This is a genomic window from Bacteroides sp. D22 (assembly GCF_000163675.1).
Taxonomy (GTDB): Bacteria; Bacteroidota; Bacteroidia; order Bacteroidales; family Bacteroidaceae; genus Bacteroides; species Bacteroides xylanisolvens.
In genome coordinates this window covers 234,864-292,534 of record NZ_GG774798.1, presented here as the reverse complement: position 1 = coordinate 292,534, position 57,671 = coordinate 234,864, and the positions used below count along the sequence as shown (strand labels likewise).

Annotated in this window: 44 protein-coding genes, 1 tRNA gene and 3 pseudogenes (1 of these 48 only partly in view); 29 read left to right on the top strand and 19 right to left on the bottom strand. The window is 41.7% G+C overall.

Going from position 1 to position 57,671, the window contains the following annotated elements; translation table 11 throughout:
* Positions 1 to 169: 169 nt before the first annotated feature.
* The 8 genes from HMPREF0106_RS19140 to HMPREF0106_RS19175 form a co-directional block, all read right to left on the bottom strand.
* Positions 170 to 1,636, bottom strand: a complete 1,467-nt coding sequence (locus tag HMPREF0106_RS19140) for a DUF4972 domain-containing protein (protein ID WP_008024233.1) — start codon at positions 1,634 to 1,636, stop codon at positions 170 to 172.
* 22 nt (positions 1,637 to 1,658) lie between these two features.
* Entirely contained in the window at positions 1,659 to 2,801 is a 1,143-nt protein-coding gene (locus tag HMPREF0106_RS19145) for a DUF4972 domain-containing protein (protein WP_008642816.1), read from the bottom strand.
* 25 nt (positions 2,802 to 2,826) lie between these two features.
* A complete protein-coding gene (locus HMPREF0106_RS19150; RefSeq protein WP_009039171.1) occupies positions 2,827 to 4,146 on the bottom strand; it encodes a glycoside hydrolase family 76 protein in 1,320 nt (439 codons plus the stop codon).
* A 23-nt stretch (positions 4,147 to 4,169) separates the two neighbouring features.
* The gene (locus HMPREF0106_RS19155) at positions 4,170 to 6,089 is read right to left on the bottom strand and encodes a RagB/SusD family nutrient uptake outer membrane protein (protein WP_009039170.1); all 1,920 of its coding nucleotides are present in this window, start codon (positions 6,087 to 6,089) and stop codon (positions 4,170 to 4,172) included.
* A gap of 11 nt (positions 6,090 to 6,100) precedes the next feature.
* A complete protein-coding gene (locus tag HMPREF0106_RS19160) occupies positions 6,101 to 9,532 on the bottom strand; it encodes a TonB-dependent receptor (RefSeq protein ID WP_008642811.1) in 3,432 nt (1,143 codons plus the stop codon).
* Between the two features lie 158 nt (positions 9,533 to 9,690).
* Complete coding sequence (locus HMPREF0106_RS19165; protein ID WP_008642810.1) at positions 9,691 to 10,893, bottom strand: FecR family protein; 1,203 nt, start codon at positions 10,891 to 10,893, stop codon at positions 9,691 to 9,693.
* A gap of 113 nt (positions 10,894 to 11,006) precedes the next feature.
* Complete coding sequence (locus HMPREF0106_RS19170) at positions 11,007 to 11,579, bottom strand: RNA polymerase sigma factor (protein WP_008642808.1); 573 nt, start codon at positions 11,577 to 11,579, stop codon at positions 11,007 to 11,009.
* 105 nt (positions 11,580 to 11,684) lie between these two features.
* Positions 11,685 to 12,674, bottom strand: coding sequence for a glycoside hydrolase family 43 protein (locus HMPREF0106_RS19175; RefSeq protein WP_009039167.1), 990 nt, complete (start codon positions 12,672 to 12,674; stop codon positions 11,685 to 11,687).
* A gap of 413 nt (positions 12,675 to 13,087) precedes the next feature.
* Between HMPREF0106_RS19175 and HMPREF0106_RS19180 the strand changes: the two genes are divergently transcribed.
* A complete protein-coding gene (locus HMPREF0106_RS19180) occupies positions 13,088 to 14,902 on the top strand; it encodes a glycoside hydrolase family 2 protein (RefSeq protein WP_008642803.1) in 1,815 nt (604 codons plus the stop codon).
* Between the two features lie 101 nt (positions 14,903 to 15,003).
* Here the strand turns inward: HMPREF0106_RS19180 and HMPREF0106_RS28205 are convergent.
* Positions 15,004 to 15,171 (bottom strand): annotated as a pseudogene (locus HMPREF0106_RS28205) (arylsulfatase); the annotation flags it as partial.
* 270 nt (positions 15,172 to 15,441) lie between these two features.
* On the opposite strand from HMPREF0106_RS28205, the gene HMPREF0106_RS19185 reads away from it, so the two are divergent.
* A complete protein-coding gene (locus tag HMPREF0106_RS19185) occupies positions 15,442 to 18,003 on the top strand; it encodes a hypothetical protein (protein WP_008642801.1) in 2,562 nt (853 codons plus the stop codon).
* A gap of 124 nt (positions 18,004 to 18,127) precedes the next feature.
* On the opposite strand, the pseudogene HMPREF0106_RS19190 reads toward HMPREF0106_RS19185, so the two are convergent.
* The 5 genes and pseudogenes from HMPREF0106_RS19190 to dut all read right to left on the bottom strand — a co-directional run.
* Positions 18,128 to 18,363 (bottom strand): annotated as a pseudogene (locus tag HMPREF0106_RS19190) (two-component regulator propeller domain-containing protein); the annotation flags it as partial.
* A 20-nt stretch (positions 18,364 to 18,383) separates the two neighbouring features.
* Positions 18,384 to 19,685: a murein hydrolase activator EnvC family protein gene (locus HMPREF0106_RS19195; protein WP_009039165.1), complete on the bottom strand. Its 1,302-nt coding sequence runs from the start codon at positions 19,683 to 19,685 to the stop codon at positions 18,384 to 18,386.
* Entirely contained in the window at positions 19,682 to 20,260 is a 579-nt protein-coding gene (locus HMPREF0106_RS19200; protein WP_008024136.1) for a DUF4292 domain-containing protein, read from the bottom strand. Before HMPREF0106_RS19200 ends, HMPREF0106_RS19195 begins: the two co-directional genes overlap by 4 nt.
* Positions 20,257 to 22,029, bottom strand: coding sequence for a tetratricopeptide repeat protein (locus HMPREF0106_RS19205; protein ID WP_009039164.1), 1,773 nt, complete (start codon positions 22,027 to 22,029; stop codon positions 20,257 to 20,259). The genes HMPREF0106_RS19200 and HMPREF0106_RS19205 overlap by 4 nt, the downstream gene beginning before the upstream one ends.
* Before the next feature lie 24 nt (positions 22,030 to 22,053).
* Positions 22,054 to 22,485 (bottom strand): dUTP diphosphatase, encoded by a 432-nt coding sequence (gene dut, locus HMPREF0106_RS19210; RefSeq protein WP_004309527.1) that lies wholly within the window; start codon positions 22,483 to 22,485, stop codon positions 22,054 to 22,056.
* 124 nt (positions 22,486 to 22,609) lie between these two features.
* Between dut and HMPREF0106_RS19215 the strand changes: the two genes are divergently transcribed.
* Complete coding sequence (locus tag HMPREF0106_RS19215) at positions 22,610 to 23,956, top strand: deoxyguanosinetriphosphate triphosphohydrolase (protein ID WP_008642786.1); 1,347 nt, start codon at positions 22,610 to 22,612, stop codon at positions 23,954 to 23,956.
* On the opposite strand, the gene HMPREF0106_RS19220 is transcribed toward HMPREF0106_RS19215, so the two are convergent.
* Together HMPREF0106_RS19220 and HMPREF0106_RS19225 are read right to left on the bottom strand one after the other, a co-directional pair.
* A complete protein-coding gene (locus HMPREF0106_RS19220) occupies positions 23,928 to 24,944 on the bottom strand; it encodes a GNAT family N-acetyltransferase (RefSeq protein WP_004315373.1) in 1,017 nt (338 codons plus the stop codon). The genes HMPREF0106_RS19215 and HMPREF0106_RS19220 overlap by 29 nt on opposite strands.
* 26 nt (positions 24,945 to 24,970) lie before the next feature.
* Positions 24,971 to 25,789 (bottom strand): 1-acyl-sn-glycerol-3-phosphate acyltransferase, encoded by an 819-nt coding sequence (locus tag HMPREF0106_RS19225; RefSeq protein WP_008642784.1) that lies wholly within the window; start codon positions 25,787 to 25,789, stop codon positions 24,971 to 24,973.
* A 258-nt stretch (positions 25,790 to 26,047) separates the two neighbouring features.
* Here HMPREF0106_RS19225 and HMPREF0106_RS19230 point away from each other — a divergent pair, with 258 nt between their 5' ends.
* From HMPREF0106_RS19230 to HMPREF0106_RS19340, 23 genes and pseudogenes are all read left to right on the top strand, one after another.
* Positions 26,048 to 26,551, top strand: a complete 504-nt coding sequence (locus HMPREF0106_RS19230; protein WP_004315377.1) for an RNA polymerase sigma factor — start codon at positions 26,048 to 26,050, stop codon at positions 26,549 to 26,551.
* A gap of 462 nt (positions 26,552 to 27,013) precedes the next feature.
* Positions 27,014 to 27,484, top strand: a complete 471-nt coding sequence (mraZ, locus tag HMPREF0106_RS19235; RefSeq protein ID WP_004315379.1) for a division/cell wall cluster transcriptional repressor MraZ — start codon at positions 27,014 to 27,016, stop codon at positions 27,482 to 27,484.
* Entirely contained in the window at positions 27,471 to 28,385 is a 915-nt protein-coding gene (gene rsmH, locus HMPREF0106_RS19240) for a 16S rRNA (cytosine(1402)-N(4))-methyltransferase RsmH (protein WP_009039163.1), read from the top strand. Before mraZ ends, rsmH begins: the two co-directional genes overlap by 14 nt.
* Before the next feature lie 6 nt (positions 28,386 to 28,391).
* The gene (locus HMPREF0106_RS19245; RefSeq protein ID WP_009039162.1) at positions 28,392 to 28,748 is read left to right on the top strand and encodes an FtsL-like putative cell division protein; all 357 of its coding nucleotides are present in this window, start codon (positions 28,392 to 28,394) and stop codon (positions 28,746 to 28,748) included.
* Between the two features lie 72 nt (positions 28,749 to 28,820).
* Positions 28,821 to 30,947: a penicillin-binding protein gene (locus HMPREF0106_RS19250; protein ID WP_032851055.1), complete on the top strand. Its 2,127-nt coding sequence runs from the start codon at positions 28,821 to 28,823 to the stop codon at positions 30,945 to 30,947.
* A 29-nt stretch (positions 30,948 to 30,976) separates the two neighbouring features.
* Positions 30,977 to 32,425 carry a UDP-N-acetylmuramoyl-L-alanyl-D-glutamate--2,6-diaminopimelate ligase gene (locus HMPREF0106_RS19255; RefSeq protein WP_009039160.1) on the top strand — a complete coding sequence of 483 codons (1,449 nt, stop codon included), beginning with the start codon at positions 30,977 to 30,979 and terminating at the stop codon, positions 32,423 to 32,425.
* Between the two features lie 89 nt (positions 32,426 to 32,514).
* On the top strand, positions 32,515 to 33,783 hold the full coding sequence (locus HMPREF0106_RS19260; RefSeq protein WP_004315389.1) for a phospho-N-acetylmuramoyl-pentapeptide-transferase: 1,269 nt from the start codon (positions 32,515 to 32,517) through the stop codon (positions 33,781 to 33,783).
* A gap of 186 nt (positions 33,784 to 33,969) precedes the next feature.
* Positions 33,970 to 35,304, top strand: coding sequence for a UDP-N-acetylmuramoyl-L-alanine--D-glutamate ligase (murD, locus tag HMPREF0106_RS19265; protein WP_004298208.1), 1,335 nt, complete (start codon positions 33,970 to 33,972; stop codon positions 35,302 to 35,304).
* A 32-nt stretch (positions 35,305 to 35,336) separates the two neighbouring features.
* The gene (locus HMPREF0106_RS19270) at positions 35,337 to 36,659 is read left to right on the top strand and encodes an FtsW/RodA/SpoVE family cell cycle protein (protein ID WP_008024120.1); all 1,323 of its coding nucleotides are present in this window, start codon (positions 35,337 to 35,339) and stop codon (positions 36,657 to 36,659) included.
* A 60-nt stretch (positions 36,660 to 36,719) separates the two neighbouring features.
* On the top strand, positions 36,720 to 37,838 hold the full coding sequence (murG, locus tag HMPREF0106_RS19275; RefSeq protein ID WP_009039159.1) for an undecaprenyldiphospho-muramoylpentapeptide beta-N-acetylglucosaminyltransferase: 1,119 nt from the start codon (positions 36,720 to 36,722) through the stop codon (positions 37,836 to 37,838).
* A gap of 113 nt (positions 37,839 to 37,951) precedes the next feature.
* Positions 37,952 to 39,352, top strand: coding sequence for a UDP-N-acetylmuramate--L-alanine ligase (murC, locus tag HMPREF0106_RS19280; protein WP_009039158.1), 1,401 nt, complete (start codon positions 37,952 to 37,954; stop codon positions 39,350 to 39,352).
* A gap of 75 nt (positions 39,353 to 39,427) precedes the next feature.
* Complete coding sequence (locus HMPREF0106_RS19285; RefSeq protein WP_008024115.1) at positions 39,428 to 40,165, top strand: cell division protein FtsQ/DivIB; 738 nt, start codon at positions 39,428 to 39,430, stop codon at positions 40,163 to 40,165.
* A gap of 99 nt (positions 40,166 to 40,264) precedes the next feature.
* On the top strand, positions 40,265 to 41,722 hold the full coding sequence (gene ftsA, locus HMPREF0106_RS19290; RefSeq protein WP_004315397.1) for a cell division protein FtsA: 1,458 nt from the start codon (positions 40,265 to 40,267) through the stop codon (positions 41,720 to 41,722).
* Positions 41,723 to 41,854: 132 nt separating this feature from the next.
* Positions 41,855 to 43,165: a cell division protein FtsZ gene (ftsZ, locus tag HMPREF0106_RS19295; RefSeq protein WP_004309506.1), complete on the top strand. Its 1,311-nt coding sequence runs from the start codon at positions 41,855 to 41,857 to the stop codon at positions 43,163 to 43,165.
* 86 nt (positions 43,166 to 43,251) lie between these two features.
* Positions 43,252 to 43,701, top strand: coding sequence for a GatB/YqeY domain-containing protein (locus HMPREF0106_RS19300; RefSeq protein WP_004309505.1), 450 nt, complete (start codon positions 43,252 to 43,254; stop codon positions 43,699 to 43,701).
* A gap of 754 nt (positions 43,702 to 44,455) precedes the next feature.
* Positions 44,456 to 46,142 (top strand): annotated as a pseudogene (locus tag HMPREF0106_RS19305) (tetratricopeptide repeat protein).
* Positions 46,143 to 46,301: 159 nt separating this feature from the next.
* The gene (locus tag HMPREF0106_RS19310) at positions 46,302 to 46,670 is read left to right on the top strand and encodes a DUF3244 domain-containing protein (RefSeq protein ID WP_004309503.1); all 369 of its coding nucleotides are present in this window, start codon (positions 46,302 to 46,304) and stop codon (positions 46,668 to 46,670) included.
* Positions 46,671 to 46,725: 55 nt separating this feature from the next.
* Entirely contained in the window at positions 46,726 to 48,066 is a 1,341-nt protein-coding gene (locus tag HMPREF0106_RS19315; protein ID WP_004309501.1) for a hypothetical protein, read from the top strand.
* 6 nt (positions 48,067 to 48,072) lie between these two features.
* Complete coding sequence (locus tag HMPREF0106_RS19320; protein ID WP_009039157.1) at positions 48,073 to 49,722, top strand: MAC/perforin domain-containing protein; 1,650 nt, start codon at positions 48,073 to 48,075, stop codon at positions 49,720 to 49,722.
* A gap of 94 nt (positions 49,723 to 49,816) precedes the next feature.
* Positions 49,817 to 50,926 (top strand): hypothetical protein, encoded by a 1,110-nt coding sequence (locus HMPREF0106_RS19325; RefSeq protein ID WP_004309496.1) that lies wholly within the window; start codon positions 49,817 to 49,819, stop codon positions 50,924 to 50,926.
* Between the two features lie 54 nt (positions 50,927 to 50,980).
* Entirely contained in the window at positions 50,981 to 51,568 is a 588-nt protein-coding gene (locus tag HMPREF0106_RS19330) for a hypothetical protein (RefSeq protein WP_008642761.1), read from the top strand.
* A gap of 27 nt (positions 51,569 to 51,595) precedes the next feature.
* Positions 51,596 to 52,321, top strand: coding sequence for a DUF5036 family protein (locus HMPREF0106_RS19335; RefSeq protein ID WP_008642760.1), 726 nt, complete (start codon positions 51,596 to 51,598; stop codon positions 52,319 to 52,321).
* 80 nt (positions 52,322 to 52,401) lie between these two features.
* The gene (locus HMPREF0106_RS19340) at positions 52,402 to 53,151 is read left to right on the top strand and encodes a hypothetical protein (protein WP_004309490.1); all 750 of its coding nucleotides are present in this window, start codon (positions 52,402 to 52,404) and stop codon (positions 53,149 to 53,151) included.
* 44 nt (positions 53,152 to 53,195) lie between these two features.
* On the opposite strand, the gene HMPREF0106_RS19345 is transcribed toward HMPREF0106_RS19340, so the two are convergent.
* From HMPREF0106_RS19345 to recO, 3 genes are all read right to left on the bottom strand, one after another.
* The gene (locus HMPREF0106_RS19345; protein WP_008642757.1) at positions 53,196 to 54,422 is read right to left on the bottom strand and encodes an acyloxyacyl hydrolase; all 1,227 of its coding nucleotides are present in this window, start codon (positions 54,420 to 54,422) and stop codon (positions 53,196 to 53,198) included.
* Between the two features lie 22 nt (positions 54,423 to 54,444).
* A complete protein-coding gene (locus tag HMPREF0106_RS19350) occupies positions 54,445 to 55,392 on the bottom strand; it encodes a hypothetical protein (RefSeq protein WP_008642755.1) in 948 nt (315 codons plus the stop codon).
* A gap of 94 nt (positions 55,393 to 55,486) precedes the next feature.
* The gene (recO, locus tag HMPREF0106_RS19355; RefSeq protein ID WP_004309477.1) at positions 55,487 to 56,215 is read right to left on the bottom strand and encodes a DNA repair protein RecO; all 729 of its coding nucleotides are present in this window, start codon (positions 56,213 to 56,215) and stop codon (positions 55,487 to 55,489) included.
* A gap of 520 nt (positions 56,216 to 56,735) precedes the next feature.
* On the opposite strand from recO, the gene HMPREF0106_RS19360 reads away from it, so the two are divergent.
* The 3 genes from HMPREF0106_RS19360 to gyrB all read left to right on the top strand — a co-directional run.
* Positions 56,736 to 56,807, top strand: a tRNA-Glu gene (locus tag HMPREF0106_RS19360).
* Positions 56,808 to 56,849: 42 nt separating this feature from the next.
* Positions 56,850 to 57,104 (top strand): 30S ribosomal protein S20, encoded by a 255-nt coding sequence (gene rpsT / locus HMPREF0106_RS19365; protein WP_004309474.1) that lies wholly within the window; start codon positions 56,850 to 56,852, stop codon positions 57,102 to 57,104.
* Between the two features lie 198 nt (positions 57,105 to 57,302).
* Positions 57,303 to 57,671, top strand: the 5' end (the start) of a protein-coding gene (gyrB, locus tag HMPREF0106_RS19370; protein ID WP_004315406.1) for a DNA topoisomerase (ATP-hydrolyzing) subunit B. It continues 1,590 nt past the right edge of the window; 369 of the gene's 1,959 nt are visible here — the first part of the coding sequence; it begins with the start codon at positions 57,303 to 57,305; its stop codon lies off the right edge, out of view.

The following is a 57,671-nucleotide window of genomic DNA, read 5'->3' as shown; positions in this document are numbered from 1 at the left end:
CGATAATATTTATTCAATAAAGAACAAATACAGACCAAAACACTTTTCTACAATAAAAATAAAGGATTAATAAAGGGTTATTGGAGAATAATTTCCCCTTACTCTGTCCTTATGACAGAGATAAGGGGAATATTTAATCTACCTATTGAAAACTCATCCCGGTAAACAATTATTTGTTATCTGTAATGTCTGTGGATTCAATCCATTGCCAGTTATCACCAACTAATGTTGCTGTATGACCTTTCAAACCTGTAATTGTTCTGGTAGCACTTTGAGTAGGCTGATCACCTTTCACTTCAAAATCCCAGGCTTCTACCAAATTCGGATTATCGGCACTTACACCTTCTTCATTCCCCATATAAGAAGCATATACCTGATTTTCTGTCCGGTTTGTTTTCCAGATACGTATCTTCTTTATGTAACCGGAGAACCATTCGTTACGGTTTCCATTATTGTCCATCATACAGAATCCGGTCATTTTAATCTGATTGGCTATGGATTGTTTATTGATATACGTTCTCCAGGACTCACCCACACGAATGACTTCACCTTGTCTCGTACCATCAATCATGGAATAGCACTTCACATCTGTCGGAGTATCAAATCCCGGCAATCCCTTATCCCTGAAGAGGAATGCATAATGCGTCCAACGATCTTTGGTCCAGTTGTCCGACTTTTTCCATCCCGGTTCCCATTCTTGTGGATTTGTGTGATTATTATCTTGCCAGTGAGCAACCATTGTTCTCAACAATCCCTTTGTACGATCCTGGGCACGCCATCCGCTCCAATGAGGATCGTTTGTCATGGTAGAAAGGAAAGTACAGTTGTCTTCTCCCTGCTTATTGCAATATTCTTTAATATTCACCCAAAGTTCAATCGTAAATGCCTGATTGTCATCCTCTCCAAACTTCACATAATCCTCGCTATAACCAAAGTCTATATAAGAACCGGCATTTCCGTCTACAAACAGATTCCAGGTAATCTGACTGTTATCCGGCCATGCAGAATCTTCGACTTCTTCTACTTTCTTATCGGCAGCAGCAATAGCCTCATCATAAATCTCCTGCGTCATATCTGTGATGGAACCGGATTTGATTCTTTCAGCCAGACTTTCCAAGTCTTTAGCTGCACTCTCCAAAACCGACTTATTTTCTACCGGATATTGTCCCTGATGATTTCCCCACTTCGTTTCATCATTAACGATTGCAAGTATTTCATCCGCCTTAGCCAGTAAATTATTGATATATTGCTGTGCTTCCGGAGACAGATTATAATATTTTGAATTTTTAAACTCGTCAATCGCTTGATTTACCTTTGCTACAGCAGCTTCCAAAGTTGTTTCATCCAGTTCTTCGCCAGCTTCTACCCGTGTTATCAGTGCATCCAACTCGGTAATAGCAGCATTTAATATATCCTTTCCGGTTTCAGGATATGTTCCGGGAGCAGTTCCGTAGGTTGAATTTTTCAATAAATAGTTCAATGACGTACGACTTTCCCGTAAGATACTTAATTGTGTATCTGTTATATACTCGTCTTCAATATCGTCACAAGCGGTAAATATCCCTGCCAGACTAGAAATCAGGAGGAAAGAGAGGAGCATTGCTCCCTCTCTCCATTTATTAGTTAAACATTTCATGTTTTTCATCGTTTTTACATTATTATTCAACAATACGTTGCCACTCGTAAGTACCGATAATCTTAGCAGTATGACGGCCTGTCAGGTCTATTACTTCATTACCCGAACCGGAAGGTTTGGTCATGAAATCCCATGCTGCCGCCAAGTCTGCTTCTTTACCCGTCACTTCAGCCGTTCCATTATAAGAATTCTGAACATATTCGTTATCCTTTGCGCTTTTCCAGATACGGATTTTCTTCATATAACCGGCAAAGCCTTCTTCAAACAGATTATCACTGGTACGCATATAACGTCCGAAAGCGGTCATCGGTGCATTATAGTTGGCATAGTTGCTCGAATTATAGAACCTGTTACCCACGCTTCCCTCGGTTGTTTTCACTTCTCCGTTCACATACAATTTCGCACGAAGCTCCGGACTGCCCGGCAAGCCTTTATCACTGTACACAAACAAGAAATGTTGCCATTCTCCATCTTCCGGTGCCTTTAGTGACGGTTCACAGATATTTCCTCCTGTTTCGCCCCAAGTTGCACGATAAATACCACCGTCTGCATTACGCCAATACATCATCCAGCCATTACGCCATCCGTCACCGCCCATATAAGTTGACAGGAACACATTCTGGTCTTTTCCACCACCTTTGGTTACTTTCACCCAAAACTCAACAGTAAAGGCTTGATTTCCTTCGGTTCCGAAATTGACATATTCTTCGCTACGTCCGAAATCGATATAAGAACCACCATCACCACGTCCGTCCACAAACAGTTCAGCCGGTGTTGTTTCAGCGTCTTCTGTACGGATCGTACTCTTGAACTGTTCTATAGACGCCTTGGCTTCTGCCACATAGCGTTGTTTCTCACTTTCCGACGGAGAGGGTTGCTGATATTTGATTAAAAGTACCGCACGATTGGCATCATCTATCGCATCTGTCAGAATTGCCCGGCTTTCGGTGGGGTACTGTCCTTTCTTATCTCCGTAGTCTGAATTTTGCTGCAAATCGGTCATTTCAGCAATCAATGCATCCAGTTGGTCGATATAGGTATCTTCTATTTCAGGAGCCGCAGTATACTCGTCATGCGTTTCTTCAGAACAAGCCGCCAATTGAAGTGTCAGTACCATGCATAACACATAATACCACATTTTCCAATTTGAATATTTCGTATTCATTATTCTTCTTTTTTATGGGTTACAATTATTTATCTGCCGGAAACAACAACATCAATGCCGGTATTCCGGATGCACTATAGCTGTCAATAGTAGCGCCTTCTATCTGTGCCTTATGATATTCGCCACCACACAAATTACGTGTCCGGTCGCGATTAGCCCAGCCGTAATTAATGTTACGTTTCAAGAACGGTACGTACTGGGTCTGGCCACCATTCACCAGCATGGCCATGTATTCCGCAAAGATAGCGGTATAAATACCCTGTTCCACGCCACTCTCGAACGGCAGTAAATCGTACGTTTCGGACATGGTATTCATTGTATAGTCAGCTCCTAAAATTGCATTGTCCAAATATGTTTTCTCACCGGTAGCTTTATAAAGCAATAACGAAGCTCCGATAAAAGTGGCCTGATTGTATACATGGTCCGACCATGCCGGATTGCCTTCACCATGCTTGCTGTCGGCAACCTCTCCGGTATTGCTGTCTACCAGATTCTTCACAGCCCATTCATAGATTTCTTTTCCTTTTGCCAGATAAGCTTCCTTCGTTTCATAATGCGGACGGGTAAAATCACCGTACTTATTACTCCAGCTTTCCGGATTCGGATCAGCCACACGATCGGTAGGAACGTTATTGTAAAGGGTCAATGCAGCTACCACAGTCGGGAAATTAATACAAGCCATCTTACCATCACCGGCAGCATTTTCATTCGGATTGCCGATAGGCTGCCATTGCCAGAACATACCTCCACCCAAATTCTTTTCAGGATCTGCATAAGAACCCGTATCACCTACGCGGGGAGAACCGTACCATACACGTGCAAAACTTGCTTCTGCCAAACTGCGATACTCTTCCACTTTAAATAATTCGTAAGCACGTGCCAAAGTAATGGTCCACCACTGTATATCATCATAGATAAACCAGCCGGTATTCTCATTATTATCGTCGAAATCAAAGTTTACATAATGTGCTTTATTTCCGGCAAACAAATCATCACACAACTGCTTGTATTTGTTTTCTCTTTCTGTATCTCCTTCCGCTTTTGCACGTTTATATGCGTTCATGGCCATATCCCAATAGATCGGCTGGCACCAGATCGCAGCAGCTCCGTTATTACGGTCGGTAGCAGCAGTATAAGCGGTACTTGTTTTATAAATGTTCTTATCGGGATCCAGCAAGTTATCATTAAATGCTTCATAGGCAGTCCAGGTATCCGCATTGGTATACTCCGGTACAATCTCGTAATCCGGGGTATATGGCTTTGCCTGTTTATCCTCATTGCAAGAGGACATACAAAGGACACCGGACATGAGACAAACTGCAGAGAAAATATATTGTTTCATCATAATTTCTATTTTATAATCAGTATTTAGAATCCTGTATTCTGAACCAAGTTTTTATCAATATCAATTTCGCCCTGTGGTATAGGGAAGAAGTACTGACGGTCAAAAATACGCTTCACAATCTCCGTACGTTTGAAGAATTCATTTCCGTCATAATTGACATTCATACCGTGAATTGCTTTGTTGAAATACTCATTTACCAATCCCCAGCGACGTACATCAAAATAACGGCAGTTTTCGAAACTCAACTCAATGCGTTTCTCCTTACGAATCAGCTCCATGACTTCTTCCGTTGTAGTCGGTTTAGGCAGATTGACTGTTTCACCGTATCCCGGAATACCCGCACGCTTACGGATCATGTTCATATATGTCCAGATGTCTTCATGAGTCGGGCTGACATGTGCAAGCGCTTCGATATAGTCAAAATAAATATTAGTCAGACGCAAGAGCACACAAACCAAGTTCTGGTTACGATCGCCGGAATCCATTCCTTTACGCACCAAATAGCCTGTACTTGTATAGTCATTGCTACCTTGTTCTTTACCACAACTTCCGCTATAAGTGAAATCTACTATATAATCGCCTTCTGTTCCATCAAACCATTTTGAATTACTAAAGGTAATGTCTACATAAAAACGAGGTTCACGATTAACATACATCATTCTGGTTCCTGTCGGTGCATATAAGGTACCGTCTGTTCCTTTGTATTCTGTTGTAGAAACTCCCTCTTCTACATAATCGGATTTTTCGTTGATAATCGGAGTGACTCCGTCAGCACTATAACCGGAAATAGGAGATTCTCCGTTTGACATGAAATAGGCATCTACCATTTCTTGGGTTGCTCCCAACAAGCTACCACCTCTATAGTTGGTCGTATTACCGGATCTATTCGGCATACGGTCGTACTGCATGGTTCCGGCAGCATTATCCAAACGATAGAAAATCATTTCTTTATTGTTACCCATTTCAGAAAACAGGGTTCTTACTGCACGGCGATAAGATTCTGTCGGGCTGAAGCCTTCCAAGTCCGGACCGGAAACAGAAACACCGTCCTTATTGGTATACATCAAATGATAACGACTTCCGTAATTAGAGAAGAAAGTGTTACATTCATTAATCACTTTCTGCCAATTGGCACGTTTGGTAGCTTCGTCCGGTTTGTTAGGGAACAGCTTTGTTCCGTCCGTATTAGCCAAGTCAGAATAGTAATTGCACTCTCCATTAAATAACCAGCTGGCACGATAAGTCAATGCCTCGATGATAAACGCCTGTGCAATCGCCTTATCAATACGGCCATATCCGGACACTTTGTCGGTAGAAGCATCGTCCAGTAAACCATCGTTTTGCGCACCTTTCAACTCTGATACGATAAAATCGAAACACTCGTCTACCGTATTACGCGGGAGTTGCAACTCATCACTCGGAGTATCCATCGGGAAGTCCTTTTCAAGCAAAGGAACCGGGCCATAAGTACGTACTAGATAAAAATAGTAGATCGCCCGCAAAGCTCTTGCTTCCGCTTTCCATTGATTTCTTTCTGTAACAGTCAGCGGTGCCTGATCTACATTTTCTGTAAATACTGCCGCTTCATGAATACCTGAAAACCAGCTCTTCCAGCGATACAATACCATCGTTCCTTCCGTCGCATCGATAGAGTTGTTATTTATCAATTTCCCTTTATTGTCATTTGTCCACTCTGCTTCGTCGCTGGAGCCTGTCCAAGGACCGGGAGTACGGTACAGACTTGTTTCATGCACCTGACGTTGGTTAAATTCATCCGGTAAGAATGTGTATACGTTCGAAAGATACCGCAAGGCTCCATCTCTGGTTGTGAAAATCTCCTTGAGTGATAAACGGTCATCAGGCACCTGGTCAAAATAGTCATTACAAGATGTCGTCAAGAGACACGCCAGCAAACTAACGATTATATAATTATATTTTTTCATTATCTTTTTGTTTAGAATGTGAAATTAATACCAACTGAATAAGAAGTCGTATTCGGATAAGAAGCACCATTATCGGTATTCAACTCCGGATCCCACAATTTGAAACGGCTCAAAGTGAACAGGTTAGTTCCCATTACATATACAGCCGCATTCTTCAGATGAACTTTATTCACCCAGGGTTTAGGCAGATTATAAGAAATCTGCAATGTCTTCAAACGCAGGAAGTTCATGTTACGCACCCACCAGGTACTTTTCTGGAAGTTATTAATATTACTGGTTGTTTCACTTCCATAAGACAAACGCGGATAAAAGGCATTCTGATCCGGATTGTCCTCTGTCCAACGGTCGCCAATATTAGAGTAAAGGTTACCACTACCACCACCGCCATTAAACGGATTAACACTGCTACCATTCAAAACACGTTCGGCTCCTGCTACGCCCTGGAACATCATACCCACAGACAAGTCTTTCCAACCTATTGTAAATCCGAAACCATAGACAGTTGTCGGCACATCACCACGAGAAATGTAAGTCTGGTCGTATGCGTCTATCTGACCGTCATTGTTTAAATCCTTGTATTTGATATCTCCGGCTTTCACTGTTCCAAACTGTGATGCAAACGGTTTGGGAGTAATGGCTTTATTGGCATCCGACAAAGATTCCCAGCGTGCCATATCATCTATTTCAGCTTGAGTGAACAGCCCCTCGGCAACATATCCTTTCACTCCATTGATGTTGTGCCCATATTGGTTCATCCATTCGTATTTCTGTTCCGGCAATTCTCCCTGAATCCATTTATCCTTATTAAAGGTGACATTACCACGAAGCGCAATTACCCAGTCTTTATTGATACGCTTGTTATACTCGATCGTTCCATCAAATCCTTTATTTTCTATGATACCGATGTTTCCGTAAGGAGCAGATGTGTTGTATCCCAAGAATGAAGGTATAGAATGTTCACGCTTCAACAAGATGTTTTCACGACGTTCTTTAAACAAGTCGAATACAATAGACAGATCGTCATTAAATAGCTTAAGGTCAATACCCAGGTCTTGTTTGCGAGATTCTTCCCAAATCAGGTCAACAGCCATATTCACTGTTTCATAACCGGACCACTTAGTTCCATTCGGTCCGAATTTATAACCATAGTCTCCATTTTCTTTCATCTGATCCAGATACATGAAACGACGGTCGGAAACTTCGCTATTACCCACTTTACCATCCGTATAACGTATCTTCAAGAAAGAAACTGCCTTCGACAGAGGTTGCCAGAATTTCTCATTTGAAACAACCCATCCTACACCAAATGCAGGGAAAGTTCCGAAACGATGTTTAGGCGAAAAGTTCTCGGCACCGTTATAACCGATGTTGAACTCTGCGAAGTAACGGTCTTTCCATGAATAAGTGGCACGACCGGCAATACCCATCATACGATATGGAATCGCATCTTCCAATGTCCCTTTCGGATATAATAGTTTGGATTGCTGATTGAACAGGAATAACGCACTAACACGATGATCGTCGTTGAATGTCCGGTCATAGTTCAAGGAAGCCTCCAAATAGGTCTTTTTGTTACCACTCGTTTCCTGTTTATAGCTTAACACGTTACTTCCTTCATAAATACGTTGCAGAATAGGTTGTCCATTCATATCGTAAGGAACACTAGTGTCCAGGAAGTTGTAGGTAGACTCTGCACGGTCCTGATGTACATGTATCTCATTGTATACGTCGAATGCATACATAGCAGTCAGTTTCAGTCCTTTCGTAAGCATATCCAAATCCTGTGTGACGCGCAAATTAGAGTAAATCTGATTTTTCGTCAGGTTGTCATAACCACGACGTGTAGCCTGTGAATAAGGGTTGTTAAAGTTATTATTGGTTGAAGTTCCCGGCACAAAGGCTTCTCCATTAACAAAGAACATCTTCGGATATTCAACCGGTGAGATAGACATTGCCGCATTATACAAATCGGCAGAAGAGATGGCCGGATAGTTTCCTTCTCCCAGATAACCTTGCGCACCGATCTCGACCTTAGTAGTAGGAGTTACGTCGATATTCAAATTGGTAGTAAAGTTATAACGGCTATATTTCATTTTAGAATCATAGGTGTCGATATTCTTATCAGTCACCGTCATACCTGTCTCATTAAAGTAGCTGACTGATGCATAATAAGCGACTTTCTCGCTACCACCGCGTACATTTACATTCACACGGCGATTATGTCCCCAATCATTAAAGATTTCTTTCAACCAATCCACATTCGGATATAGATAAGGATCCTTACCAGCAATCGTGTTACGTATCTGATCTTCTGTATATTTCGTAGCAATACCGTCATTACGCATTGCCTCGTTGGCTGCATTCATATAAGTGATACCATCTGCCAAATCAACCATCTTCGTGAAACGGGTAAACGATTCATAATAATCCGCGCTCACTGTCGGTTTTCCTACCTTTCCCGGTTTGGTTTTAATCAAAATTACGCCATTGGCACCACGTACACCATACACAGCTGTTGCTGATGCATCTTTCAGCGTTGTCAACGATTCAATATCTTCCGGATCGATGTCATTGAACGAACGTTCCACTCCATCCACCAATACTAGCGGAGAAGAAGTGTTGGGAGTGGAAATACCACGAATCCAGATATCAGCAGCATCTTTTCCCGGTTCTCCTGTACGTTGTACAGCCACAACACCCGCCAAACGACCTGCCAATGTAGTTGTTAAACTGGCAGAAGGCGTCTTAATATCTTCCATCTTCATGGAAGACTGTGCACCGATATTACTTATTTTACGCTGGGTACCATAACCCACAATAACAGTCTCTTCCAATTCGTTGACCTGTTCTTCCAAGGTGACATCATAAATGTTGGTCGAAGCATTGGTTCGTATTTCAGAAGTTTTAAACCCGATATAGGTAAATTTAAGCACTACGCTCTTCTTGGTTACGAATATCTCATACAAACCATCCATATTTGTAATCGAACCGTTTGCATCTCCATCCACAGTAACGTTGACCCCAATAAGCGGCTCTCCTTTTATATCAGTGACACGTCCGGATATTTTCCGCTTATTCTGTTGCTGTTCGGTTGAAGCAGGGGCTTTTCCGGAAATAAATATTTGCCTGTCAGAGATCCGATAAGTACACGAAGTACCTTCGAAAAGTTCAGAAAGGATTTCTTCTATATTTTTATTCTTACTGTCGATAGATACCTTACGTTCTAAGTTGACAGCGTCATCTAAATAGAAGAAAACAAATTGACTACTTTTCTCTATTGTTTTAAGCACTTCTCTCAACGTCGAGTTACTCATGCTGACCGAAAGGGTCTTAAATTGAGAATAATTGTTGTAACTTGCGAAAGAGTAGTCTATTCCGAGAAGTAAAAAGCACAGGAATAGCCCGAGAACCTTACTCTTTCGTTCTCTAATTGCATTTTTCATATTAAACATGTTAAAAATTTCTCATAATATTATTTTCTGTATATAAACATTCATAGGCACACAAGTCCCATCTGGATGATAGTTCGTATCATCCACTCTCTTCAATAATTACCATAAAATACGGGAGTTAGATTAGTTTATTATCTTATTTTTTATATCTATTTCTTTACTACTCGATACGTTTTATATTGTTCATCATAGGCATAAGAAATTGGTGCAACAAAGGTTAATCCATTAATAACTGTTTCAAAGTTGTCTTTCAAATCGATTTTTCCGGAACATTTTATTTTACTTAGCGCTGGGTCAAATTCAACATTCACACCATAATAGGTAGACAGGCGTTGCAAGACTATTCCCAAATCGGCACTTTGGAAACAATAGAGTCCATTTATCCACGATATTGCCTGTTCTACATCTACTTGTGATATATTTTCCTTTCCATCGGCAGAACTGAACATCTGATTAGGAGCCAAAATCGCTTTCGGAGTCCGGGCTGTCTCTACCTGAACACATCCTTGCGCCAGCACTACACTTCTAATTGCTTCCGACTCATACGCCGTTACATTAAATTTAGTACCAAGCACCCTGACATTCATATCTTTGGTCCGCACATAGAAAGGGCGGTTTTCATCTCTGGCTACTTCTATGTAGATTTCTCCGTCCACATAGATTTCACGTTTATCTTTTTCAAACTCTACCGGATAAATCACTCTCGTGCCGGCATTCACCCAGACTTTAGATCCATCGGCAAACGTCAACACCGATCGCTTTCCACGCGGAATGACCAATTGATTGTAAGCTGCCGATTTTTCCTTTTGTATACTTTCCTGATTTGTTTTGATTTCTACGGAATCATACGTAATCTCCGTTTCTTTTTCTTTCAGGCTCACTACGTTATCTTCCGCCAAAATCAACAGTGTTTCTTCCGTCAGAGGCAAATCAGCTTTGGTATTCACTGCAAAGGTGGCAATATCCGGATCCAGCACCGAAGAATAACTCTTTAATAAGAAGAAACATCCCACGAGAATAGCAACACTGGCCGCCGAGCTCAATCCTATTAAGAAATAGTTCTTACGTTTCGCCTTCTCCTTATTTATATTGGTTGCCTGTATACGAATCCATAAATCATCCGTTTCCTCGTTTGAAAGTACTTCTTCTTTCTCTTTTGAAAAAACCTCCAAATATCTTTTTGCTGCTATATATTCATCTATATTAGAAGGATTCATCTGTTCAAATTCATCCCAGAACTTCTGTGTTTCTTCCGTAGGATGATTCATGGAAGAAATAAAGAAATCATTCTGAAGGAATTCTTCAAAAGTATATAGGGAAAAATCTGTATGTTTTTGTTCAGAGTTCATCATTTTCATTGTCTTTACGTATGAATAACAGTTGTACTTTCATTTTATACTCACCTTTTCCGAAGTTTTTTCCACTTTTTTTTGATAGGCAGGAAAAATAGGTTGATTATTCTCTCTTATTTTCTCTTAAATAAGTCCCGGATACGTCCCAAAGCCCGTTGAATGGAGTTAGAAACAGATTGATTATTCATGTCTGTCACCTTACTTATTTCATCGATACTCATCTCTTTGATATATCGATAATAAATAATTTCACGCTGTCTGTCCGTCAATACAGACATCATAGTATGCACGGTTGCCTGAACTTGTTTTTCCTGTTCATTATTAATATATATAGTTTCCGGAGTGGAGGGGGATTCGTCAACCGTCTCTTCTCTCTCACCTATTTCATCAAACGAAAGAGAATCTGTTGTTTTTTTTAGCGCATTAAAAAGAGTGTTTTTCAACGCTACCGTCAAATAAGCTGCAATATTATCTGTTGGGGCTAACTTTGCACGATTCATGTGAATTTTCACAAACACATCATGTATGCAATCTTTAATTAATTCTTTGTCTGAAGTATATAATAGTCCGAATCGAAACAGATCTTGCACCGTTCGATTATAGATTTGGGTATACGCACTCGAATCTCCCTCGAGAAACCTTTTCCACAAAAGGGAGTCGGAAAGAGTGTGTATATCTAAGTTCATTATAATAAGTATGTTTGATTTACAAGGACAAAAATAAAACAATAAATCAAAAAAAGCCCATCTTTATTAAAATATTAATTATGGATGGGCTGAACTTTTCAGATTTTACTTCAATGGGCTTGCCTTTACTCCCTCGAAAGTCATCTTTATGGGTTTTATTTTTCCATCTTTATCAAAGTACATACGGTCAACGCAGGTCACACGAGCGTTTCCATCCGTTTCACCCAATGGATGGCGATGATAAATGATGTACCATTCATCCTCTCCCGGCCCTTTTACAACTGAATGATGACCGGCACCTGTTCCAATTTTGGGATCTCTCTGTAATATTTTTGCTTCTCTTTTGAAGGGTCCGAACGGTGAGTCGGCAATGGCATAAGCAACACAATAATCTGGTCCGGTCCAACCGCCTTCTGACCACATAAAATAGTATTTTCCGTTACGTTTCAACATAAAAGGTCCCTCTACATATTTTTCGGGGGTTACTTCCTTATAAAGGGTATCATCTTCAAACGGTACGATACTCAACAAGTCCGGGGCCAGTTTCACCATATTACAATGTCCCCAGCCACCATAATACATATAATACTGTCCGTCATCGTCTTTGTAAACAAACTGATCGATCGGTTGCGCACCATTTACAAATTTATCAATCAGAGGTTTGCCTAACGCATCTTTAAATGGTCCGGCAGGATTGTCGGCCACAGCTACACCAATACCGCCCAGTTCATTATTGCTTTGGATATCATTCGCACCGAAGAATATATAATATTTATCATTCGCATGAATCACGGCAGGTGCCCACAAAGCACGTTCAAACCAACTAATATTCTCTTTTGATAACACTTTCGGGTGCTTTGTCCAATTCACCAGGTCTTTAGACGAAAAAGCATCCATGAAGGTTTGTTCATCATAAGGTGCTGAATACGTAGGATAAATCCAGTATTCATCTCCAAATACAACTCCTTCCGGATCGGCATACCATCCCGGAAATACAGGATTACCACTCGTCTTCGGTTGTTGATTGGCTTTTTGTCCAAATACAGACTGGGAACAGCAAATAACACTAAGAAGAATAAGGTGCTTCAGTTTCATACAATATCAATTTTAAAGTTCGTGCCACAAAGATGAGAAAAAACAACTAGAAATTCAATAAATACAAACCAATTAAGGATAAATACTAACCAATCTGCAAAAAAAGATGGTTTATCAAAATTTCACATTTCCTTTAAAACGTCTTATTGGCAGAAATTTTTCATAAAAAGAAAATCTCTTTTATCATCAACCATTCTACTAATTTATATATCATATAATTCCAATGATATTTTATCTAACAAAGGGACAATGCTGACTATTCCTTTAGCTATTTCTTCTATCCGTGTATATAATGAAGAGAATTTGCTATTTATTGAGCAGAAAATATTCTTCTTTTTTTCTATTTTTTCCGTTCTTTGTAACATTCCTCACAAAGGAATAAAATCATTAATCTAACACAAGAAACATTTATCATGAAAAAGAATTTTCTAACAATACTGTTTGTATTGGCTCTATGCAGTTCGACTTTTGCTCAATGGAAACCTGCCGGTGACAAAATCAAGACATCGTGGGGAGAACAGCTTGATCCTAAAAACGTATTACCGGAATATCCGCGTCCTATCATGGAACGCAGTGACTGGAAAAACCTGAACGGGCTTTGGAAATATGCAATCACTCCCAAAGGTACTCCTGCACCTGCCGCTTACCAGGGTGATATTCTTGTTCCTTTTGCCGTAGAATCGTCTTTATCAGGCGTAGGCAAAATGATAAACGAGAAAGAAGAACTGTGGTACCAACGTACTTTCGACATTCCTTCTGCCTGGCGTGGTAAACAAATCCTGTTGCATTTCGGTGCGGTAGACTGGAAAGCAGAAGTTTGGGTGAATGATGTAAAAGTAGGCGAACACACAGGTGGATTCACTCCTTTCTATTTCGATATTACTTCTGTACTTAATAAAGGAAATAATGACTTGGTAGTAAAAGTATGGGACCCTTCAGATCGTGGCGAACAACCCAGAGGAAAGCAAATAGCAAATCCTCATGGCATTTGGTACACTCCGGTTACAGGTATCTGGCAAACAGTGTGGTTGGAACCGGTAGCAACACAATACATCACTAATCTGAAAACTACTCCTAATATTGACAATAATTCTGTTAAGGTAGAAGTTGCTGCCAATACGACCTCTGCAGACAAAGTAGAAGTAAAAGTATTCGATGGCAAGAACCTTGTAGCCAAAGGTGCAGCGTTGAACGGAGTACCTGTTGAACTGGCAATGCCTGCTAATGCTAAACTGTGGTCTCCGGACTCTCCTTTCCTCTACAACATGGAAGTGACTCTGTATAAAGACGGAAAAGCAATAGACCAGGTAAAGAGTTATACGGCTATGCGTAAATATTCTATCCGCAAAGGTCAGAATGGCATCACTCGCCTGCAATTGAACAACAAAGACTATTTCCAGTTCGGTCCGCTCGACCAGGGATGGTGGCCTGACGGTTTGTATACTGCACCGACAGATGAAGCATTGGTTTATGACTTGAAGAAGACGAAAGACTTCGGCTACAACATGGTACGTAAGCACGTCAAAGTAGAACCTGCACGCTGGTACACTCATTGCGACCAATTAGGATTGATCGTATGGCAAGATATGCCGAACGGTGGTCCTAGCCCACAGTGGCAGGCACGCAACTATTTCAACGGTACGGAAGTGATTCGTTCTGCTGCTTCTGAAGCTAACTACTGCAAAGAGTGGAAAGAAATCATCGACTGTCTGTATTCTTATCCGAGTATCGCCGTATGGGTTCCTTTCAATGAAGCATGGGGACAATTCAAGACTCCGGAAATCGTAGCATGGACCAAAGAATACGATCCTAGCCGCCTAGTGAATCCTGCCAGTGGTGGTAATCACTATACTTGTGGCGATATTCTCGACCTTCACCACTATCCGGGCCCGAACATGTTCCTTTACGATCCGAGACGCGCCACCGTATTGGGTGAATATGGAGGTATCGGCTTGGTAGTAGAAGGAAACACTTGGGTGAATGACAAGAAAAACTGGGGTTATGTGAAGTTCAATACATCGGACGAAGTAACGAACGAATACATTAAATATGGCAAACATCTGTTGGAATTGATCCAGAAAGGATTCTCTGCTGCCGTATATACCCAGACAACAGACGTAGAAGGTGAAATCAACGGTCTGATGACTTATGACCGTAAAGTTATCAAGATGAATGAAGCTAAAGTCAGAGAAATCAACCAACAGATCTGTAACTCTCTGAATAAATAATAAATAGAATAATACTCTTTTCCTTGTTGAACTAAAAACAGCACCTCTGACGTCTATTCAGGGTGCTGTTTTCTTATATCTTATTTCCTCTTCTGACAGGTTTATTTTTCTTGCATAAAGATCTTTACTTGATTCCAGTTATTCTTCGTATCATTCGATACTTTTTCACTGGAAGTAGAACGCCCTTGTTCCACATATTGCTTCATAGTCCGTTTCATCTCTTTCACCTCATTTTCGTAACGCTTATCACCGATAATGTTTTCTTTTTCTAACCAAAGGGGCAGTTATTAAGTAATTCTTCTTTTCCATAGTATTATCAATTATCTGGAAAAACAAAAATTGAGAAGTTTGTGGAAAAAGAAGGAAAATGCTAACCAATAAAGAACAAAATAAGGTATATATGATACTAAACAGACATATAACGTTTTTGTGAACTTTTGTTTTACTGTGAATAGTTTTTTTCGTTTATTGAACAATTAGTTTTCTATTTTTAGGCCAATATATTCTAACTTTGTATTTTAGTTAAAAAAACTACTGAGATGAAAAACCAACGAATTACTTTTCTTCTTTCTTTTTGCTTATCATTAGCAATAGCATGGGGAGAAACACCTCCTGCTAAAACTGTATTTGCGCAATACATGAACCAAGCCCAGACATTTGCCAACAACTTTCCACGGGAAAAAACGTATTTACATTTTGACAACACGAGTTATTATGTCGGAGATACAATCTGGTTTAAGGCTTATGTCACTCTTGCCGAACAACAGATTTTCAGTCAGATCAGCCGCCCTCTGTATGTAGAACTGGTGGACCAGACAGGACATATAGCAGATAAACAAATCATCAAACTGACGCAGGGAGAAGGAAACGGACAATTCGTTCTTCCCCGTTCCATGTTATCCGGCTATTATGAGGTACGTGCCTATACCCGCTGGATGCTTGCTTTCAACGAACCGCAGTATTTCTCACGTACTTTCCCTATTTATCAACTGGCAAATAGTGATAAGCTGGAACGTAGTATCACAACTTATGAACTTAGTCCGTCGATGGAAAACCGTCCGTCAGAAACAAAGGAGAAGTTGAGTGTACGTTTTTTTCCCGAAGGAGGGCAATTAGTGAAAGGAGTGACTTCGCAAGTGGCTTTCAAGGCGGAGAGTAAAGATGAAGGGAATATAGAACTGTCGGGAACGATTTATACCAAAGAAGGAGCAGAAATCACTTCTTTCGAGACTTTACACGATGGAATGGGGCATTTTGAATATACACCTTCTGCACAACCGGCCGTTGCCAAAGTCAATTTTCAAGGAAAGAAGTATGAATTTACCCTTCCACAGGCATTGCCTAACGGGTATGTATTGAGTACTGTCAACAATGCCGGTGCCCTTTTGGTGAAAGTATCCTGCAATGCCGCTACTCCTCAAGATACATTGGCTGTATTTATCAGTCATCAGGGACGCCCGTATGTTCATCAATTGATTAGTTGCCGGGCGGACGCTCCACAAGAGTTCATTCTGCCTACCCGCAAACTACCGGCAGGCGTACTGCAAGTCAGCCTCATCAACCGGGCTGGTAATACGTTATGCGAGCGTTTTGTCTTTTCCAATCCACGTGCTCCTCTACAACTATCCGCAGAGGGACTGAAAGAGGTGTATACTCCCTACGCTCCTATTCACTGTGAATTACAGGTAAGAAATGCTAAGGGAGAACCGGTATCGGGAGATGTATCGGTCAGTATCCGGGATGCCGTCCGGTCGGATTATCTGGAGTATGATAACAACATCTTCACTGATTTGCTGTTAACATCTGATTTAAAAGGATATATCCATCAGCCCGGTTATTATTTTGCATCGCCGTCTCCCCGTAAGCAAACGGAACTGGATATATTATTAATGGTGCATGGATGGCGTAAATACGACATGAGCCAAGCCATTTCTACTACTCCTTTCACTCCATTGCAGTTACCGGAAGCACAATTAGTGCTGAACGGGCAGGTTAAATCAACGATCCTCAAAAATAAGCTGAAAGATATAGCGCTTAGTGTGATAGTGAAGAAAGATGACCAATTTATCACCGGAGGAACCGTGACCGATGAAAACGGTCGTTTCACCATTCCTGTAGAAGACTTTGAAGGAACTACAGAAGCGGTAATCCAAACCCGGAAAGTCGGTAAAGAACGCAACAAGGATGCATCCATCCTGATCGACCGTAATTTCTCACCTGCTCCCCGAGCCTATGGTTACAAGGAGCTTCATCCTGAATGGAAGGACTTGACCCACTGGCAACAAAAAGCCGAGAATTTTGATTCTCTATATATGGATTCTATCCGGAAAGTAGAAGGACTTTATGTATTGGATGAAGTGGAAATAAAAAGCAAACGCCGGCAAGGAAGTAATATGGCTACTAAAATCAATGAGAAAAGCATCGACGCTTATTACGACGTACGCCGCTCTGTAGATTTATTACGTGACAATGGGAAGATTGTCACAACTATTCCGGAATTAATGGAAAAGTTAAGTCCGCAATTCGATTGGGATCGTAGCAATGACAAGCTTACTTATCGGCAGAAACCGATCTGCTATATCATGGATAACCACATTTTATCCGAGACAGAAACTCAAATGATGTTGACCGAAGTGGATGGATTGGCTTCTATCATCATCAGCAAAGGAACAGGAGGCATCAATGACGAGATTATCCAAAACACCAAAATGTCCGAAGTTACGGATAGTACGGGAGTGGATATCAGCAAACTGGATAAATACAGTGTTTTCTACCTGATTCCCCTACCCAGACGTGATGTATTAAACAAAAGTCAGACTGCCGTACTTGGTACCCGGCAAACGGTCATTCAGGGATATACTCATGCACTGGAATATTATTCGCCTACCTACCCGACCAAAGAATTGTATATGGATAAAGTGGACAAAAGACGAACACTCTACTGGAATCCGTCTGTACGGACAGATGAAAATGGAAAAGCTGTGATTGAATGTTACAATAACCAATATTCCACTCCGGTGATTATTCAGGCGGAAACGATGAGTAAGGATGGACAAATAGGAAGTATGAAGTATTCTACAATCGGGCAAGCGGAGCAATAGTTCTTGTTGTAGAATAAATAACCCAATATTCAAATATTATTAATGGGGATGAAGTTATTCCTGATCCGAAATCCTTCATCCCCATTATTCATTTAATTTTCTATTAATTCCATTTTAAACAGAATGACAGTTTATCATTGAGAACATTCAGTACACTTTATTGCCCCGCCCGTCATAACGGTTCAGTCCGTCACTGGTACCCAACCAGATAAAGCCATAACTATCTTGAAGGGCGCACCACACGGTATTATGAGACAATCCATCTTCTACCTGATATTTCTTGAACGAAAAATAAGGAGACGCGGATAGTGTTCCGGTCCAGAAGATCAGCAAGCATATTAGTATTTTAGTTAACTTCATTCTACGTGTTTTTTATTCAATTATCGGTTCAGCCAAGGTTCAGGATTCAACTTTTCTTTCTCCCTACGCAACTGGAAGTGCAATACCGTCCGTCCATTATCCGTACCGTCAGAAAAGACCTGACCGATGGATTGCTTCGTCTTCACCGTGTCACCGGCTTTGACGGATGCAGAAGAAAGATTGCAATAAACAGAAATATAATTGCCATGACGAATGAGGACATTAAATAATCCGTTCAATTGGAACACAGCCGCCACCTTCCCATCAAAAATGGCACGTGCCTGTGCACCCGGTTTTCCCTGAATATCAATACCCTTGTTATCCAGTTTCACGTTGCGCAACCCCTCTACGGCATATTGTCCGTAACGGCTGGTGATAATATAAGCGCCGGATATAGGCATTGGCAATTTCCCGCGATTCGCGGCAAAGTTACCTGATAATTCCCGATCCGCCTTACTCATGGTATAAGCCTCAAGAGGTTTCGATTTGGCGGCTGTTTCCGTTGCAGCAGATTTTCCCTCCTTGCTTTCCTCTTTCTTACGGGCAGCCGCTTCACGACGAGCTTCTTCCTGCGCACGCTTACGGGCACGCTCTATTTCTTCCGCAATTAATTTATCGATGCGGGCATTCAGCTGATTGGCTTCCCTGCGTTTTTTATTTATCTCATTCTGCAATCCTTTCTGCTTCTTTTGCAGATTAGTCACCAACGTGCGTTTCTCTTTTTCCTGCTCTTCCAACTTCACCTTTTCGCTCTCACGTTCTTGTAGCAGGTTCTCTTTGGCAATTTTCACCTGTTGAAGTTCCGCTTTCTTCTTGCGTATCTGATCCTGTTTCTTTAGGATTTCTTCCCCTTGCAGACGTTGATAAGTGGCATATTCACGAACATATCGCATACGCCGATAAGTCTGCCCCAGATTCTTTGCCGAAAAAATAAACATGAGCTTCTCCTCTATCGACTTATTCTTATACAAGTACTGGACAGAAGCTTCATATTTCTTCTTTTTATCTTTCAAATCCTTCTCCAGTCCGTGCAACTGACGCTCCAATGAAGCCAGTTCACGCTGGATAGCCTCCACATCATTGTTGATAGCCATGATATAGCGTTTCCGCTCTTCAATCTGTCCGGTCAACACAGCCAGACTATTCAACTGGCTTCCCACATCTTTCTTTGTATCCTTCAATATAGATTCCGATTCGGCAATCTGCTTTTGCAGCGCACCGCGTTTACTTTCCAGCTCACGAATCAACTTGTTCGATTGAGCGAAAAGAGGAACTGCCAACCACAGGCAACTGATTAGAATAACAAAGAAACGTTTCATCATAATAAAGCTACCAGCATTTTTACTAATTCTTCCAAAGGAATCTGGTTGTATTTAGACGTCAGTTCCGTCGGAGTCATCGAAAACTCTTGTGTGGAGAACTCATAAAGTTGGACTTTAGCCTTTTCTAATGAAGGAATTCCTATATCTTTTCCTGTCAGTTCTGTCTTTCCACCAGGAAGAGAGGCATCCATCAATATCTTTTCCAAACGGGAAAACTCCACATTCTTCGACAATACATTTTTCAATTCAGCTTTAGTGGCACGAACAAAGCGTTTATTCATCCTGTCTACCAATAAAACTTCGTCGGGAGTAACTTCTATACGTGCTACTTCCGTACGCAGAATAGGCATCAATAAGGAGATTTGTACCCGCTCATGAGTTTTCATCTTCATGGTTCCCCCTACAGACATACTTCCCTTCTTGCCGGGAATGGTCAACTGAAGCTTGGAAGCCAGGTAACTGGATGTCGGAGCCTTTGTTGAAGTCTTTGTTTCCGAGGTTGCCAAGTGCTTCGAACTCTTACAGCCGGCCAACACCACTACCACCAACAACAGTAGATAAATGATTCTTTTCATTCCGCAATATATTTCTTCTTCTCTATTTTCTGTTTCAACGTTTTCGACTCGCTACCCATTTCCAGTGCCTTCTTCCAATATTTCAACGCACCTTCCACATCGCCGGTCATAAAATAAATATCTCCGCAATGCTCCACAATCACATCGCTCTTCTCGCCATCGTTCTTCATTGCATTGTCAATATAGATACGGGCTTCGGCATAGTTTCCCTTTTCAAAAAGAATCCATGCATAAGTATCGAGATAGGTCGAATTATTAGGTTCGGCTTTCACCGTTTTATAACTCATCTCCTCCGCCTTGTCCAAATCACGACGTTCCACAGACAGATAATAAGCATAATTGTTCAATGCGCCAATATTGGAAGGATTGTACACCAAAGACGAATCGTAAGCAGCATAAGCCTCCGCCATCTGTTTCTTGGTATGATAAATGTCTCCCATGATTGAATAGAAATCCGAAATGACTTCTTTTCTAGTATCGGCAGTTACATGTTCCAATGCTCTGCTGCAAACACTCAATACACTATCCGTCTGTTCTGCCTGATGATAAGCAATAGCCAGATAATAATAAAGTTCCAACGCATCGGGAGTGGCTTCAATACCCGGTTCACAGACTTTGATAATTTGCTTGTAGTCTTCCTTCTTCACCGCCGCACTAACCAGCATCAATCGGGCAGCCTTATTGGTAGGATCCAGATCAACCACCTGCTCCAATACCGGCACAGCCTCTTGTTCCATATTCTTCGACAACAGATATTGAGAATAAAGCATCGGAATCTGCGGATCATCTATATCCTGCTTCATCATCCGGTCGAACAAGGCAATCACTTGAGTACTATCTTTGACAGACGACTGTTCGTTTTCCACAATCACCTGTCTCATAACACTGATTTTGGTATCCGAAGTCACCTTCTTATTCAGCAATAAAGTATCCAACTGCTGTTGATACAACTCTTTCTGTCCGGTCTGTTCATAATAAGAAGCCATTGAAAAAAGAGCCATCGGATTGTCAGGCTCTATCGCCAGGACCTTCTGATATGCATCGTATGCTTCCTGCTTTTTTCCATTCTGAAGATACACATCTCCCAATATCACCTGATAACGCATATCCATCGGATATTCTTGTACCAGACTTTCTATTTCCTGAAATGCCTTCTTATCATCTTTCATCTGAAGATAAATACGGAATTTCTCCATAGAAAGCTGCTCATTCTTACCCAAGCGTTTCTCTAAGCGGTTCAATGTAGAAATGACATCATTATATTTCTCCTGACGACTGTAAATATCAAGAAGACTGAACAAAGGCTCCTGCTTTGACGGGAAACGGGTTACCATTTTCTCAAGCAACGTTACAGCCTTATCCAACTCGTTCTGTTGCTGATACAGGCTAACCAGCCCCTGGCTATACCAGAAATTATCAGGAGCAAAAGCCACCGCCTGCTCCAAAGCCGCCTGACCTTGCGGCACCTGGCGGAGGAACATATAATACTGCGATATTTCATAAAGCGCCGAAGAAGCGTTCGGATTGATATCCAGACAATGCTGTAACAAACCAAATGCCGCATCATACTCATTCTTTTCTTTCATCCGCATGGCTTCCAAAAAGAAGTAGTCATATTTACGCTGTTGTTCAGCAGGAAGCAATGATTCTTTTACCGAAAAGGATGCATCTGCCTTCACTGCTGTTTTTGCTGTACGCATAGAACGGGTTCCCCCACACGAAGTGAGCACTAACACCGTCACGAACAGCCATCCTATTTTTATCTTCATTCTATTTTTTCGATTAAGCATTCATCATACTCCGGTATGTCCGAAGCCACCGGCTCCGCGTTCCGTTTCATCCAGCACCTCCACTTCCTGCCATACAGGCTGTTCGTGCTTTGCTATCACCATCTGCGCGATACGTTCGCCATCTTCAATAACAAAAGCCTCGGACGAGAGATTGACTAAAATGACACAAACTTCTCCACGATAATCCGCATCAATCGTACCCGGAGAATTAAGTACTGTGATACCTTTCTTTATCGCCAGCCCGCTACGTGGACGAACTTGCGCCTCAAATCCCTTCGGCAAAGCGATATACAATCCAGTCGGCACCAGACAACGTTGCAACGGTTCCAGTGTGATAGGTTCAGAAAGATTAGCACGGATATCCATTCCTGCGGACAATTCGGTGGCATAAGCCGGAAGCGGATGCTTCGATTTATTGATAACTTGAATATTCATAAATGCATGTTTACTATTTAACGGGCGAAAATACACATTTTGAACTGAAAAATAGTTAAGTTTGCAGTTAAATAATGTACCGTTCCCTAAATTGTAAATAGTAAATAGTCAAATCGTAAATAAAATGATGAATTGGAAACAACTAATATCAGCGAAACGTTTCGGGATGGAAGAATTCCATGAAGAACGACAGGAAAACCGATCCGAATTCCAACGGGACTATGACCGTCTTATTTTTTCGGCTCCTTTCCGCAGATTACAGAACAAGACGCAAGTATTCCCTCTTCCGGGCAGCGTTTTTGTTCACAACCGACTTACGCACAGTCTCGAAGTAGCCAGCGTTGGCCGTTCACTCGGGGACGATGTTGCCAAAGCACTTCTGGAACGTCATCCGGAACTTCAAGATTCTTTCCTGCCGGAGATCGGTTCTATCGTCTCGGCCGCTTGCCTGGCACACGATTTGGGTAATCCGCCCTTCGGTCATTCAGGTGAAAAGGCTATTTCTACCTTTTTCTCTGAAGGGAAAGGAGTTCGCCTGAAAGAAAAGCAGCCGAACGGCGAGCAACTTTCTCCGATGGAATGGGAAGATTTGACACATTTTGAAGGAAATGCAAATGCGTTCCGAATACTGACACATCAGTTTGAAGGACGTCGCAAAGGCGGATTCGTCCTGACATATACCACTCTGGCTTCTATTGTAAAATATCCCTTTTCATCGAGCCTTGCAGGAACCAAATCGAAGTTTGGATTCTTCGTCAGCGAAGAAGAAAGTTTCCAAAAAATAGCAACTGAATTAGGACTGACCTTGCTCAACGAGCATCCTTTGAAGTATGCACGCCACCCACTAGTCTATTTAGTGGAAGCGGCAGACGATATTTGCTATCAGATGATGGATATTGAGGATGCATATAAACTGAAGATTCTCACCACTGAAGAAACCAAAGAACTATTAATGACCTATTTCAGCGAAGAGCGACAGGAACATCTCCGGAAAACATTCCTGATTGTCAATGATGTCAACGAGCAAATCGCCTACCTGCGTTCTTCCGTCATCGGTTTATTGATCCGGGAGTGTACCCGTGTCTTTTTAGATCATGAACAAGAAATACTGTCCGGCACGTTCGAAGGATCACTAATCAAGCGCATAGCCGAACGTCCGGCAGCAGCCTACAAACACAGCGTCGAAGTATCTATCAATAAAATCTACCGTTCACGGGACGTACTGGATATCGAGCTAGCGGGATTCCGCATCATCAGTACCTTACTCGAATTGATGATAGACGCCGTAACCTCACCCGAAAAGGCTTATTCCAAACTCCTGATCGACCGGGTATCCAGCCAATACAATATAAATTCGCCCGTACTCTATGAAAGAATACAGGCGGTACTTGACTATATATCGGGAATGACCGACGTCTTTGCTCTTGATCTTTATCGTAAAATTAACGGGAACAGTCTGCCTGCGGTGTAACCACTTTAGGAGTAAAAACCTCTTCCCCTTCACAAGAAGACAATCTCAACGCATCCGGATGGCTTTCAATAAACGTCTGGATGTGTCGAATTCGTTTATCTTCAAGAATTTCGTCTACAGCAATCAGAATACCGGTTTCTTCCACATCACCGAACTCGTAATTGACAGCTGTTCCGAACATACGCATCGTAGGGCTTAAGCTCATATACGCATTTACCAACGGAGGAATATTATAGCCCAATTTACGGATTTCACAATTCAATATCTTATAGTCCTCTTTAAAAGTACTCTTGCAGAACAATGCGTTCAACTCTTCTTCGGAAGTCTCAAGTTGCAGAGGCTCAATCGGAGTAACAAGTTTCTCTTTATCATAAAAATGTTTCTTGAGGAAATGAAGAATCATATCACGGCCACGACGATGGTAGCTAGGATACATGGTCACCTTGCCAAAGAAATACTTCACATTCGGCATAACCACGGTCAACGCTCCCAACCCGTCCCACAGATTATCCAAAGCGAACAATCCTTTGCTTCCGGCACGGGTAGACTGATATTCAAGCGTAACAAACGAACGCCCCAGCTCAATTGTCTGCGGCAGGTATTCTTTAATAAAAGCATCAGAAAAATGAAACATGTGGGAAGTAGCCAGAATTGGCGCGCCTTTTTCATCAAAACGCACATCCGTACCAAGCAGATACCGGTAACCACCCAGAATTTCTTCCGCTTCCGGATTCCATACGATCAACTGCTTATAGGGGTGTTCCATCGTGTCGTATTCATCAATATCCATTGACAGACCTGTTCCTCCACCAGCAGCACGGAAAGCTATTTCACGCAAACGACCAATCTCTCTCATTACATTAGGAGCATTCTGATGAGTAATAATATAAATCTGATTATTACTCTTATTCGTCATTCGTAAGCGTTTGTCTTCCGTCAATTCTGCCTTCAGCAGTTCTTTGCTTACCGGTTTAATAATCTCTTCCATATTCCTTGTTATAGTTGTTCTATCAGTTACAGTTTATAAACAATATCCTTTACGTATTCAGCCCACTGCGCAGGGGTTTTCGATTTATCAAAAGTCTGCCAGGGTATAGGTTTGCCAAAAGTGACAGTAAAAGTTTTGTGGCGATTCTTAAACATTTCATCCGCAAGATACAACATAGCGATGTTAAACTTGATACCCAATGCCTTGCAAATATTTGCCAGGTTGTAGAAGAAATCAGAATTCCTGCCTCCAAAATGCACGGGTATTACATCACGTTTTGCTTGTATGCTCTTTACTACAAATGTCTTTTTCCATTCCAGATCACGAATGACTCCATTCTGACGACGCGAACACAGTCCGGCAGGGAACATTATCAGCTGGTCATCCGACTGAAATCCGGCTTCCACCATTTTCGGGAAGTCTTTTGCCTGTTTGCCGGTTTTATTAATAGGTATGCAAAGAGGAGCCAATCCGCGTAGATTCATCAACAAATCATTCACCAGGTATTTCACTTTCCCGTCATAGTGCTTTCCCAACACATAACCAAGCGCAACACCGTCCTGTCCGCCTAACGGATGATTGGACACAAAAGTATACAATCCATCCTTAGGCAAATTCTCAATGCCTTTTACGTCCACTTTCGCATCCAAAAAGCCCATACATGCCTCCAGAAAGTCCACACCCAATCTATCCTTCGACTCATTCAGGAATACATTAATTTCATCCTGATGAACAATTTTCTTCAGATAAGAAACCACGAATTTAGGGATGTACTTATAATGCTTCGGAGCCTTTGTCCGAAGTATCTTATCGACATCAATCAAAAATAAAGAGTCATCAGTCATTCTTTTCAAATAAAAATGATGGCACAAAATTAACGGTTCTTTTTTATTAATCGCAATAATTTGGTAGAAAATGCAGGATTTAAGTTCAGAAGATAAAAAAATACCACCCAAAAACTATCAAAAACAACCTAAAAACTATCCGCGGATAGTTTTCGGGCATAAAAACGTCGGATTTCCCCCTATCGGGTTTCAGAAATTCACGTAAACTTGCAACATCGAAAATAACAAACGAATATTCACCTTTAAAAAGCAACACATATGAAAAGTTTAAGCTTCAGAAAAGATTTAGTAGGAGTACAAGATGAATTACTACGCTTCGCTTATAAACTGACAACTGACCGTGAAGAAGCAAACGATTTGTTGCAGGAGACATCATTAAAAGCATTAGATAATGAAGATAAATATACCCCTGATACAAATTTCAAAGGATGGATGTATACCATCATGCGCAACATATTTATAAACAACTACCGCAAGGTAGTTCGCGACCAGACATTCGTCGATCAGACGGATAATCTTTATCATCTGAATTTACCACAGGACGGAAGTTCAGAAAGCACAGAAAGAGCATACGACCTGAAAGAGATGCACCGTGTAGTCAACAAACTCCCCAAAGAATACAGAGTTCCGTTCGCCATGCACGTTTCAGGATTCAAATACCGTGAGATTGCGGAAAAACTGAACCTCCCGCTAGGCACAGTAAAGAGCCGTATTTTCTTCACGCGCCAGAAATTACAGGAAGAATTGAAAGACTTCCGCTAGACCTTAACTATATAAATTGGTGATCTCGGATCACATACTTCTTTAATACAGATTTTAGTTTTGATAATGATTAAAAGGCAGAAATACTCCGGTATATTCTGCCTTTTCTTTTATTACTAAGATTAGTTGCACGACACCCGGGTCTCAACACCTACAACACCCGGGTCTCAATGGGTCTGACACCCGGGTGTCAGGTATGATGAGACCCGGGTGTCGTACAAGTTCCTATTGCATCAAAAGAAGTCTTCACTACCCTATTATTTAAAATTCACCTATACAGACATTTTTTCCCGTTTTACTGCCATAACTCCCCCACCAGCAGACTACTCTCAAAGCCGCATCATTTTCAAGCAAATAGACATTTAACATTCTGTTGAAAACTTCTCTGAAAGTTTTTTATGGAAAGTTGTGGGGAATTGTGGGGAATTTCATACTTTTACGGTCGCTTATTATAATAAGGTAATGATACGTTTTTTAGGAAATATTGAAGCCAGGGCGGACGCCAAAGGAAGGGTGTTCATACCCGCTACCTTCAGGAAGCAACTACAAGCAGCTTCCGAAGAAAGGCTTATTATGCGTAAAGACGTATTTCAGGACTGTTTGACCCTGTACCCCGAGAGCGTGTGGAACGAGGAGTTGAACGAGCTTCGCAGCAGGCTGAACAAATGGAACAGCAAACACCAACTCATTTTCAGACAGTTTGTGAGCGACGTTGAAGTGGTGACACCTGACAGCAACGGACGTATATTAATCCCCAAACGATATTTGCAGATTTGCAGCATTCATGGAGATATACGTTTTATCGGCATCGACAATAAGATAGAGATCTGGGCGAAAGAGCGGGCAGAACAGCCTTTCATGTCGCCTGAAGAGTTCGGTGCAGCATTAGAAGAAATTATGAACGATGATAATAGACAAGATGGAGAAAGATGAATTGACATACCATGTACCTGTATTGCTGAAAGAAAGCGTTGACGGGATGAATATCCAACCGGGCGGAACGTATGTAGACGTTACATTCGGAGGAGCGGGACATTCGCGCGAGATACTTTCACGACTCGGAGAAGGCGGACGTTTATTGGGATTCGACCAGGACGAGGACGCTGAACGGAACATTGTCAACGATCCTCACTTCATCTTCGTGCGCAGCAACTTCCGTTACCTGCAAAATTTCCTTCGCTATCACGACATCGAGCAGGTGGATGCAATCCTGGCCGACCTCGGCGTATCGTCCCATCATTTCGATGATAGCGAACGCGGCTTTTCTTTCCGTTTCGACGGAGCGCTGGATATGCGTATGAACAAGCGTGCCGGAATTACGGCAGCAGACATCGTGAATACTTACGAGGAAGAACGTCTTGCAAACCTCTTCTATCTGTACGGAGAGCTGAAGAATAGCCGCAAACTGGCTTCTGTCATCGTTAAAGCCAGAAGCGGACAGAATATCCGGACTATCGGTGAGTTTCTGGAAATCATCAAACCGCTTTTCGGTCGTGAACGCGAAAAGAAAGAGCTGGCAAAAGTGTTCCAGGCACTGCGGATCGAAGTAAATCAAGAGATGGAAGCGCTGAAAGAGATGTTGCAGGCAGCTACGGAAGCATTAAAGCCGGGCGGCAGACTGGTAGTAATCACTTATCATTCATTGGAAGACCGCATGGTGAAAAACATCATGAAGACGGGCAACGTAGAAGGAAAAGCAGAATCCGACTTCTTCGGAAATCTGCAAACGCCTTTCCGCCTTGTCAATAATAAGGTAATCGTCCCCGACGAGGCAGAAATAGAACGGAACCCACGGTCGAGAAGTGCCAAATTACGAATTGCAGAAAAGAAATAAAAAGATATGGAAGAAGAAGTAGTAAATAAGAAAACAGAAGAGGGCAAAAAGAAAAACCGCACCTCGCTGAAGAGTATTCTGGGTGGAGACATTCTGGCTACCGATTTTTTCCGCCGTCAAACGAAGTTGCTGGTACTTATCATGGTATTCATCATCTTCTACATTCACAATCGTTATGCCAGTCAACAGCAACAGATCGAGATAGACCGGCTGAAAAAGGAATTGATAGACATTAAATATGACGCACTGACGCGCAGCTCGGAACTGATGGAGAAGAGCCGCCAGTCACGCATTGAAGATTATATATCGAGCAAGGAAAGCGATTTGCAAACATCAACCCATCCTCCTTACCTTATTAAATAAGTGGAGAGTGGAGAGTTGAGAATTGAGAGTTTTTAAAAGACAAATACTGTGGCAGTTAATAAAAAGAACATAATGACCCGTTACTTCTTCGTCATCCTGTTGATGGCGTTGATAGGAATAGCTATTGTTGTAAAAGCAGGCATCACCATGTTTGCCGAACGACAATACTGGCAGGATGTGGCTGATCGTTTCGTAAAAGAGAATGTGACGGTGAAACCTAATCGTGGAAACATTATTTCTTCTGACGGTAAACTGATGGCCAGTTCGCTACCCGAGTACAGAATCTATATGGACTTTATGTCCGGTGAGAAGGACGAAAAACGCAGACGGAAAGATCAGGCACGCCGGGACTCCATCCTCAATGCCAATATGGATTCCATCTGTATCGGACTTCACAAGATATTCCCGGACAGGAGTGCAGCCCAATTCAAAGCACACCTCAAGAAAGGACGCCAGGCAAAAAGCCGTAATTATCTGATTTATCCGAAACGTATTTCCTATATACAATATAAAGAGGTAAAGAGACTGCCCGTCTTCTGTTTGAACCGGTATAAAGGCGGATTCAAAGAACAGGCTTATAATCAGCGCAAGAAACCTTTCGGTTCACTGGCTGCCCGTACGCTGGGAGATGTGTATGCAGATACAGCCAAAGGAGCCAGAAATGGTATCGAACTTGCTTTCGACACTATCCTGAAAGGACGGGACGGACTGACGCACCGCCAAAAAGTGATGAACAAATACCTGAACATTGTCGATGTGCCGCCGGTTGACGGTTGCGATTTGATTAGTACCATCGATGTAGGCATGCAGGATATTTGCGAGAAAGCATTGGTAGACAAGCTGAAAGAGCTGAATGCCAGCGTAGGTGTGGTGGTATTGATGGAAGTAGCTACCGGAGAAGTGAAAGCCATCGTCAACATGATGCAAGGCAAGGACGGCGAGTATTACGAAATGCGTAACAATGCCATCAGTGATATGCTTGAGCCGGGTTCTACTTTCAAGACGGCCTCCATTATGGTAGCTCTCGAAGACGGCAAGATTACTCCGGACTATGTGGTAGACACCGGCAACGGACAGATGCCGATGTACGGACGTGTCATGAAAGACCACAACTGGCACCGTGGAGGATATGGGAAGTTGACTGTTACAGAAATTCTGGGAGTATCGTCCAACGTCGGTACCTCTTATATTATAGATCATTTCTATGGTAGCAATCCACAGAAATTCGTAGACGGGTTAAAACGGATGAGTATCGACCAACCGCTTCACCTACAGATTTCAGGAGAAGGGAAGCCGAATATCCGTGGCCCGAAAGAACGTTATTTTGCAAAGACCACTTTGCCGTGGATGAGTATCGGATACGAGACACAGGTTCCTCCAATCAATATTCTGACGTTCTACAACGGAATAGCCAATAATGGAGTCAGTGTACGTCCGAAATTTGTCAAAGCTGCCGTGAAAGACGGGGAAGTCGTAAAAGAATATCCGACAGAGGTTATCAATCCTAAGATTTGTTCGGATAAGACTTTGGCACAGATTCGTGAAATACTGCGGAAAGTGGTTGGTGAAGGACTTGCCAAGCCTGCAGGGAGTAAGCAGTTCCACGTTTCAGGCAAAACGGGAACGGCGCAGATTTCACAGGGGGCAGCCGGATACAAAACGGGAAGAACGAATTACCTGGTTAGTTTCTGCGGATATTTTCCGTCAGAGGCACCTAAATATAGTATGATTGTCTCTATCCAGAAACCGGGCTTGCCGGCTTCGGGAGGTTTGATGGCAGGTAGTGTATTCAGCAAGATTGCGGAAAGAGTGTATGCCAAAGACCTGCGGTTGCCGCTTACCAATGCGATTGACACCAATTCCGTAGTCATTCCGAATGTAAAAGCCGGAGAGATGCGCGAAGCTCAACGGGTATTGGAGGAGCTGGAGATTAATATACAAGGTAAAGTTGCCGATTCTGGAAAAGAAGTGTGGGGGAATACGCACGTTGCTCCGCAAGCGGTGGTTCTTGAAAGCCGGAGCAATATGCAGAACTTTGTGCCGAGCGTGATAGGTATGGGAGCGAAAGACGCCGTATACTTGTTGGAAAGCAAAGGATTGAAAGTCAATCTGGTCGGGGTAGGCAAAGTGAAAAGCCAGTCGATAGCCAATGGAACCATCGTAAAGAAGGGACAAACGGTGACGCTGACGCTAAAGTAAAAATTAAAGATTAAAAATTAAATAGAGTGATGTTATTAAAGGAGTTACTGAAAGCGATCCAACCGGTAGAGGTAGCCGGAGATTCAGACATAGAAATCACCGGAGTCAATATTGACTCCCGTCTAGTGGAAGCCGGCCAACTGTTCATGGCAATGCGCGGCACACAAGCCGACGGCCACGCCTACATACCTGCTGCCATAGCGAAAGGAGCGACTGCTATCCTCTGCGAGGATATGCCGGAAGAACCTGTTGCGGGGATCACTTATATACAAGTCAAAGACAGTGAAGATGCGGTAGGAAAGATTGCTACTACTTTCTACGGCGACCCCACTTCCAAGATGGAACTGGTTGGCGTTACCGGAACGAACGGAAAAACAACAATCGCCACCTTATTATATAATACATTCCGTTATTTCGGATATAAGGTAGGGTTGATTTCTACCGTTTGCAATTATATCGACGACGAACCGATCCCGACAGAGCATACCACGCCCGATCCCATCACGTTGAACCGTCTATTGGGACGAATGGCGGATGAAGGATGCAAATATGTTTTCATGGAAGTCAGTTCACACTCCATTGCACAGAAACGTATCAGTGGATTAAAGTATGCAGGAGGGATCTTTACCAATCTGACCCGCGACCATCTCGACTATCATAAAACAGTAGAGAATTATCTGAAAGCAAAGAAGAAGTTCTTTGACGATCTGCCGAAAAGCGCATTCAGCCTGACTAATCTGGACGATAAGAACGGACTGGTGATGACACAGAATACACGTTCTAAGGTCTATACTTATTCATTAAGAAGCCTTTGTGACTTTAAAGGGCGGGTATTGGAGTCTCATTTTGAAGGAATGTTGCTCGACTTCAACAACCACGAGTTGGCAGTTCAGTTTATCGGCAAGTTCAATGCTTCCAATTTGCTGGCAGTATTCGGGGCAGCCGTTCTGTTGGGTAAGAAAGAAGAAGAGGTGCTTGTGGCCCTTAGCACGCTTCATCCGGTAGCCGGACGTTTCGATGCGGTCCGTTCTCCACAGGGAGTTACAGCGATTGTAGATTATGCGCATACTCCGGATGCACTTATTAATGTATTGAATGCCATACATGGAGTACTTGAAGGAAAAGGAAAAGTGATTACAGTGGTGGGTGCCGGTGGCAACCGTGATAAGGGCAAACGTCCCATCATGGCAAAAGAAGCTGCCAAAGCCAGCGACCGCGTCATCATCACTTCAGACAATCCGCGCTTCGAAGAGCCGCAAGACATCATCAACGATATGCTTGCCGGACTGGATGCGGAGGATATGAAGAAAACGCTAAGCATTGCCGACCGCAAAGAAGCGATTCGCACGGCTTGCATGCTGGCAGAAAAAGGAGATGTGATTCTCGTTGCCGGAAAAGGACACGAGAATTACCAGGAGATAAAAGGAGTAAAACATCATTTTGACGATAAAGAAGTACTCAAAGAAATTTTTAAATAATGAATAGATTGTGCTAATATGCCGACTGGTTCCGGTATTCATCCGGCAGAAGCGACATAGCAACACATCAATAAATTGGCAAATTATTTATGTTATATTATCTATTTGAATGGCTGCAAAAGCTCAATTTTCCAGGAGCGGGAATGTTCGGATATACTTCATTCCGTGCTTTGATGGCGGTGATCCTCGCGTTACTTATTTCAAGTATCTGGGGAGATAAGTTCATCAACCTACTCAAAAGGAAACAAATCACAGAAACGCAGCGTGATGCTAAAACGGACCCGTTCGGCGTCAACAAAGTAGGCGTGCCGAGCATGGGAGGTGTTATCATCATTGTAGCCATCCTGATTCCTTGTCTGTTGTTAGGCAAACTGCATAATATATATATGATATTGATGCTGATAACCACCGTATGGTTGGGATCGCTCGGCTTTGCAGACGACTATATCAAGATCTTTAAAAAAGACAAAGAAGGTTTGCATGGCAAATTCAAGATTATTGGTCAGGTCGGTTTGGGTTTAATTGTCGGAATGACTTTGTATCTAAGTCCGGACGTAGTGATCCGTGAGAATATCGAAGTTCATAATCCGGGACAGGAGATGGAAGTGATACACGGAACCAATGATTTGAAATCGACCCAGACAACGATTCCTTTTTTCAAGAGCAATAACCTTGATTATGCCGATTTGGTTTCTTTCATGGGCGAGCATGCGCAAACAGCCGGATGGATTTTGTTTGTCATCGTTACAATCATCGTGGTTACTGCCGTATCAAACGGTGCCAACCTGAATGACGGTATGGACGGAATGGCGGCCGGAAACTCGGCCATTATCGGCGCAACGCTGGGGATATTGGCGTATGTATCGTCACATATCGAGTTCGCAGGCTATCTGAACATCATGTATATTCCGGGTTCGGAAGAACTGGTAATCTATATCTGTGCTTTCATCGGTGCGCTTATCGGTTTCTTATGGTACAATGCTTATCCGGCACAAGTATTTATGGGAGACACAGGCAGCCTCACCATTGGCGGTATCATCGCAGTGTTCGCCATCATTATCCACAAAGAGTTGCTGATACCGATTCTTTGCGGTGTATTCCTGGTAGAGAATCTGTCGGTAATCCTGCAACGGGCTTATTATAAGGCAGGAAAGCGGAAAGGTGTAAAGCAGCGTTTGTTCAAGCGCACACCGATTCACGATCATTTCCGTACTTCAATGAGTCTGATCGAGCCGGGATGTACGGTGAAATTCACCAAGCCCGACCAGCTGTTCCACGAATCAAAGATTACCGTCCGTTTCTGGATTGTAACGATTGTATTGGCGGCAATAACAATTATAACATTAAAAATAAGATAGAATGAAGGCACGGATTACACGGATTAACGCAGTGTTAACTGCATAATCCCTTAAAACCGTGAAATCCGCGTCATCCGTGCCTTCATTAAAAATATAGAGAGCATTAACCCGATTATTAACTTTTAAAAGATGTGCGCAGCTAATAGATAAATCAATCGATTAGAAAACAAGGGCACATTATTGTAGATGAAAAGAATTGTAATTTTAGGAGCTGGCGAAAGCGGCGCAGGTGCAGCCGTACTCGCAAAAGTAAAAGGATTTGAGACGTTTGTTTCGGACATGTCCGCCATCAAGGACAAATATAAGGAACTTCTCGACAGCCATCAGATTGCCTGGGAAGAAGGACACCATACCGAAGAGCTCATTCTGAATGCCGACGAGGTTATCAAAAGCCCCGGTATCCCGAATGACGCCCCAATCATCCTGAAACTGAAAGCTCAAGGCACACCGGTGATCTCCGAGATTGAGTTTGCCGGACGCTATACTGATGCCAAAATGATCTGTATTACAGGTTCTAACGGAAAGACTACAACGACTTCCCTGATCTACCACATTTTCAAAAGCGCAGGTCTGAACGTAGGTTTGGCAGGCAACATCGGCAAAAGTCTTGCTTTGCAGGTAGCCGAAGATTACCATGACTATTATATTATCGAACTTAGCTCTTTCCAGCTGGATAATATGTATAACTTCCGTGCGAACATCGCCGTATTGATGAACATCACTCCGGACCATCTTGATCGCTACGACCACTGTATGCAGAATTACATCGACGCTAAATTCCGCATTACCCAAAACCAAACCCCGGACGATGCTTTCATCTTCTGGAATGACGACCCGATCATCAGACAAGAACTGGCGAAACACGGTCTGAAAGCTCACCTGTATCCTTTTGCCGCTGTAAAAGAAGACGGAGCGATCGCATACGTAGAAGATCACGAAGTGAAAATCACCGAACCGATTGCCTTCAACATGGAGCAGGAGGAACTGGCTCTGACAGGGCAACATAACCTATATAACTCTTTAGCCGCCGGTATCTCGGCAAACCTTGCCGGCATTGCCAAAGAAAACATCCGTAAAGCCCTCTCCGACTTCAAGGGAGTAGAGCATCGGTTGGAAAAGGTGGCACGTGTCCGCGGAATTGATTTCATCAACGACTCTAAAGCAACGAATGTCAACTCCTGCTGGTATGCCCTGCAAAGCATGACTACCAAAACGGTATTGATCCTCGGTGGTAAAGATAAAGGCAACGACTATACTGAAATTGAAGACCTGGTACGCGAAAAGTGTTCGGCACTGGTATACCTGGGACTTCATAACGAAAAACTTCACGAATTCTTCGACCGTTTCGGCCTGCCCGTAGCAGACGTACAAACCGGAATGAAGGACGCCGTAGAAGCAGCCTACAAACTGGCAAAGAAAGGTGAAACGGTATTATTGAGCCCTTGCTGCGCCTCTTTCGACCTCTTCAAGAGCTATGAAGACCGTGGCGACCAGTTTAAGGAATGTGTCCGTGCCCTTTAATTTCTAATTATTAATTTTTAATTGCTACAAGATTGGATTTATTAAAGAACATATTCAAAGGTGACAAGGTAATCTGGATTATCTTCCTCTGTCTCTGCCTCATCTCTATTATCGAGGTGTTCTCGGCAGCGTCGACACTGACTTACAAAAGTGGCGACCATTGGGGACCGATTACACAACACTCCATCATCCTGATGGTAGGTGCTGTGGTAGTAGTGTTTCTGCATAATGTTCCCTACAAATGGTTCCAGGTATTTCCGGTCTTTTTGTATCCGATTTCCCTGGTTCTATTGGCATTTGTCACGCTGATGGGTATCATCACAGGGGACCGTGTCAACGGGGCAGCCCGTTGGATGACCTTTATGGGATTACAGTTCCAGCCTTCGGAATTGGCAAAGATGGCGGTTATCATTGCCGTCTCATTCATCCTGTCCAAAAGGCAGGACGAATACGGAGCCAACCCGAACGCCTTCAAATATATCATGATCCTCACCGGACTGGTATTCCTGCTTATCGCACCGGAAAACCTTTCGACAGCAATGCTGCTTTTCGGAGTAGTATGCATGATGATGTTTATCGGCCGGGTGTCAGCAAAAAAGCTATTCGGAATGTTGGGGATATTGGCACTTGTGGGCGGTGTTGCCGTAGGTATACTGATGGCTATTCCCGCAAAAACGCTGCATAACACTCCGGGACTTCACCGTTTCGAAACGTGGCAGAATCGTGTTTCCGGCTTCTTTGAGAAGGAGGAAGTGCCGGCTGCCAAATTTGATATTGACAAAGATGCACAGGTGGCGCACGCACGCATCGCCATTGCTACCAGCCATGTAGTCGGCAAAGGTCCGGGAAACTCGATACAACGTGACTTCCTTAGTCAGGCATTCTCCGATTTTATCTTTGCGATTGTGATTGAAGAAATGGGATTGATCGGAGGAATATTCGTGGTGTTCCTCTATCTATGGCTGCTGATGCGAGCCGGACGAATCGCCCAGAAATGCGAGCGAACCTTCCCCGCCTTTCTCGTTATGGGCATTGCGTTGCTACTGGTATCGCAAGCAATATTGAATATGATGGTTGCCGTCGGATTATTCCCCGTCACCGGCCAGCCCCTGCCTTTAGTCAGCAAAGGAGGTACAAGTACGTTAATCAACTGCGCTTATATCGGTATGATATTAAGTGTAAGCCGATATACCGCCCATCTGGAAGAACAAAAAGCGCACGATGCACAGATCCAACTGCAATTAGAGGCAGATGCAGCTGCAAGTTCCGAGGCACAGACTGCCGCCGAACCGACAGCACAGATTCTGAACAGCGATGCCAAGTTTGAAGATGAGCATGATATTGATAAACGGTAAGTGATGAACGGTGAGTGGTGAACGAAAAACGTTGAACAACGGATAGAAAAAAGAATTAGGATGGAAAAAGAACTTAGAATTATTATCAGTGGTGGAGGAACAGGAGGGCATATCTTTCCTGCCGTCTCTATCGCAAACGCTATAATAGAGCTACGCCCCGACGCAGAAATTCTCTTTGTAGGTGCTGAAGGACGTATGGAAATGCAACGGGTTCCCGATGCAGGCTACCGTATTATCGGGCTTCCGATTGCCGGATTCGACCGCAAACGTTTATGGAAAAATGTATCTGTATTGATTAAACTGATGCGCAGCCAGTGGAAAGCACGCAAAGTTATCAAGGACTTCCGCCCACAAGTGGCGGTAGGCGTAGGCGGATATGCAAGCGGACCTACATTGAAGACTGCCGGAATGATGGGAGTACCGACATTAATCCAGGAACAAAACTCTTATGCCGGAGTGACCAATAAGCTCCTGGCACAGAAAGCAAAAGTGATTTGTGTAGCTTATGACGGAATGGAAAAGTTCTTCCCTGCCGACAAGATTATTATGACGGGGAATCCTGTCCGCCAAAACCTGACAAAGGATATGCCGTCTAAAGAAGAAGCATTGCGTTCCTTCAACTTACAGCCCGGCAAAAAAACGATTCTGATTGTAGGCGGCAGTCTAGGTGCACGTACCATCAACAATACGCTGACAGCCGGACTGGCAACCATCAAAGAAAACACGGACGTGCAATTCATCTGGCAAACGGGCAAATACTATTACCCGCAAGTGAAAGAAGCCGTGAAAGCTGCAGGTGCACTTCCGAACTTATATGTAACGGATTTCATCAAAGACATGGCAGCCGCATACGCAGCAGCCGATCTTGTGATTTCCCGTGCGGGGGCAGGTTCCATTTCAGAGTTCTGCCTGTTACATAAACCTGTTATCTTAGTGCCTTCGCCCAACGTAGCGGAAGACCATCAGACTAAGAATGCCTTAGCATTGGTGAATAAGCAGGCAGCTATCTACGTCAAAGATAGTGAAGCGGAAACAACCTTGATGGATGTAGCATTATCCACCGTCAATGACGAACAGAAACTGAAAGAACTGAAAGAGAATATCGCCAAGCTGGCTTTGCCCGATTCTGCGAGAATCATCGCACAGGAGGTTATCAAACTGGCGGAAGTAAAGAGCTGATAAACAGAAGCAAAAAACAGATAAATAGATTATCGGATTGCACACAGGTTGAAGTAGCGGTATAGCTCCGGGATCAAACGACGTAATCCGTACTAAAATAAAAAACAGAAGAAATGAATATAGAAACGATAAAATCAGTCTATTTCGTAGGTGCCGGCGGCATCGGTATGAGTGCACTTGTACGCTACTTCCTCTTCAAAGGCAAGGTAGTGGCCGGATATGACCGTACCCCTACTCCATTGACTGAAACCCTGATCGCTGAAGGTGCACAAATACATTATGAAGAAAACGTCGACCTGATTCCCGAAGCCTGCAAAGACAAGGAAAGCACGTTAGTCATATACACGCCCGCCGTTCCGCAGGAACATGAAGAAATCGTTTATTTTCGCAACAACGGATTCGAAATACAGAAACGCGCCCAAGTATTGGGAACGATTACCCATTCGAGCAAAGGTCTGTGCGTGGCAGGTACTCACGGAAAAACAACCACATCGACGATGACAGCCCATTTGCTCCATCAATCGCACGTGGAATGTACCGCTTTTCTCGGAGGAATCTCGAAGAACTACGGCACCAACCTGCTACTCTCTCAAACAAGCCCTTACACGGTGATTGAAGCAGATGAGTTCGACCGTTCTTTCCACTGGCTGTCGCCCTATATGACCGTAATTACATCTACCGACCCCGATCATTTGGACATCTATGGCACAGAACAAGCCTACCTGGAAAGTTTCGAGCATTATACCACGCTTATCCAACCGGGTGGCGCACTGATTATCCGCAAAGGCATCTCCCTGCAACCAAAAGTGCAGCCGGGTGTTCGTGTCTATACTTACTCACGTGACGAAGGCGACTTCCATGCAGAAAACATCCGCATCGGAAACGGAGAAATATTCATCGACTTTGTTGCCCCGGACACCCGTATCAACGATATTCAACTGGGAATTCCGGTTAGCATCAACATAGAAAATGGCGTAGCCGCCATGGCATTGGCACACCTTAACGGGGCGACCGATGAAGAAATAAAAAGAGGCATGGCAAGTTTCCGCGGAGTAGACCGCCGGTTCGACTTCAAGATCAAGAACGACCGTATCGTCTTTTTGAGTGACTACGCCCACCACCCCTCTGAAATCAAACAAAGCGTGTTGTCTATGCGCGAACTTTACAAGGACAAGAAGATCACAGCCATCTTCCAGCCGCATCTCTATACCCGCACCCGCGACTTCTATCAAGATTTTGCCGATAGCCTGTCGCTACTCGACGAAGTGATTCTGGTAGACATCTATCCGGCACGTGAAGCACCGATTCCGGGCGTCACCAGCAAACTGATTTATGATAATCTCCGTCCGGGTATTGAAAAAAGTATGTGCAAAAAGGAAGATATACTGAACATTCTGAAAGATAAAAACATTGAAGTATTAATCACTTTGGGGGCTGGAGACATTGACAACTATGTCCCTGAAATAAAGGAACTATTAGAAACAAAAAAATTAAGAATGAATAATGAAGAATGAAGAATCTCTATCCAGCGTATTGATGCGCAGCAATTCTTCATTCTTCATTCTTAATTCTTCATTAATAAAAAAACTATGGTAAAGAGAATCCTTCTATCCATCGTCATGCTGGTGCTTATAGCCTACCTCGCCGTAGCTATCACCGCATTCAACCGCAAGCCTGCCGACCAGACCTGCCGTGACATGGAATTGGTTATCAAGGATACCGCATACGCCGGCTTCATCACCAAAGAAGAGCTGAAAGGTATCCTTCAGCACAAAGGGATCTACCCCATCGGGAAGAAGATGGAGCGCATCTCTACCAAGTCACTGGAACGGGAACTAAGCAAACATCCGTTGATTGACGAAGCCGAGTGTTACAAAACACCCAGCGGCAAAGTATGCGTGGAAGTGACACAACGTATCCCTATTCTTCGGGTGATGAGCTCCAACGGTCAGAATTACTACCTTGACAACAAAGGAACCATCATGCCACCGGATGCAAAATGCGTCGCTCACCGGGTAATTGTCACCGGAAACGTAGAAAAGTCGTTTGCAATGAAGGATTTATATAAGTTTGGTGTATTTTTGCATAATAATAAATTCTGGGACGCCCAGATAGAACAGATTCATGTGTTGCCCGACCAGAACATCGAATTGGTGCCGCGTGTGGGAGACCATCTCGTCTATCTCGGAAAACTGGAAAACTTTGAAGATAAACTGGCACGTTTGAAGGAGTTCTACAAGAAAGGACTCAACCGGGTAGGCTGGAACAAATATTCGCGTATCAATCTCGAATTCAACAACCAAATTATCTGCACCAAACGAGAATAGATAATAAATGATAGTTGATAATTGATAGTTGACAGACGAGGAGTGAACAATCTTTTTTCAATCGTAAATTGTAAATCGTAAAATCGTAAATAAATATATATGGCAACAACAGAATTTATCGCCGCTATTGAACTTGGTTCATCGAAGATAACCGGTGTGGCCGGAAGAAAGAACAGTGACGGAAGTATGCAGGTATTAGCGTATGCCCAGGAAGACTCTTCTACGTTTATTCGTAAAGGAGTTATTTTCAATCTGGACAAGACAGCGCAAAGCCTGACCTCGATCATCAACAGACTGGAAGGTGAGTTGAAAAACTCAATTGCCAAGGTATATGTAGGCATCGGCGGACAATCACTCCGCACAGTCCGCAATGTAGTAAGCCGCGACCTGGAAGAAGAAGCCATCATATCCGAAGAACTTGTAAGCGCTATCGGTGATGAAAACATTGCCATCCCGGTGGTTGATATGGATATACTGGACGTAGCTCCGCAAGAATACAAGGTGGGCAATAATCTGCAAGCCAACCCGGTAGGTCTGGTAGGAAGCCACATCGAAGGACGTTTCCTCAACATCGTTGCCCGTGCTTCCGTACGCAAGAATCTGGAGCATTGCTTCCAACAGGCAAAAATCGATATTGCCGACCAACTGATCGCCCCGCTAGTAACAGCCAATGCCGTACTGACAGAAAGCGAACGCCGTTCGGGTTGTGCACTGATCGACTTCGGAGCAGATACGACTACCATCTCTGTATATAAGAATAACATTCTCCGCTTCCTCACCGTATTACCTTTGGGAGGCAACAGCATCACGCGTGACATCACCACCCTGCAAATGGAGGAGGAAGAAGCCGAACGCCTGAAAAAAGCCTACGGTGACGCCCTCTACGAAGAAGACCCCGAACAAGAGGAAGAAGCTACCTGCAAACTGGAGGATGACAACCGTATCATCAAAGTGGCAGACCTTAATAATATCATCGAAGCCCGTGCCGAAGAAATCGTTGCCAACGTATGGAACCAGATTCAGCTATCCGGCTACGAAGACAAACTGCTGGCAGGACTTATCCTGACAGGAGGAGCCGCCAACCTGAAGAACTTGGACGAAACCTTGCGCAAACGCAGCAAGATAGAAAAGATACGGATGGCGAAACTTCCACGCAATACGGTCCATGCCCCCAACAATATACTAAAAAAAGACGGTTCACAGAACACATTGTTCGGTCTACTGTTTGAAGGGAACCAAAACTGTTGCCTGACTGAAACCGCCCCGCAAGCTGCTGCTCCTGTACCGCCAGTCTCCAAACCGGAGCCGGAAGTGCATAGGACCGCAGACATATTTGAAGACGACCAGGAGCTGAAGGAACAGGCCCGCCTCGCCCGCCTCAAGAAAGAGGAAGAAGAGCGTGAAGCCAAGTTAGCTGCTAAAGAAGCGGAAAAACTTCGCAAGCAAAAGGAAAAGGAAGAGAAAGAAAGACGGAAAAGAGAAGCCGGTCCGAGCTGGATTCAGCGCAAGATCGACTCGTTGACGAAAGAAATCTTCTCCGACGACGATATGAAGTGATTTATGATTTATGAATTATGAGTTATGAGTTGGCTGCGCGCTATATCATAAATCATAAATCATAACTTATAAATCAAGATTCAAAAATCAGAGTTCAGAAACCAGAAATCATAAATCAGAAATCATATTATTATGGACGAGATAGTACAATTCGATTTCCCGACAGATTCACCGAAGATCATCAAAGTGATTGGTGTAGGTGGTGGTGGTGGTAATGCTGTAAACCACATGTACCGGGAAGGCATCCATGATGTAACGTTCGTTCTTTGCAACACGGACAACCAGGCATTGGCCGAATCACCTGTCCCGGTGAAACTGCAACTGGGCCGTAGCATCACGCAAGGGCTTGGAGCCGGCAACCGTCCCGAACGGGCACGCGACGCCGCTGAAGAAAGTATAGAAGATATCAAGGCACAACTGAACGACGGCACCAAGATGGTATTCATCACCGCCGGAATGGGAGGAGGAACCGGAACAGGAGCTGCCCCGGTCATCGCCCGCATTGCGAAGGAAATGGATATTCTGACTGTCGGTATCGTCACCATCCCCTTTATCTTCGAAGGAGAAAAGAAAATCATCCAGGCACTGGACGGCGTCGAACGTATCGCCCAGCACGTTGATGCCCTATTGGTTATCAACAACGAACGCCTGCGCGAAATATACGCCGACCTTACCTTTATGAATGCCTTCGGCAAGGCCGATGACACTCTTTCCATCGCTGCCAAGAGCATTGCCGAGATTATCACCATGCGTGGTACGGTCAACCTCGACTTTGCCGATGTGAAAACCATCCTGAAAGATGGCGGAGTAGCGATCATGAGTACCGGATTCGGCGAAGGAGAAAATCGTGTGACGAAAGCAATCGATGATGCCCTGCATTCTCCGTTGCTCAACAACAACGATATTTTCAATGCCAAGAAGGTTATGTTGAACGTTTCTTTCTGCCCGTCATCCGAACTAATGATGGAGGAAATGAACGAGATACACGAGTTCATGAGCAAATTCCGCGAAGGAGTGGAAGTGATCTGGGGTGTTGCCATCGACAACTCACTGGATACAAAAGTAAAGATCACCGTATTGGCAACCGGATTCGGTGTAGAAGACGTCCCCGGAATGGACAGCCTGCATGCTGCACGCAGCCAGGAAGAGGAAGAACGCCAACTGCAACTGGAAGAGGAAAAAGAGAAGAACAAAGAACGTATCCGCAAGGCATACGGCGAAAGTGCCAGCAATATCGGAAGCAAGAGCCTCCGCAAACGCCGTCACATCTATCTTTTCAACACGGAAGATTTGGACAACGACGATATCATCGCCATGGTAGAAGATTCTCCCACGTACATGCGTGATAAGACGACTCTTACTAAAATCCGGACAAAAGCTGCATTGGAAGAAGAAGTGGCAACAGAAGAAGCTACGGATGATAACGGCGTAATTACATTCTAAACAAAGAGTTTAAGAACGAAAATTATAGTCCCACAGCATCAGGCTTCAGATCTAATTTTTAATCTTCAATTTATAATTATAATAGTATGGATTTATTCGATCAAGTCAGCGAAGACATTAAAAACGCAATGAAGGCGAAAGATAAAGTAGCCCTCGAAACCTTGAGAAATATAAAGAAGTTCTTCCTCGAAGCTAAGACAGCTCCGGGAGCTAACGATATATTGACAGATGACGCAGCTCTGAAGATTATCCAGAAACTTGTAAAACAAGGAAAAGATTCTGCTGAAATCTATATCGGACAGGGTCGTCAGGACTTGGCTGACGTAGAATTGGGTCAGGTAGCCGTTATGGAAAAATACCTGCCGAAACAAATGACTGCCGAAGAACTGGAAGCTGCTTTGAAGGAAATTATCGCAGAGACAGGTGCTACGAGCGGTAAAGACATGGGTAAGGTCATGGGAGTTGCCTCCAAGAAGCTGGCAGGACTTGCAGAAGGACGTGCCATTTCCGCAAAAGTAAAAGAGCTTTTGGGATAACTTCCGGAACTTCCACAGAACCTTTTAGTGTTCGATTTTATCTTGCACCTTACACTAACCAGAGTTTATCTATTTGATTAATAGCAGTATAAACCTGTGCAAGATACCGTTGCAGATGCGTGCAAGATGTTTTATCTTACACACATCTGCAACTTTTCTTTAAACATGACATTCACCTCCTTCACCACTCTGAAACATCGATGAATAAAGGGATTTCGGGTGAAGGTCTGCCTTTCACATAGGTTTCACCCGATTCACTATACCTTTCTGCCGAATTTTGATTAATAGACTGATTCCAATCTATTAGATATAAACTTATTCTCTATTGATGCCAAACTTCCTTTTCACTAATAGAAAAGATTACTAACATTAAAGGCAATCTCTAAATGAAGCTTTTGTTTTTATAAACAAAGCTTTCATTTATAAAATCAAAAGCTTCATTTATATAATTGCAACTTGCAATTATAGATTGCGATTAATGAAAAACAAGTTTAGAATTATAGTAAAGTAATTTAGGTATTAATAGAAAGGAACTTTTCTCACTATAAATAAGAAAGAGTCTATTAATAGCTGGGAAATAATCAAATTAGATCACATGAACTTAATAAAGTAAAAGCAGATTTGAAATTAATTTAATGTATGATATAGACAGTACTAATTATTATTTCCCCGAACTAAAATAATCTCCCTATAAAAGAGCATAATATAGAAAATAAAGATTACTTTTACAACGAAACTAAACCACGACAGACAAATGAGAAAGAGTATTGCTATAATTATAACATCTATATTAGTGCTATCAGGATGCAACAAACAACAATCCGTATCTGACAGACTGCTAAATGAAGTAGAAAAAGCCATTGCCATAAATCCTGACAGTGCATCCAACCTACTAAAAGGTATATCATCTCCTGAAAAACTAGACAACAAAACCTTTGCACGCTGGTGTATGTTATCAGGAAAGATTACAGACGAAATTTTTAATAGCAACTTACCAATTAGAAAGAGCCTATGACTGGTATTCCTCACATGGTAGCCCTGACGAACAAGTGCAAATCTTGATTTATTTAGGTCGATCCTATTTTGCTGATGGAGATTATGATAAAGCAATGTCTATTTATACCAATGCACTGGACATTGCAGAAAAGAATAAGCTTAATAACCTCACCGGATATACATATAGCTATATAGGCGATTTATATGGAGAGAAATTCATGCGGACAGAAGCTATCAAAAGATATAAGGCTGCTGCCGAATGCTTCAAAAAAGAAAATAATACAGATAGCTATGCTTGCGCATTAAGAGATGTAGGACGCGAATATGCATGCATAGACTCGTTATCACGCGCTTTAAAAATTCTAACTATAGCTGATTCTGTAGCACGTAATACTAAAAATATCGAAGTCACTGCATCAATAGACAATGCCTTAGGGAATATTTATGCAATGCAAAATAAATATGATAAAGCTGAAGAATACTTTCTCAAAGCATTGGTAGGAAGAGAAACAATGCCCGATTATATGGCACTGATAGACTTATATATTGCATCGGGGGCTATTAACAAAGCACAAGAGCTACTATCCAAAATACTACAAGATAATCCAAAGTATACATACAGCATTAAATATTTATACTACCAAATCTATAATGAAGAAAAGAATTATAAAGAAGCTCTTACTAATCTGAAAGAATACGTCGAAATAACTGATTCAATCATATATGCTGATAACCAATCTAAGATATTGAACATAGAGTCTAAATATAATCATTTAAAGATCAGCAAAGAAGTAGATAGATTAAAAATTAAACAGCAAAGCTACATTATAGTTTTAGTTATATGCATTGGAATACTATTGTTAATAATAATAGGATATCTACTATATCGAAAGAAAGCAAAAGAGAAAATCCAAAGACAACAAGAAGAGTTGAACCGAATAAAGACAGATTTGCTTTATGTTTCTTTAGAACTGGAAAAGAAAAAAAGATTGTTAGATACATTTAAGGAGAAAAATGAGAGCTATGAGGAAATGCAGGAAGAAATAAGTCTCCTAACCACCAACTATAAACAATTGCAAAATAAAATTCTAGAGAATTCACCTTTACATAAAGAACTAATACACCTAGCCAACCAAAATAAGCCCAGAAATAACAAGCCATTAATAACAGACAAGCAATGGAAACTCATTGCAGATGAAATAACATATATTTATCCGAATTTACGTAAATACATATATAGTCGATGCCCAGATTTACCAGAGCAAGACTTTTGGTATTGCTGTTTATATATATCAGGGTTTGACACTAACACAGAAGCAAAGTTACTAAACATTACAGTCGACTCAGTAAGAAAAAAAAGACTCAGACTTAGACAAAAACTGAATATAATATTACCAGATAATAATGCTACATTGTATGAGTATTTAATTGAAAACATGCACTAATACCTCTTCTCAGGAAGAAATAATCAGCAACATAAAAGGATGTCCACGCAAAACATCATAAGCGACTGATTATCAAGCACTGTTTGTCCACGCTGAAAAACTTCTTTTATTTGCATTCCCCCTCATATCTCCATAAATTTGCAAAAAACAATCAAAGATATGAGAAAACTAAGCATTTTACTATTATTAATTGGCATTCCATTCATGATAATAGAAGCCAATAATCTATCAACACAAAGAACTAAAATTATAAGATGGCATAAATGCCAAAAAACACCAAATTCTATCCCAATAGAAGCTACCCAAGACGAAAACTCTATTGAAGTTCGTTTTCTTGAAGACATCGACGATCAAGTTACTTTCCAAGTAAAAGATCAACTGGGAAATATTATCTTCCAAGATGTGATATTAACTCCTAATGAGCAAAAAACTTATAAGATTGATTTGAAAGGCTACAGAGTCGGTCATTATGAACTTCTCTACATAGAAAAAGACATAACTTTCATTGGAGAGTTTGAAATCGAATAATCAACGATAAATAATAAAAATATCAAACTTTATAAACCCTATAAAACTAATAATTATGGGAAACATTTTTAGATTCTTATTGGTGCTGCCTTGCATCACCTTGTTATTGTACTCTTGCGAAAGTGAGATTGAAAATGAGATCCAGTCATCTACAGAAAAACTGAACTTATCAGGATTGGAATCGGATAGCCTTCAATTAGAAAGTTATGAATTGTCTGAAATGACAGATGAGCTAAAAGCATTAAAAGAAAGGATAGATGAACTAAAGAAAGCGAAGACACGATCAGTAGCTTCAAGTAACTATAGCCAATATTTTTCAGAAAATATGTGGGCTATTAGAGAGTTACCCTTCACACTTAGCACTGGAGGTGGATATTTATCATGTACTGGTTGGGGACAGAGAGTGACCTATGAGGGATATAATCCTGGCTCTTATGGTAAATTCTATGTCCAAATTCCCTCATCAATTACCGGCATACCCTATTTAATTTATTCAAACTACTCGAAAACTCGTCTAGCTGTAGGACATTACACTAGTAATCCGGAATCAAAAATATTACTTGCAATGAGCAGTAATTCCACTACAGGAGCCATGGATTCCTGGGACATTATACCTGCTACTAATAATCCAGGAACTTATGTCCTTCAAAATGAGCTATATCTTGGCCAAGGAAGTAGTGGTTCATGGTGGGATGTATTCAATTATGTGGTAGATATACAAGCTAATAATGTTGGTTTCAGCCAATATACACAAAGAGCCCAACAGGAATTTACTATCACCCCTGATGCTGTATTCACACTGAAAAGCCTAGAATTTATCAATCCATATTCCGCAACTGTGACCCAAAGGGAGAATGTCTCTATCAAACGAGCCATAACAAACTCTTCATCCCAATTTATACGAGAGAACCTCGTATTTGAAAAGGCTATACAAGAGGACTCCTATTTTAAAGAAGAAAAGGGAATAGCATTTAAGGTTCCAGCTTCAGATATGCTATTTGCACGCCCTACAGTTACATTAGGAGAAATAGATCTTGTTCCTAATGCAAGTATACCAATTGATACAAAATACCAGCCCAATGTACGCAGAGTAATGGAAAATACATTAAAGCATATAGAACCTGTCAAAGTTTCTCCACGTACAAAACTCACGGTGACCTATTATTTTAAAGAGTATGATGTATCAGTAGACTATGTTGCCACAATTGAATATAAAGAAAAAGATAAAGATGCTAGAATAGCCAAATTGCCTGGACGTTGGAGCGGAAGGATTCATGTAGATGAAATATCCGATGTTGATTTAGAAGAGACAAACTTGGATACTCAACAAAGTGTAAAAAGAAGAGTGAACACCAGAAATGCAAGTCAATCATCACCAATCATATTAAAAAAATAGACCTATATGAGAAAATTTACTATATTTTCATGTATCATATTGTTTGTTATAGCATCATGTAACAATGAAGACGAAATAAGTGATTCTGCTTCGCTAAACAATCAGGATGATTCAACATCAGAAATCATCTTGCAAGAACGTGACCCGAATCTACCAAAAGTTTGGTCTAAAAAGATAGCACCCAGACCCAGTACTAGGACATCATTTACCGATGCTACTGATTTTCTTGGAAATTCTTATGCCATAGAAAACGGAACATCAATTATCGGGGACTTTTCAAATGCGAGATTTCCAATTGTTAATATGGAAAAGCTACTTGAAAGATATCCTTCATATATAATTGCCAAAGAGTTAAGGACAACGTCAACAGAAGCCATGTCATACGCCAGCTTCGAACGCTTAGAAACAATTTCATCGTTTACTAAAACTGTCAAATCCGGATTCTCACTAAATATTGGTCCGTTCAAACTGGGAAGAAAGAAAACTGTAACCGATATTTTCAAGCATAACACAAGTAATTCCGAACAAGCAGTACACGGAGAACTTAGTGTTGAAGTTATTAATGGAATGATATCCTTACAAACAGCACCTAGTGCATTGAGAAGAATTTCGGCAGATTATTTGGACGAATTATTTGTAGATGCCCTTTATAATTCATCCATGGTAGAATTAATTCAAAGTTACGGAGAATTTGTCTTAACAAGCTATTATACAGGTGGGCGGGCATCGGCTTTATACTATGGTCTTGACACACAAAGTACAGATTTCAATAGTAAAGAGCGCGACATGGATAAATCAATAAACGCAACTTATTCATGGAACAAGGACTCTGTTTCAGGAGATTTTTCTGTTGGAACAAAAGATGGCAATTCTTCTACAGAGACTAAATCTTTTTCCGAATTACATGTATCTATCAAAACATTGGGCGGCGCTTATGGTTATAATGTTGCAACACCTCCTTATGACGTTAAAAGTACATCCATTAATTTAACGAGTTGGCTTCAATCATTAAATGATTCAAGAACACATACAATGATTGACATTCAAGATGGTGGGCTCTATCCAATATCGGATTTTATTTTGGAAGAAAACTTTAAGCAAAGATATAACGACACCCACATGGATTTTCAGCACCAAGAACAACTTGAAGAACCGTATATAGAAATAATGAAAGTATACGTCCGCAAAAGTAGCTCGGGAGAGAAATTATATGATATTGTACCTGTGCTAAATACAAGACAAGGAGATAAGCTCATTTTCTCAAATTCAAGTGCAGCAAGTCAATCCGATGCAGAATTAAAAGCGAACAGTGTTGCCACAACCTTTACCGAAAAAAGTAATGCTATAAAAGATGAAAAGAGCAAATATTATAAACTAGCTATCAAAGCTAATCCGAATAAAGTAATAAATCCTATCCTACAAACCACATTATCATTTTCAATAAACGATGTAGATGAGGCTGGAATGTACAAGTTTAAAAATACAAACACCAATATTTGGTATATCTACAATCCGACATCGTTATATTGTTTTGCATACTACGACGATGACTATATTCTTGATGCATACGGAATCTTAGATTGGGTAAACAGCATACCTGTAAAATCTGTTTCAATGACGACTTTATATCAACGATATAGAATATTCGGTTTGTAATGAAGAGCATTAATAGATATTCACCAATAAAAAAGACAATCCTTTTAAGGAAGAGGTAAAATACGTATCATTTATTAATTCAAATTATCCGCTTATGAAAAAATTATTGTTACCTTTGACCATTCTGCTGTTTTTCGGATTAGTCGTATCATCATGTTCTTCAGACGATGTACTTCAAAGAGAAAACAACGAACAGCCAAACATTGTAAAAAGAAACAATGAAAAAGCTCGTGAGGCTGGTATAAGATTATTAGAATCATTTGGAATGACAAAAACTCGTTCATTAAGTACTAGTGACTATCCGGACTATTATGGGGGAAGTTATATTAACGGGAATGGTAAACTTGTTGTTTTTCTTAAAGGAGAAATAGAAAGTACCAAAGCCACTCTTATAAGGTTAATAGGTGAGAATGATGTCATATATACACAAGGCAATTATTCTTATACGGAGCTGAATAATGTTCTAACCAAAATAACTTCATTTATTAGCAGTAATAAAGATTCTCAAATTGCCAAGAATATAAGATACTATTATCTGAATGATTTTGAGAACTGTGTCGTGGTAGAACTTGACAAATCTAATGAAATGGAAATAAAAGAGTTTAAATCAGAAGTAGTGAACTTTTCAGGAATTGTATTTAAACAATGCACAAGAGAATTTCAAAACCACTCATTATCGCCAGGAAGTTCTATAGGCACACCTAAAGGCACTGCGTCAATGGGATATAGAGCTACTAGATTTAACACTGACGGTTTTGTTACTGCAGGACATGCTTATAACACGGGTGACCCGGCATATTATAATAACACACTAATCGGTAGTTGTGACTTTTCAATCCAAGGTGGTTCCGTTGATGCAGCATTCATTAGTATAACTAATTTCTCCATCGTTCCCAATAATGGAAATCTTACTGGAGAAGAATATAATATTTGGGCAGGAGATAATGTAACCAAGTTAGGAGAGACTATAGCTCAATCTGAAGGTTATATTACAAGTACCAATGCAAATGTAAATGCCGATGGAATATACTATACAGATATGGGTGAAGCTACATATTTAAGTGCGTTCGGAGATAGCGGGGGACCAGTATATCTTACAGATAGTAAAAAAGTAATAGGTATACATAAAGGAAGCACAGCTTTCACATCTATATTTGTTAAGGTTGATAATATAGCATCAAAACTAAATGCTCATTTCAACTAATAATTACCAATGGATTGGATAAGTAACTTATCCAATCCATTTCATACTTAACTTATGCTCAAATTAATATCGATTTTGCTAACCAATGGAATTGTTTTATTCATGCTAATCAGTTGTCATAATAAAACAGGCAATTCTAAAAGCACTGTAAACCTTGAATATGAAAATAGTATCGACTCTCTTAATTCATATAAAATGGATATATCACATTTCATTAATTCCATCGAGCCAGGAGAAACGATTGTAGAAGAAAAACAAATGCAGGGGGAAGAATTTATTACAAGAGAAAATGAGAATATAAAAGTGCGCTTTTTATTAAAAGCCCCCTGCTCAAAAGACGGATTCTTGAAAACAGAAATTACTAATAATACAAACGATACAATTATTTATATTAGCAATACTTTCTTGCACTATAGAGAAAGTAATAATTCATGGATTCCTTTAGTTTATCCGGATAATTATGTAAAAAATGATCTTGGATATTTAATACCTTCTCATGAAAGCGCCAAAATAAGGTTCTTTTTACCTTCTCAAGAAGAATATCCTAAAGGGAAATACAAGCTTCAACTATTATTCCGCAATACTTCCAAGAGTATTGACTATTATATCGATAAAATATTTCTAAGCAACAAGTCAAACTAAGTTCCTGATAAATTAAAAATTAAAAAAATGAATACAAAGAAAATAGTTGGGATTTTCTTATTATCCCTTTGTACTATGTGTTTCGTTAATTGTAGTGATGATGACACACCAGAAGATCCGGCAGACACCATCACACTCAATATGCTTAATGAGCATAATGGAAAAACCTATTTAGGTGAATCAAATGTTTACATCAATGAAGCCAATAATTTTATCACATCTAAAAATTTCATTTCTGACGTAGGAAATGGCGCAGGAGTTGGAGCAAATATTCTGCCCTCGTTAACCAACCTCACACACGAAGTGGCGGTTACACCCGGGCATATTTATCAGATTTTTAATAAAAATACACTGATAGATTTTCCGTCAGGCAATTACGCTATTCAAGTAGAAACAAGTTATTATCAAGCCTATGTTGTATCTAAAATAGTAAATAGTGACATGAATATCGGTGCAATTGTAAAATATATATCTGTTTTCCCTAACAATAATGGACTGCCTGCATATAGGTATAATATTGGAAGCCTTTACCGCATAGGTGAAACGGTTGAATTAGCATTACCCCAAGATATTGAGTTTTTCTTAAAAGAACATAGCGCAGGTATAAAAGGATTAAATGTAACATATGCCAATAACAAATTAAGAATAACCCTAACTAAAGCACCTGACATTGTCAACGGACCTTATGGAACATTTGACCTTTATATCCGTTCAACCAATGTCTTTACGATCGTAGAAGTCCACGTGGAATAAGCAATAAAGACTTTATTAGCCAGTAAAACAAAGGGATTATCACCCATATTAGCATATATTTGCAACAAACATTTAAAGGTATGAGAATTGATAGATTTTTACTATTCGTATTATTACTGGCATCTTCGTATGGTTGCTCTGAAGAACAACCATACGAAGTTGAAAAGGAATCAGTTTCTATATGGGAAGGAGACACAAGGCATGTCATCATAGAAACAGACTTAACAGAGCACAACTATAAGTTAGAATCAGAAAATCAAGAAATTGCAACTGCAACTCTTGACGAAATGGGCGTATGCATCGCTACATACAAAAGTGGGAGCACCATGATACGACTTATCGATACTGATAATAAAAAAATAGCATGTGAAATCTACGTATATGTCAAATACTTCAACAGTCCGGAAATCATCAATTGGGGAATTCCATTAAAAGGTAACCCTGATTATCCGGGAGTAATAATAAAAGCTGTAGATCTAAAAATCCCCCCAGAAATAGAAGTTGAATTACGAGAAAAAGAGAAACCATTCATTGGTGCCACTTATACATTCAATCAGGAAACCAAGAAGTTCACAATGGAAACTGATTCGGGAATATTCAAAGAAGGTACATACGAATGGAACATTACCTCTTTAACCCTAATGTATGATAATAAAACAGAGAAATTCGGTTTTAAATTTGCCACAGGAATGTCATACGGATATATCCTACAGAGTGATAAAACAGTAGAATATCAGCAACGGTATCCTGATGCCGGTATCACAGAAGTAAAAGTTAATTATATTTGGAAGGATAATGGAATAATTCAATTAGGAGGGCTTACATTTTAATTAAATTGAAAAAAGGAAGTTATTAACAAGCGAAGATTACTCTTTCATCGCTTATCATGAAATCTATATCCAAGCCCCAACATCAGATTGTTGGGGTCTTTAAATTTGCTCAACTGATACCCCACGTGTAGAAACAAATGACGGGTGACATAAGTCTTGAGAGCCAGAACTTGATAGAACCCTTTTGTATCATCACCGCTGTATATCAGGTTCCGACCGACGCCGACATTGATAGAGAAAACAGGCATCACCAGCTCTGCCCGAAGAGATAAACCTACGGAAAACTGCTCGCGGAAAGGAGGACGATGAAACTTCAAATCGCCCGAGTAATACTCGCCCACTCTATACTCTTTAAGATTGGCACTCTCATCATATTGCGCATCGGCAGAAAACCCTGCCCGAAAATAGTTGTTGAAATTATACATCGGGGCGAAATTGACGCCCGCCACGCCAAACGAACCGGGAATCATACTCGACACATCGTCTCCAATCAGTCCTCTTTTGCGGGTGGCTCCGTAGATCACCAGATCATAGCTGACGTGAGGTTTTATAAAGAGCCGTCCGGGAGTGATGGGACCGGGTCCCTCATCCACGCCCAAAGTACGCACGATGCCGATTCTTCCTCCAATAACATTAAGACCGCCATTGGGATAATGCGTGTTTCCATTGGAAAAATGGGTGAGATCTACACCTGCCGCCAGTTTCCAGTACTTGTGAACTTGCCAGTTCAGCAAAAAGCCGAGATTGATGTACGCATTGATCTTGGAGCCAATCAGCACGTTTTGCGGATTGGATAGTTCATCATATTTCTTCCAGCCAAAAGAAGCCCCGAAGTTCCATTCGTAATCGAACGACAGACGGGGGGACAGTTGCGCGATACGTGACCCTTGAAAAGCGTATACCGACACGGGATTTCCCAATTCAGCGGGACTAAAGAAAGTATGGTAGGAAATGCCAATACCCTGATAGGTATGGGGAAAGAGCCTGCCGAGGTTGGATTCTTTGCTGAATCTGAAAGCGTACTTGAAATGGAAGGAAAGCGATTGGTCGATTTTCTTTTGCTGCGCATTGTCTCCTTGCAGAAAACTATGGGTGGAGACGATATATCCCGGACGGATGTCGAAGCCAAGCTGATGGCAGATCAGGGGATGGCTGACGCTATCGTTCCGTTGCCCAATGATTGTCTGGGCTTCCAGATTTGCGTTGATTGCCGGATGTACCAGAAGGCAAAGGAGGCACAGTAACCGTATGGCGTTCCTATTTCTAATCATTGATATATTAGTTGTTGATCGGTTAGTTGTTGAAAGGGATATCCTTGTGTGTTATGTAGTATTTTACAGGCATTTCGCTATGCAACGTGCCGGTTACGATTCGTTGTTTCTTGGTTTTGGGGTGAGAAACATAAAGGGTATATCTCGTTTCCAACCAATCATATACCATCGATAAGATGTAGTATCGAGAAGTCCTGGGAGGGATTATGTCTTTTTTCTGCTCCGTATTGGAGCAAGGCAACATTTGTTGCGCAGAAATGAATGGCGCCCGTTTACCGTTCATCCCTAAATATCCATCTTTCATGCTTGGTATTTCCACTGTCAGACCAGCTTCGCCCAGTAGTTGAAAGGCTTCGGGCACATCGCTTTTAAATCTCATAAAATGGTAAAAAGACTCGAAAGGAAAAAGCGTGTATGTAGACGAACCATCTGTTAAGTTATGAAAGGAGACGCCTTCTTTTTTCTCTATCTTGTTTTCCGGATCGTAAGAGTATGCATCCAAAGAATAAATGATACTATCCATCACATATCTGTCTGTCGGAGAAATCTCGACGCGTATCTCCTGCCACTCATACTCGTTGCTCGCCCTGAGCTGGAATTGAAAAGGAGCGGAAAGGGCATTCTCGCCCACCGTTATCTTCACTTCTTTGGGATGAACGCGTTCGATGGTGAAATCAATCATCTCTCCGGTGCACACAATCTTTCCCAACCCGTTCAGCGATGGACCTTGGTCGGTTGTTATCAGGCGATTGTCCGCATCATATATGTTATATTGAATGGGAAAATCGAAGGCTACATACATCCAATCCCAATTGGCAGCTGCAAATTGAATAGTGGCAACATCCCCGTTCCCGTCCAGCGTCAGTTCGGAATCGGAAGAACGGAAGTCGTCGACAAACACGTCTCCGTTACAACCATAAAACTTCCCTAGGATAAAAAAACAGACCGTCAGGTACAGGAATCTTTTCATATTGTTTCTCGCTTGTTCATTCTCTTTTGTTCTCTACCGACAAAAGTAACATATATTTTCAGGAACAGCATACAAACCTGCAAGAAATTACTAATTAATCAAACAGTTCTTTCAACACCTCCAATGATTTCAATGCCGGGAAGTCGGGCAGATGCAAGCGGTAATAATCATTCATAATCGTCAGGCAACGGGTACGCTCCGCACGGCTCATGCCAAAGAGATGCATTGTCTCATAGTTCATGCGCATCAGTTGACGGAGACGGGCAGCCTCTTCGGGATTGATATAGGAAGAATGCAGCTGGGGACGAATAGAAGTGAAGCAGGCATTCAATAAATCAAAGTAATCGCCGGTATGATAATCCTCCAGATTCGGATAAAGTCCCAGGAAACGGGAAAGACGCATCAGGAACACCAGATGGAAATTGGCAAAGCCGTCTCCACACTCATCCAGCCAAATGATGGAATGTTGCAGATAAGCAAATAACGGACGGTTCTCCGCCTCCTCCCGGATAGCCCTGTAAAGAAACTCCGACAGGAAAAGTGCCATCGAAGACTTATACGGATCGTATGGAATGGAAGAAAAAGGATAAAAGGATTTCGCTTCCTTCACACGATAGAGAGTTGCATTTGGGCGATAGTCGGCCTCGAACTCAATAAAAGACAACGGCTGGAAAAGTACGGATTTCACAGCCGCTTTCCGCGAACGGGGCACTGTTACAAGAAAAGAAGCCCTGCCGGACAACTCTGTATACATATCCACAATGATAGATGTATCATTGTATTTCAATGTATGAAGAACTATTCCTTTCGTTTTTTGCAGCATAACCGATATTTATCTCGTTTCCAATCCGAAGCAAAGCTACAAAAAAACACAAAATAATCGGAGACATACGGCGTTAAATATCGCTTCCACTTCCTTATCTTGCGCGTACATGAAACAAACCTTATAAATGATACGCTTATTTTGTAGCAGTATGCCTATAAATTCTTTGTTATCATTCATCGTCTCCGGTATTTGTTCCGTTAGTCGCCTAAAGAATCATTTAGTTACAAAAGAAGTTACCAATAAGCAGCTTTTTTATTTCGCTATATATAATAAGGTGGTAAGAAAAAATGCTTCCTACTGTTTTTCACAGGAGAGATTTTTTTATATAAAAATCACAACCATATATTTCACTGAATATCAGCCAAAAAGAAAGACATCTGTGAAAAAAAACACATATTCATTGAAAATTTTTCTATGAATCATTTGCCATTTTCAAAAAAGTTCCTACCTTTGCATCCGCAATCGAGAAACAAACACAGATTCGAGAAAGCAAAAAGCAGAAATGCTACAACAGGATGGCCCGTTCGTCTATCGGTTAGGACGCAAGATTTTCATTCTTGAAAGGGGGGTTCGATTCCCCCACGGGCTACAAGTTAAAAGAATAAAGAACTAAAAAAATAGATTAGTCGAGATGGCAAATCATAAATCATCACTGAAAAGAATCAGACAAGAAGAGACAAGAAGACTTCACAACAGATATTATGGCAAGACCATGAGAAATGCTGTTAGAAAGCTTCGTGCAACTACTGATAAAGCAGAAGCAGTTGCAATGTACCCAGGCATTACAAAGATGTTGGATAAGTTGGCTAAAGTGAACATCATTCACAAAAACAAAGCTAACAATCTGAAATCTAAGTTGGCTCTTTACATCAACAAGCTCGCTTAATAACAAGAATTTAACAATTCTATATAGCATCTAGGCTGAACTTTTAAGTTCGGCCTTTCTTGTTTATAACCCACTGAATATCAAACCTATTAACAATACAGAGAAACCGCCCGCATTCTTTATTTTTCACTGATTATTCTTCGTCAAGTCGACAATTTTCACTATATTTGCTCTGTTATTAAAGTTAGAAAGGCAATTATGAGCGAAGAACAAATCACTCCCAATAACGGGTCTTATTCTGCGGATAGTATCCAAGTATTGGAAGGTCTTGAAGCAGTAAGAAAACGCCCTGCGATGTACATTGGTGACATCAGCGTCAAGGGACTTCACCACTTGGTATACGAAATCGTTGACAACTCTATCGACGAAGCATTGGCCGGCTATTGCGACCATATCGAAGTAACAATCAACGAAGACAATTCAATCACAGTACAGGACAACGGACGCGGTATTCCGGTTGACTATCACGAGAAAGAAAAGAAGTCGGCACTGGAAGTAGCCATGACCGTATTGCATGCCGGAGGTAAATTCGACAAGGGTTCTTACAAAGTATCCGGAGGTTTGCAC

What these genes read in the sequence shown, in the direction of transcription:
- HMPREF0106_RS19170 (WP_008642808.1), bottom strand. Translation starts at nt 11,579, where the DNA reads ATGAACTTAGATATACACACTCTTTCCGACTCCCTTTTGTGGAAAAGG.
- mraZ (WP_004315379.1), top strand. Translation starts at nt 27,014, where the DNA reads ATGATACGTTTTTTAGGAAATATTGAAGCCAGGGCGGACGCCAAAGGA.
- HMPREF0106_RS19160 (WP_008642811.1), bottom strand. Translation starts at nt 9,532, where the DNA reads ATGAAAAATGCAATTAGAGAACGAAAGAGTAAGGTTCTCGGGCTATTC.
- HMPREF0106_RS19200 (WP_008024136.1), bottom strand. Translation starts at nt 20,260, where the DNA reads ATGAAAAGAATCATTTATCTACTGTTGTTGGTGGTAGTGGTGTTGGCC.
- dut (WP_004309527.1), bottom strand. Translation starts at nt 22,485, where the DNA reads ATGAATATTCAAGTTATCAATAAATCGAAGCATCCGCTTCCGGCTTAT.
- ftsA (WP_004315397.1), top strand. Translation starts at nt 40,265, where the DNA reads ATGGCAACAACAGAATTTATCGCCGCTATTGAACTTGGTTCATCGAAG.
- HMPREF0106_RS19300 (WP_004309505.1), top strand. Translation starts at nt 43,252, where the DNA reads ATGGATTTATTCGATCAAGTCAGCGAAGACATTAAAAACGCAATGAAG.
- HMPREF0106_RS19310 (WP_004309503.1), top strand. Translation starts at nt 46,302, where the DNA reads ATGAGAAAACTAAGCATTTTACTATTATTAATTGGCATTCCATTCATG.
- HMPREF0106_RS19150 (WP_009039171.1), bottom strand. Translation starts at nt 4,146, where the DNA reads ATGATGAAACAATATATTTTCTCTGCAGTTTGTCTCATGTCCGGTGTC.
- murD (WP_004298208.1), top strand. Translation starts at nt 33,970, where the DNA reads ATGAAAAGAATTGTAATTTTAGGAGCTGGCGAAAGCGGCGCAGGTGCA.
- HMPREF0106_RS19155 (WP_009039170.1), bottom strand. Translation starts at nt 6,089, where the DNA reads ATGAAAAAATATAATTATATAATCGTTAGTTTGCTGGCGTGTCTCTTG.
- HMPREF0106_RS19315 (WP_004309501.1), top strand. Translation starts at nt 46,726, where the DNA reads ATGGGAAACATTTTTAGATTCTTATTGGTGCTGCCTTGCATCACCTTG.
- HMPREF0106_RS19215 (WP_008642786.1), top strand. Translation starts at nt 22,610, where the DNA reads ATGATGAATTGGAAACAACTAATATCAGCGAAACGTTTCGGGATGGAA.
- HMPREF0106_RS19350 (WP_008642755.1), bottom strand. Translation starts at nt 55,392, where the DNA reads ATGAAAAGATTCCTGTACCTGACGGTCTGTTTTTTTATCCTAGGGAAG.
- HMPREF0106_RS19330 (WP_008642761.1), top strand. Translation starts at nt 50,981, where the DNA reads ATGCTCAAATTAATATCGATTTTGCTAACCAATGGAATTGTTTTATTC.
- recO (WP_004309477.1), bottom strand. Translation starts at nt 56,215, where the DNA reads ATGCTGCAAAAAACGAAAGGAATAGTTCTTCATACATTGAAATACAAT.
- HMPREF0106_RS19340 (WP_004309490.1), top strand. Translation starts at nt 52,402, where the DNA reads ATGAGAATTGATAGATTTTTACTATTCGTATTATTACTGGCATCTTCG.
- HMPREF0106_RS19230 (WP_004315377.1), top strand. Translation starts at nt 26,048, where the DNA reads ATGAAAAGTTTAAGCTTCAGAAAAGATTTAGTAGGAGTACAAGATGAA.
- HMPREF0106_RS19195 (WP_009039165.1), bottom strand. Translation starts at nt 19,685, where the DNA reads ATGATGAAACGTTTCTTTGTTATTCTAATCAGTTGCCTGTGGTTGGCA.
- HMPREF0106_RS19245 (WP_009039162.1), top strand. Translation starts at nt 28,392, where the DNA reads ATGGAAGAAGAAGTAGTAAATAAGAAAACAGAAGAGGGCAAAAAGAAA.
- murG (WP_009039159.1), top strand. Translation starts at nt 36,720, where the DNA reads ATGGAAAAAGAACTTAGAATTATTATCAGTGGTGGAGGAACAGGAGGG.
- HMPREF0106_RS19345 (WP_008642757.1), bottom strand. Translation starts at nt 54,422, where the DNA reads ATGATTAGAAATAGGAACGCCATACGGTTACTGTGCCTCCTTTGCCTT.
- HMPREF0106_RS19260 (WP_004315389.1), top strand. Translation starts at nt 32,515, where the DNA reads ATGTTATATTATCTATTTGAATGGCTGCAAAAGCTCAATTTTCCAGGA.
- HMPREF0106_RS19185 (WP_008642801.1), top strand. Translation starts at nt 15,442, where the DNA reads ATGAAAAACCAACGAATTACTTTTCTTCTTTCTTTTTGCTTATCATTA.
- rpsT (WP_004309474.1), top strand. Translation starts at nt 56,850, where the DNA reads ATGGCAAATCATAAATCATCACTGAAAAGAATCAGACAAGAAGAGACA.
- HMPREF0106_RS19325 (WP_004309496.1), top strand. Translation starts at nt 49,817, where the DNA reads ATGAAAAAATTATTGTTACCTTTGACCATTCTGCTGTTTTTCGGATTA.
- HMPREF0106_RS19225 (WP_008642784.1), bottom strand. Translation starts at nt 25,789, where the DNA reads ATGACTGATGACTCTTTATTTTTGATTGATGTCGATAAGATACTTCGG.
- HMPREF0106_RS19175 (WP_009039167.1), bottom strand. Translation starts at nt 12,674, where the DNA reads ATGAAACTGAAGCACCTTATTCTTCTTAGTGTTATTTGCTGTTCCCAG.
- HMPREF0106_RS19140 (WP_008024233.1), bottom strand. Translation starts at nt 1,636, where the DNA reads ATGAAATGTTTAACTAATAAATGGAGAGAGGGAGCAATGCTCCTCTCT.
- HMPREF0106_RS19205 (WP_009039164.1), bottom strand. Translation starts at nt 22,029, where the DNA reads ATGAAGATAAAAATAGGATGGCTGTTCGTGACGGTGTTAGTGCTCACT.
- rsmH (WP_009039163.1), top strand. Translation starts at nt 27,471, where the DNA reads ATGGAGAAAGATGAATTGACATACCATGTACCTGTATTGCTGAAAGAA.
- murC (WP_009039158.1), top strand. Translation starts at nt 37,952, where the DNA reads ATGAATATAGAAACGATAAAATCAGTCTATTTCGTAGGTGCCGGCGGC.
- HMPREF0106_RS19285 (WP_008024115.1), top strand. Translation starts at nt 39,428, where the DNA reads ATGGTAAAGAGAATCCTTCTATCCATCGTCATGCTGGTGCTTATAGCC.
- HMPREF0106_RS19255 (WP_009039160.1), top strand. Translation starts at nt 30,977, where the DNA reads ATGTTATTAAAGGAGTTACTGAAAGCGATCCAACCGGTAGAGGTAGCC.
- HMPREF0106_RS19250 (WP_032851055.1), top strand. Translation starts at nt 28,821, where the DNA reads ATGACCCGTTACTTCTTCGTCATCCTGTTGATGGCGTTGATAGGAATA.
- HMPREF0106_RS19180 (WP_008642803.1), top strand. Translation starts at nt 13,088, where the DNA reads ATGAAAAAGAATTTTCTAACAATACTGTTTGTATTGGCTCTATGCAGT.
- HMPREF0106_RS19145 (WP_008642816.1), bottom strand. Translation starts at nt 2,801, where the DNA reads ATGAATACGAAATATTCAAATTGGAAAATGTGGTATTATGTGTTATGC.
- ftsZ (WP_004309506.1), top strand. Translation starts at nt 41,855, where the DNA reads ATGGACGAGATAGTACAATTCGATTTCCCGACAGATTCACCGAAGATC.
- HMPREF0106_RS19165 (WP_008642810.1), bottom strand. Translation starts at nt 10,893, where the DNA reads ATGATGAACTCTGAACAAAAACATACAGATTTTTCCCTATATACTTTT.
- HMPREF0106_RS19320 (WP_009039157.1), top strand. Translation starts at nt 48,073, where the DNA reads ATGAGAAAATTTACTATATTTTCATGTATCATATTGTTTGTTATAGCA.
- HMPREF0106_RS19220 (WP_004315373.1), bottom strand. Translation starts at nt 24,944, where the DNA reads ATGGAAGAGATTATTAAACCGGTAAGCAAAGAACTGCTGAAGGCAGAA.
- HMPREF0106_RS19335 (WP_008642760.1), top strand. Translation starts at nt 51,596, where the DNA reads ATGAATACAAAGAAAATAGTTGGGATTTTCTTATTATCCCTTTGTACT.